The 57671-nt window shown below is 43.8% G+C and carries 44 protein-coding genes and 4 pseudogenes (1 of these 48 running past the window's edge); 29 read left to right on the forward strand and 19 right to left on the reverse strand.

Annotated elements, in window-relative coordinates:
- Nucleotides 1–236: pseudogene (locus NE536_RS01110) on the reverse strand (transposase); the annotation flags it as partial.
- A gap of 193 nt (nt 237–429) precedes the next feature.
- Here NE536_RS01110 and NE536_RS01115 point away from each other — a divergent pair.
- The 3 genes from NE536_RS01115 to NE536_RS01125 are packed head-to-tail and all read left to right on the forward strand — an operon-like array spanning nt 430 to nt 2656.
- Nucleotides 430–795, forward strand: coding sequence for a response regulator (locus NE536_RS01115; protein WP_261271522.1), 366 nt, complete (start codon nt 430–432; stop codon nt 793–795).
- On the forward strand, nt 792–1364 hold the full coding sequence (locus NE536_RS01120; RefSeq protein ID WP_261271523.1) for a chemotaxis protein CheC: 573 nt from the start codon (nt 792–794) through the stop codon (nt 1362–1364). The genes NE536_RS01115 and NE536_RS01120 overlap by 4 nt, the downstream gene beginning before the upstream one ends.
- Before the next feature lie 2 nt (nt 1365–1366).
- Nucleotides 1367–2656, forward strand: coding sequence for a sensor histidine kinase (locus NE536_RS01125; RefSeq protein WP_261271524.1), 1290 nt, complete (start codon nt 1367–1369; stop codon nt 2654–2656).
- 41 nt (nt 2657–2697) lie between these two features.
- On the opposite strand, the gene NE536_RS01130 is transcribed toward NE536_RS01125, so the two are convergent.
- From NE536_RS01130 to nosR, 4 genes are all read right to left on the reverse strand, one after another.
- Nucleotides 2698–5751, reverse strand: coding sequence for an ATP-binding protein (locus NE536_RS01130; protein ID WP_261271525.1), 3054 nt, complete (start codon nt 5749–5751; stop codon nt 2698–2700).
- Nucleotides 5735–7117, reverse strand: coding sequence for a sensor histidine kinase (locus tag NE536_RS01135; RefSeq protein WP_261271526.1), 1383 nt, complete (start codon nt 7115–7117; stop codon nt 5735–5737). The genes NE536_RS01130 and NE536_RS01135 overlap by 17 nt, the downstream gene beginning before the upstream one ends.
- Entirely contained in the window at nt 7110–8255 is a 1146-nt protein-coding gene (locus tag NE536_RS01140) for an FIST signal transduction protein (protein WP_261271527.1), read from the reverse strand. The genes NE536_RS01135 and NE536_RS01140 overlap by 8 nt, the downstream gene beginning before the upstream one ends.
- Before the next feature lie 68 nt (nt 8256–8323).
- A complete protein-coding gene (nosR, locus tag NE536_RS01145; protein ID WP_261271528.1) occupies nt 8324–9634 on the reverse strand; it encodes a response regulator c-di-GMP phosphodiesterase, NosR family in 1311 nt (436 codons plus the stop codon).
- A gap of 92 nt (nt 9635–9726) precedes the next feature.
- Here nosR and NE536_RS01150 point away from each other — a divergent pair, with 92 nt between their 5' ends.
- The 7 genes from NE536_RS01150 to NE536_RS01180 all read left to right on the forward strand — a co-directional run bounded on the left by NE536_RS01150 (nt 9727) and on the right by NE536_RS01180 (nt 17094).
- Nucleotides 9727–10305: a response regulator gene (locus NE536_RS01150; RefSeq protein ID WP_261271529.1), complete on the forward strand. Its 579-nt coding sequence runs from the start codon at nt 9727–9729 to the stop codon at nt 10303–10305.
- An 8-nt stretch (nt 10306–10313) separates the two neighbouring features.
- The gene (locus tag NE536_RS01155; protein WP_261271530.1) at nt 10314–12290 is read left to right on the forward strand and encodes an EAL domain-containing protein; all 1977 of its coding nucleotides are present in this window, start codon (nt 10314–10316) and stop codon (nt 12288–12290) included.
- Between the two features lie 9 nt (nt 12291–12299).
- Nucleotides 12300–13409, forward strand: a complete 1110-nt coding sequence (locus tag NE536_RS01160; RefSeq protein ID WP_261271531.1) for an HDOD domain-containing protein — start codon at nt 12300–12302, stop codon at nt 13407–13409.
- Nucleotides 13410–13466: 57 nt separating this feature from the next.
- Complete coding sequence (locus tag NE536_RS01165; RefSeq protein WP_261271532.1) at nt 13467–13673, forward strand: hypothetical protein; 207 nt, start codon at nt 13467–13469, stop codon at nt 13671–13673.
- A gap of 513 nt (nt 13674–14186) precedes the next feature.
- Nucleotides 14187–14861, forward strand: coding sequence for a TorF family putative porin (locus NE536_RS01170; RefSeq protein ID WP_261271533.1), 675 nt, complete (start codon nt 14187–14189; stop codon nt 14859–14861).
- Nucleotides 14862–14871: 10 nt separating this feature from the next.
- A complete protein-coding gene (locus NE536_RS01175) occupies nt 14872–15597 on the forward strand; it encodes a substrate-binding periplasmic protein (RefSeq protein WP_261271534.1) in 726 nt (241 codons plus the stop codon).
- 9 nt (nt 15598–15606) lie between these two features.
- Nucleotides 15607–17094 (forward strand): methyl-accepting chemotaxis protein, encoded by a 1488-nt coding sequence (locus NE536_RS01180; protein WP_261271535.1) that lies wholly within the window; start codon nt 15607–15609, stop codon nt 17092–17094.
- A gap of 279 nt (nt 17095–17373) precedes the next feature.
- Here the strand turns inward: NE536_RS01180 and NE536_RS01185 are convergent.
- Nucleotides 17374–17604: pseudogene (locus tag NE536_RS01185) on the reverse strand (transposase family protein); the annotation flags it as partial.
- Nucleotides 17605–18604: 1000 nt separating this feature from the next.
- Between NE536_RS01185 and NE536_RS01190 the strand changes: the two are divergent.
- Both NE536_RS01190 and NE536_RS01195 read left to right on the forward strand, forming a co-directional pair.
- On the forward strand, nt 18605–20596 hold the full coding sequence (locus NE536_RS01190) for a cation:proton antiporter (RefSeq protein WP_261271536.1): 1992 nt from the start codon (nt 18605–18607) through the stop codon (nt 20594–20596).
- Between the two features lie 412 nt (nt 20597–21008).
- Nucleotides 21009–21101: pseudogene (locus tag NE536_RS01195) on the forward strand (IS200/IS605 family transposase); the annotation flags it as partial.
- 142 nt (nt 21102–21243) lie between these two features.
- Here the strand turns inward: NE536_RS01195 and hypF are convergent.
- From hypF to hyaA, 6 genes are all read right to left on the reverse strand, one after another.
- Nucleotides 21244–23658, reverse strand: coding sequence for a carbamoyltransferase HypF (gene hypF / locus NE536_RS01200; protein ID WP_261271651.1), 2415 nt, complete (start codon nt 23656–23658; stop codon nt 21244–21246).
- Between the two features lie 94 nt (nt 23659–23752).
- Nucleotides 23753–25663 carry a NiFe hydrogenase gene (locus tag NE536_RS01205; RefSeq protein ID WP_261271537.1) on the reverse strand — a complete coding sequence of 637 codons (1911 nt, stop codon included), beginning with the start codon at nt 25661–25663 and terminating at the stop codon, nt 23753–23755.
- A gap of 3 nt (nt 25664–25666) precedes the next feature.
- Complete coding sequence (locus NE536_RS01210) at nt 25667–26224, reverse strand: HyaD/HybD family hydrogenase maturation endopeptidase (protein ID WP_106650338.1); 558 nt, start codon at nt 26222–26224, stop codon at nt 25667–25669.
- A gap of 7 nt (nt 26225–26231) precedes the next feature.
- Complete coding sequence (cybH, locus tag NE536_RS01215) at nt 26232–26906, reverse strand: Ni/Fe-hydrogenase, b-type cytochrome subunit (RefSeq protein ID WP_107404695.1); 675 nt, start codon at nt 26904–26906, stop codon at nt 26232–26234.
- Between the two features lie 19 nt (nt 26907–26925).
- Nucleotides 26926–28629 (reverse strand): nickel-dependent hydrogenase large subunit, encoded by a 1704-nt coding sequence (hyaB, locus tag NE536_RS01220; protein WP_261271538.1) that lies wholly within the window; start codon nt 28627–28629, stop codon nt 26926–26928.
- Between the two features lie 3 nt (nt 28630–28632).
- A complete protein-coding gene (gene hyaA / locus NE536_RS01225; RefSeq protein ID WP_006081384.1) occupies nt 28633–29769 on the reverse strand; it encodes a nickel-dependent hydrogenase small subunit in 1137 nt (378 codons plus the stop codon).
- A 386-nt stretch (nt 29770–30155) separates the two neighbouring features.
- Here hyaA and NE536_RS01230 point away from each other — a divergent pair, with 386 nt between their 5' ends.
- The 10 genes from NE536_RS01230 (at nt 30156) to mepK (ending at nt 42314) form a co-directional block, all read left to right on the forward strand.
- Nucleotides 30156–30623: a TlpA disulfide reductase family protein gene (locus tag NE536_RS01230; RefSeq protein WP_261271539.1), complete on the forward strand. Its 468-nt coding sequence runs from the start codon at nt 30156–30158 to the stop codon at nt 30621–30623.
- Nucleotides 30624–30626: 3 nt separating this feature from the next.
- A complete protein-coding gene (locus NE536_RS01235) occupies nt 30627–30845 on the forward strand; it encodes a DUF4266 domain-containing protein (protein ID WP_006081386.1) in 219 nt (72 codons plus the stop codon).
- 124 nt (nt 30846–30969) lie between these two features.
- Nucleotides 30970–32289: a DUF3570 domain-containing protein gene (locus NE536_RS01240; protein WP_261271540.1), complete on the forward strand. Its 1320-nt coding sequence runs from the start codon at nt 30970–30972 to the stop codon at nt 32287–32289.
- A 130-nt stretch (nt 32290–32419) separates the two neighbouring features.
- Nucleotides 32420–33328 (forward strand): FAD:protein FMN transferase, encoded by a 909-nt coding sequence (locus tag NE536_RS01245; RefSeq protein WP_261271541.1) that lies wholly within the window; start codon nt 32420–32422, stop codon nt 33326–33328.
- Between the two features lie 34 nt (nt 33329–33362).
- A complete protein-coding gene (locus NE536_RS01250; protein WP_006081389.1) occupies nt 33363–34022 on the forward strand; it encodes a response regulator transcription factor in 660 nt (219 codons plus the stop codon).
- An 84-nt stretch (nt 34023–34106) separates the two neighbouring features.
- A complete protein-coding gene (locus NE536_RS01255) occupies nt 34107–35504 on the forward strand; it encodes an ATP-binding protein (RefSeq protein ID WP_012089018.1) in 1398 nt (465 codons plus the stop codon).
- 491 nt (nt 35505–35995) lie between these two features.
- On the forward strand, nt 35996–37624 hold the full coding sequence (locus tag NE536_RS01260; protein ID WP_011846652.1) for a glucan biosynthesis protein G: 1629 nt from the start codon (nt 35996–35998) through the stop codon (nt 37622–37624).
- 23 nt (nt 37625–37647) lie between these two features.
- Nucleotides 37648–39831, forward strand: a complete 2184-nt coding sequence (gene mdoH / locus NE536_RS01265; RefSeq protein ID WP_261271542.1) for a glucans biosynthesis glucosyltransferase MdoH — start codon at nt 37648–37650, stop codon at nt 39829–39831.
- Between the two features lie 217 nt (nt 39832–40048).
- Nucleotides 40049–41611, forward strand: coding sequence for a L,D-transpeptidase family protein (locus tag NE536_RS01270; RefSeq protein WP_261271543.1), 1563 nt, complete (start codon nt 40049–40051; stop codon nt 41609–41611).
- Between the two features lie 154 nt (nt 41612–41765).
- The gene (gene mepK / locus NE536_RS01275) at nt 41766–42314 is read left to right on the forward strand and encodes a peptidoglycan L,D-endopeptidase MepK (protein WP_220592802.1); all 549 of its coding nucleotides are present in this window, start codon (nt 41766–41768) and stop codon (nt 42312–42314) included.
- Here mepK and NE536_RS01280 read toward each other — a convergent pair.
- Entirely contained in the window at nt 42265–42699 is a 435-nt protein-coding gene (locus NE536_RS01280) for a hypothetical protein (RefSeq protein ID WP_220775979.1), read from the reverse strand. The two genes, mepK and NE536_RS01280, sit on opposite strands and share 50 nt — an antisense overlap.
- Nucleotides 42700–43002: 303 nt before the next feature.
- Between NE536_RS01280 and rplY the strand changes: the two genes are divergently transcribed.
- Together rplY and NE536_RS01290 are read left to right on the forward strand one after the other, a co-directional pair.
- Complete coding sequence (rplY, locus tag NE536_RS01285) at nt 43003–43290, forward strand: 50S ribosomal protein L25 (RefSeq protein ID WP_028760163.1); 288 nt, start codon at nt 43003–43005, stop codon at nt 43288–43290.
- A gap of 103 nt (nt 43291–43393) precedes the next feature.
- A pseudogene (locus tag NE536_RS01290) lies at nt 43394–43540 on the forward strand (IS3 family transposase); the annotation flags it as partial.
- A gap of 448 nt (nt 43541–43988) precedes the next feature.
- On the opposite strand, the gene fadE reads toward NE536_RS01290, so the two are convergent.
- Entirely contained in the window at nt 43989–46436 is a 2448-nt protein-coding gene (gene fadE, locus NE536_RS01295) for an acyl-CoA dehydrogenase FadE (RefSeq protein ID WP_261271544.1), read from the reverse strand.
- Between the two features lie 243 nt (nt 46437–46679).
- Here fadE and NE536_RS01300 point away from each other — a divergent pair, with 243 nt between their 5' ends.
- Nucleotides 46680–47459 carry a class II glutamine amidotransferase gene (locus NE536_RS01300; RefSeq protein WP_113939616.1) on the forward strand — a complete coding sequence of 260 codons (780 nt, stop codon included), beginning with the start codon at nt 46680–46682 and terminating at the stop codon, nt 47457–47459.
- Between the two features lie 381 nt (nt 47460–47840).
- Here the strand turns inward: NE536_RS01300 and NE536_RS01305 are convergent, their stop codons facing one another.
- Both NE536_RS01305 and NE536_RS01310 read right to left on the reverse strand, forming a co-directional pair.
- A complete protein-coding gene (locus NE536_RS01305; RefSeq protein WP_106650385.1) occupies nt 47841–48632 on the reverse strand; it encodes a DUF3108 domain-containing protein in 792 nt (263 codons plus the stop codon).
- A gap of 214 nt (nt 48633–48846) precedes the next feature.
- Nucleotides 48847–49284, reverse strand: a complete 438-nt coding sequence (locus NE536_RS01310) for an MGMT family protein (RefSeq protein ID WP_261271545.1) — start codon at nt 49282–49284, stop codon at nt 48847–48849.
- Nucleotides 49285–49579: 295 nt separating this feature from the next.
- Between NE536_RS01310 and def the strand changes: the two genes are divergently transcribed.
- The 4 genes from def (at nt 49580) to NE536_RS01330 (ending at nt 53131) form a co-directional block, all read left to right on the forward strand.
- On the forward strand, nt 49580–50071 hold the full coding sequence (gene def, locus NE536_RS01315) for a peptide deformylase (protein WP_006081499.1): 492 nt from the start codon (nt 49580–49582) through the stop codon (nt 50069–50071).
- Between the two features lie 264 nt (nt 50072–50335).
- The gene (gene rhlP / locus NE536_RS01320; RefSeq protein WP_261271546.1) at nt 50336–51181 is read left to right on the forward strand and encodes a rhombotarget lipoprotein; all 846 of its coding nucleotides are present in this window, start codon (nt 50336–50338) and stop codon (nt 51179–51181) included.
- A 228-nt stretch (nt 51182–51409) separates the two neighbouring features.
- Nucleotides 51410–52036, forward strand: a complete 627-nt coding sequence (locus tag NE536_RS01325; RefSeq protein ID WP_261271547.1) for a LysE family translocator — start codon at nt 51410–51412, stop codon at nt 52034–52036.
- Nucleotides 52037–52153: 117 nt separating this feature from the next.
- Nucleotides 52154–53131, forward strand: coding sequence for a transposase (locus NE536_RS01330; RefSeq protein ID WP_261271652.1), 978 nt, complete (start codon nt 52154–52156; stop codon nt 53129–53131).
- A gap of 733 nt (nt 53132–53864) precedes the next feature.
- On the opposite strand, the gene gloA2 is transcribed toward NE536_RS01330, so the two are convergent.
- The 3 genes from gloA2 to NE536_RS01345 all read right to left on the reverse strand — a co-directional run.
- Entirely contained in the window at nt 53865–54248 is a 384-nt protein-coding gene (gene gloA2, locus NE536_RS01335) for an SMU1112c/YaeR family gloxylase I-like metalloprotein (RefSeq protein ID WP_261271548.1), read from the reverse strand.
- A gap of 142 nt (nt 54249–54390) precedes the next feature.
- Nucleotides 54391–56607, reverse strand: a complete 2217-nt coding sequence (locus tag NE536_RS01340) for an alpha-amylase family protein (protein WP_261271549.1) — start codon at nt 56605–56607, stop codon at nt 54391–54393.
- Nucleotides 56604–57671: the final stretch of a glycoside hydrolase family 13 protein gene (locus tag NE536_RS01345; RefSeq protein WP_261271550.1), read on the reverse strand. 1245 nt of this gene lie beyond the right edge of the window; only the last 1068 of its 2313 coding nucleotides appear in the window; the start codon falls outside the window, past its right edge — the gene reads right to left on this strand; the stop codon is at nt 56604–56606. The genes NE536_RS01340 and NE536_RS01345 overlap by 4 nt, the downstream gene beginning before the upstream one ends.

Raw genomic sequence — 57671 nt, forward strand, 5'->3', positions numbered from 1 at the left:
CGAATTGATAAAGCCCTGTAAGGCTCGCAGTGGCATAGAGAAAATACGCTTAACCATCAACGCAGTGGTAATTGCTAAGTCGCTAAACACACGAAGACGACCTTCTTAGGCTGCTCGACCTTGGCTTTCCACTTAGCAATTGCATCCTCATCAATTCAGAAGGTAAGCGAACCGTGGTTGATTAAAGCTTGGTTGTATTGCTTCCAGTTGGTTATTTTATAGCGAGGTTTTGACACGGTTGATGGGTAAGTTGATAGGCGATGCCGATCAGATCAGCAGCTTCAGATTTAGTTCAACCTATGTAAGAAACAAAGCTCATAATATCCACTAATTCAGATATAACGAAGATTTTTAATCTTCCTATCTTACATTGACGTCTTATGAATAACGACTAATATAAGACAGATGAGACACTCATGAGGTGATGCGATGCCAATACCAGTCACAATTGCTGATGATTCTTTAATGTCCCGAAAAGCGGTAAGACGAGCTCTACCTGAGGGCTGGGATGTTGAAATCACTGAAGCATGCAATGGAAAAGAGGCCCTAGAAGCAGCTAATTCAGGTAAGGCTGAGGTACTATTTCTTGACCTGACTATGCCTGAACTTGATGGATTCGGAGTGCTTAAATGTCTTCATGAACAACAATCAAAGACTGTTGTGATTGTGATAAGTGCAGATATACAGCCAGAAGCTAAATTGTTAGTTGATTCCCTAGGTGCTTTTCGTTTCTTACAAAAACCGTTACAACCCGCACAGTTAAGAGAAGCACTTTTCGATGTGGGGCTAATATGAACATGTTGCTATCCGAAGAACAGCGAGACGCGCTGCAGGAATTGATGAATATTTCCATGGGGCAAGCAGCTAATTCACTTGCTCGTTTAATCGAAGCGAAAATTACACTATCAATTCCTAAAATTAGTGATGTTACTCCTGAACAATTTGTCTCTATGCTATCGGACAATGAAATGTGGTATACACGCCAATCGTTCTTAGGCAGTATTAAAGGTGAAGTTATTTCAATGCTATCTAAGCAGGGCTGCGATGCGATTGGTACATTAATGGAGTATGAACTGCCACTAACTCAAGGCCGGTTAAATGAATTGTTGTTAGAACTAGCCAACATTTTAGCTGGCGCATGTTTAACAGGATTTGCAGAGCAACTTTCATTAAACGCAAAGTTAAGTATGCCGACAATGTACAATGCAGCCAGCCAGCATTACCACTATAGATGGGCAAGTACTTTAATGATGGAGGTTGAGTTTAAAGTGGAAGTAAGTCAGTTTGACTCAAAAGTTGTGATCTGTTTGGAAGAGGCATCTGTTCAAACTTTAATAGCGAAACTGCAGCAACTGCTGGAGTAATTATGAGTCAGTCACAACTATTACAGAAACTTGCATCGCGCTTACCGCTAGGGATCTGTGTGGTTGATGAGTGTTATCAAATTATCTACTGGAATGAATTTTTTACTGATAGGTTACCTTCCGATAAATCTAAGACGCAAGACATTAATCTACTCACATTATTTCCTGATGCTGCAAAATTTCTGCAAAAAAAAATAAATAGTGTTTTTGTTCTTAATAATGCGAGTTTTTCTTACTGGGAACATCGTCCCCATGTATTCGACTTTAATAGTAGTCGGCCTATTACAGGTGAAGAAACGGCAATGTACCAAAATATTGAGTTTTTCCCCCTTGATATAGAAAATAACCAAGTTAAAACGGTTTGTTTAATTGTTCAAGATGTTACAGAGCTTGCTAGTTACTACCAGGCGCAAAAAAGTCTCTCTGAGCAACTTGAGCAAGAGCATACTGCATTAAGTCTACTCAATAAAAAATTAGAAGCGGCGCAGAATCAGTTATTACAATCGGAAAAAATGGCCGCAATAGGTCAGTTAGCCGCAGGTGTTGCACATGAAATTAATAATCCTATTGGTTTTGTTAATTCAAATTTGCAAAGCCTACAGGATTATAGCGTTAAGCTATTGAATTTAATTAATTTCTATCAAAAAATGACGCGAAAAATTGCTTCCCCTCCATATTTTTCTCTTGAGCAAGATATGCTTAAACGTCATCAGTTTGAGTATATATGTACTGACTTACCCGATTTGATTAATGAGTCAATTGAGGGGCTAGATCGTGTTGCCGTGATAGTGAAAAGTCTTAAGTCGTTCTCCCACGTAGATAGTAGCGAGTGGCAATATGCTAATGTAGTAGAAGGTATTGAAAATACTTTAAAAATCGCAGCCAATCAAATTAAATATAAAGCAGTCATTTTGCGCAATTTCCAAGATAATTTACCGGAGTTGTATTGCCAGCCGATGCAGTTAAATCAAGTCTTTCTCAACTTATTAATTAATGCGGCACAGGCAATAGATGAAAGAGGCGAAATATTAATCGACGTTAGTGCTTCCGATACTGAGTTTATCATTGTAATTAATGATAGTGGTTCAGGTATAGCAGCCCAAGATCTTCGCAAGATTTTTGAACCTTTTTATACGACTAAACCCGTTGGTACTGGTACTGGTTTGGGGTTGTCGTTGTCTTACAGTATCGTTCAGAAACACAAAGGTGAAATTAAGGTCGCTTCAGTTGTTGGTGAGGGTACTACTTTTACAGTTATTTTACCTATTTTATCTCCTGAGAATGTCACATAACTGAATATTTTCTAATGCATAAATCACTTACTGATTTTACATTATTTCTTTAAAAGTTTATCTATTTCCATTGATAAATCATGAAGTTCATGTTTTTTTATCATTCTCTCTTTAAGTAGTTTTTGAAGGTTGGCTGCACAAATGGATATTGTGGTAAGCCCCAAACAAGCACTTGTACCTTTTAGTTTATGTAATTCGCGCTCTAAATTGTTTTTGTTGTCATTGTTTATAAGTTGCTCAATTAGTGATAATGCCTTTGGTAGTGTTTGCAAGTATTCAGCTTTCAATTCGTCTTCTGCTTCCTCATTTACAATTTCCTCAAGATCTTGCTTGTTATTAATATATGATTTAATGCTTGATATTAATTGACTTTTAGTAAATGGCTTTGCAATCGACTTATTAAATAGGTTTGGTTGGGGGCCATCTGTATCAAGAATGTCCGCACTCAGTGATAATAATGGTGTGTTTTTATTAAGCTCTCGAATTATTTTTGCTGCTGACAATCCATCCATAATGGGCATTTGTTGATCTAAGATAATCAAGTCATAATTTTTTTGCTGTGCTAATTGAATGGCTTGTTGACCATTTTGACCAAAATCGATAGCAATCTTTGTATCTTTTAGATAAAGAGAAATTAACTCTCTAATATCTTCGACATCATCAACAATCAGAATGAGATGACCACTCCAGTTTGGTATGGTTGATACTATTTCGATGTCATGTTTATTTATGTGCACAGCGTCTTCAATGATTTTATTTTTAGGAAGGGTGACTGCAAAGCATGAACCAATCCCAATTTTACTTTGCATCGTGAGCTTGATAGACATTGCATCGGCTAATTGTTTACTTATGAATAATCCTAAACCTGTTCCACCATAATCGCGACTTGTACTAGAGTCGGCTTGTGTAAAAGCTTCGAATAATTTAGATGCTTGCTGATCTGATATTCCAATTCCTTCATCAATAATGGCTATGTATAATTCATTTTTGTTTGTTATGTTTGCGATTAATTTAATTCTACCTTTGACAGTAAACTTAATAGCATTGCTAATAAAGTTTAATAGTATTTGTTTAAGTCGGTAAGGATCTGTCATGACATATTGAGTTTTAGCAATATCAATATTGACTTCAATTTTTAATTTTTTTGGCCTAGCTAATACTTCCATAGACTCACTAAGGCTAGAGAGAAAAGGATAGATAGCGACTGCTTGCTCAGCAATGGTCATTTTGCCTTCATCAATTTTAGCTGCGTCTAGAATGTCATTAATAACATTTTGAAGATGTAAAGTATTTTGCTCTATTTTACAAAGAGCATGATACACGTCCCCTTGCGTTTTTGGTAAAATCTGTTCAGTGAAGCCTTTTATAATAGTGATTGGTGTTCGTATCTCATGACTCATATTCGCAAGGAAACGTGTTTTAATTGCTGCTAGCTGATTAGCTTTATCACGCTCTCGTTCTAGTTCTTTTGTGCGATGTTCAACTCTTTCTTCTAATTCTTCATTAAGAAGTTTAACGTCATTCATTGTCGATATCATAGCATGATGAGCTGTAGCAACCCTTCGTTGCATATTAGCAAAACTATGAGCTAAGGTATCAATCTCCAGCGCTGATTGCGTAAAAGTTAGACTGTTATTACTGATACTTTTACCATCCCATTGCTGGGTGTAATAGACTAATTCTTCTAGAGCCTGTGTATAATTTTTTAAAAATTCATTCGACAATCTAACTGATGCTTCTAGTATTAATGTGATTAAGGCAAGAGCAAGGGCAAAGTAAATAGAGAACTTTATAACAAGATCATTAGTATCAATGAAAAAATAAAGACTCCAACCGGTCAAGCCAATTTTTTCATTGATAACAAGATGGTAAGCACCTTCACTAAATACAATTGGCATTAGAGGATTAAATACACTTTTACTTAGAAACGTGTCCATCATTGGTTTGCTATCTTTTGGACGGTTCCAAATATTACCAACATTTCCGCTGATGTTGTTTCCCCAGACTTTATTTCCTGTGTTATCAATTAGTATTCTATGAGATATTTTATCATTGCGTTTATCAAATACTTGTAGTAAGTAATCAAGCTTAACTGCAAGCTGTAAAATACCATTGAAATTATTGTCAATGATTATTGGTGTACTCACTGCAAATAATTGGTCATCTCCGAGTGTTCTTCCTCTAAATGTATCACTAATATAAGATGAGTTTGTTTTCTTTGCTTGGTTAAAGTATGGGCGATCTGCGACGGTCACTTTGGTTAAAGGTTCATTATTAGCATCTCGTTTATAAAACGCTTTAATGAAACCTTTATCATCAGTGACAAGTGATGAAATAAATTCTGGCGACTGTTCAACAAGTCGCTTTAAGGTAATTGTAGTTAACTCTGTATTTGCTGTTTTTACGACGGTTTCAACTTTTATTTTGTAGTCATTTAGTTTTAACTCAATTCTCTCTCTTAGGGAACTTGTTTCCTTTTGATAATGAAATATTTGCTTAACAAGTTCTAGGCTTGTTATTCCATTTAATCCAAGCGTAATAAGTAGTGTTGCAGGAATGGCTGTATATAATCCAACTCTAAAAGATAGTTGATGCTGTAATGATTGCTTTCTTAATTCTTCAGCATTAACATATAAAGCGAGTAATAAATGAACCGCTTTAATGCTCCAGAAAAATAATGCCGTAGATAGCGATGTAAATAGAATTAAAAATGTTAGGTTGTCAGTTATAACTTCAGGTAGTAAAACTTTGTTGGTTAAAAAAGCTACTAAAAAGTAAATTGTTGATATTCTAATTATACCGTAATTAGTATTTTTTATATGAATTCGGAATAGAATTATTTGGATAATACTAAGTGCTATTGCAATGTCGGATGGAAGTGGGTATACAACAAAGGCGAAGCATACAATTGCCCATAGAGGACCTAAACGAGCCAATGTTACTAATATTGCAACATTGCCAACACATAATGGTACTGCTATTGGGAATGATACAGCAAATGAATTTGCAATAAAGCCAATAATGATACAATAGAGTAAAAATAACAATCGATGCTTCTTTATTTGTTTATTGTTATTTTTAATTGTCGCTAACATTATTATACTCCGGCAAACTTATGACAAATTTAGTTCCATTTTGACCAGTGTAGTCAAGTGCAATATAGCCATTATACTGTTCTAGTATTGCTTTTGAGATTGAAAGCCCTAAGCCTGTACCTTTTCCAACTTCTTTTGTTGTAAAAAAAGGCTCAAAAATATGAGGGGTATCATTCTCATTTATTCCGCAGCCATTATCTGAGATTTCAATGTTTATCCAGTTTTCACGTTTGCTCGTGTTAATTTCAATTAAGCCTTTTCTTCTTGTAATTGAATGATGCGCATTATTTATCAAATTTAATAACACCTGATTTAGTTGAGTAGTGTTCCCCTGGATGAATGCGTTCTTTAAGTAGTGAGTTACGATTATATTTGCACTTTTTTTTACTTCAGTAGTTGCTATTTTTACGGTGTCATTTATTAGGTCTATGATATTAATTTCTGATATGGAGCTTTCATCTGGGTGTGAGAAACTTCTTAGGTTTTTAATAATTTCTCGTGCGCGCCTGGCACCTTGTAAACTTTCGTCAATAAGTTCTGTGCTGTCCTTTAAAATAAAATCTATATTGTTTTTTTTATGATGATTAGTTAGTTCTGGATAGTCATTGTAAACTTGAGTTATAAAGCTGGCGATGTCTTTTAAATATAACTCAAAAGTATTTAAATTGCTGTATATAAAGCCAAGTGGATTATTTAGTTCGTGAGCAACTCCCGCGGCAAGTTGGCCGATTGCAGCTAGTTTACCTTGCCTTGCCATACTTTGCTCAATACGTTTTTGTTGTGAAAACAAAGTGTCTCGCTCTGCAGCAACATGCTGATACTCTATAAGTGTTAATGTACTGGCGATAAAACTGCTGTAGTTTAACATCACAGATTTAGCTTTCGTACTAAAACCATTGACGTGATTTATTATTAATATTATGGCATAGCAGCGACTGGCGATCTTCACTGGCTGTATTAATGCTGATTCTGCTATAGGTAATAATTTTCGCAGTGAGTTAGGCCACTTCGATGTTAAGTTCAGATCAAAAAAAAGGGCTGGCTCACTAAATATGCTTTGTTCCGGTTTGGTATCTAGAGCATTATCAAGTTGAAAGTCTTGTCCTATCAGCATTTCATCTGTGCTTGATACAATGGAAAATCCATCACTATTATGATTGCAGGTGATTAATAGTTGTAAGTCGGGTTTTAATTCCTGGTAAATTAATTCAAACAGGCAGTAGAAGGGCGTAGATTGCTCACTATGATTGGTAAATGCCTTTAGGGTTTTCAGCATTAAGCTATTGAGCTTTTTAAACTCTAATAGCTGTTGATTTTCTACCTTTAATTGCATTAGCAATTCATGTTGTTGTTCAGTTTTACTCATTCGGATGTCCAAATATCACTGCCGAGATCATCAGGTTGCCATGACGATTCACTCCATCGGCAAATTGACCTTGTTCACCAAAGGTAAATGCACCAATAAAGGGGACATTGTTTAATACGGTTTCAATCCCTTGTCTCACTTGATATGTTTCATCTTTAATCGCGAGCATACAACCTGCACAAAATATCACAATCGCGGCTAACGGTTTACTGTCGTATAAATCGTGTAATTGTTGGGTCGCAAAGTGTGTTACCGTTTGTGCACGTTGGATTAAGAGTGCTGGGTTACCATGCATAAATGTTAGATGCTCTCCTTGGTTTACCTCTGAGAACAATTCCATCGTACCGTCCTTATAGATAAATGCAGGATGGCTAAGTAAGGTCATTTGCTCATCATTATCTAAAATCACCCGTCCTAGGGGATTAAAGGTACTTTGCGTGAGTACTGGGCCTGTCATTAGAGGAGTTAGCATCTTTTGCGCTCGCCATTGATTATAAACACTGGCTGCCGGTTGGTTGTCTAACGTATGCAATTTTCTTCCACTTGCACAGGTAACTGTCGCTTTATGTTCAGTCGTTTCATAACCACTGCTAAAAAAATAATTTATCGGTGTTGATGGAAACAGTACCGCAATAATAAAACCGGTCGTGATAGTTTGATGTCCATCGAACATACACCATTTACCTGAAACATCGTTATCGGCAGCCGTGCCACCAAACACTGGGACATTATCGCCGATCACTTTTCGTATCCCTGCAATTAACCCTTCTTCTAGTCCGGGTGATTGGCTACACCAAATAAACGTCGGTAATTCACCAGATCTATTTGCAGAGCTTAGAGCTTGAGCTAGCGCTAGTTGACTGTCTTCAATGATCGTCTCAATTGAACTTTGCTTACTTGCAACGCCGTAACTCCCTTGCGGGTCAAAAAATTGCAAAATAGCTAAATTATTATGATTATTTTCAAGAGGGATATCGGAAAAGGCACTAATACAGGAACTTGTTGCAACCCAAAAGTTTGCTACACGAGTGGTTTCTGTTGCCTGTGATAGTTGAAGAATGGCGTCAATATTACCGAATGCGATCGCTAATTGAGCAGGTGTATCCTGTTTGATTGAGCTAATTTGTTGTTGCAACATGTTAGCCTCAGTCGCATTTAAAAAGTGCCGCTGGATCTTCATTCCACGACTCCTTACTGTTTGCCAGTCTAAGTGGTTTCTATTTCAACGAGTAATTGCTCCTTATGTTTTAGTTGATATTTTGATAATTTATCAAGGGAAGCTGGGGTGAGTACATGGCCTTCAGGCAACAAAAGTATATGTTTTAGGTTGTATAGATTTTGTTTTAATTTCATTCCAGCTTTCAGCGCACGGACTTCAATCCCTCTACGAGCCTTATTGGCGATATCGACATCTTCAGAAGCAACTAAGATAGACAATATATTAACGATTACAGGATCATAATAACTACCTTGGCGGAGTTTAATGGCCTCAAAACCATCGAGCATACTTTTTTTATCACCATCATATCGCCCCTCTACGTGTAACCAAAAATCTCTCGCCACCGCTAATATTCTGGAACCTAGAGGGATATCTGTTCCAATTTTTTGTATCGGCTCGCCTCCACCATTATAGCGTTCTAGTTGATTAGCGATGATATGTGACATTTCGCTTAAATGCTGTGCAGGTAATAGGATTTCTTCAGCATGTAATGGGTGTTCATTAAACAAACGGCGTTCACGATCATAAAGATCGGTGTAAGCGGTTTCGGCGATTTTGGTGGGAAGTGCTATTTTGCCGATTTCTGAAAATAACCCTGCTTTTGTAATAGTAACGACCTGTTCAGGGGATAATTTTAATGCATTGGCTAGATATTCACAGGTGGCGCTTATTTTACGAGCGAGTTCACCACTGAGAGGGGGGTAACTTACGATGATGTTATAAAGCACTTCTAATGTAGCGGCCTCATCCTTTTGCCTTTCACTCGCTAAATTTTTAAATTTTAAGAGGGTTTGTTTGAGTTGTTCAGTGCGTTTTTGTACCGTTTCCTCAAGGGAATTGTTGAGTTCTTTTAACTGTTTATTTTGTGCCGCGACTTTGGCGGTGAGTTGCTTGTTTTGACGAATTAAGTGGAATAGCGCTAATCCTTCATCAACCACAGCTAATAACTCTTGGTTGTCCCAAGGTTTTTGCACGTATCGGTGGATTTTTCCTAGATTGATCGCCGAGACAGTGGAGGCTAGGTCGGCATAACCAGTCATTAAAATGCGGTAGGCATCGGGTTGCAATATGGCCGCTTTTGCAAGAAATTCCGCCCCCGTCATATGCGGCATACGCATGTCAGAGATAATGACATTGACTCTATGCTGCTGCATTAGTTCTAAGGCTTGGCTGCCACTATCTGCCAGTAAAAGCTGCAAACTTTTACCAATGAAAAGTCGCTGCAGCGATTTTAGAATACTGACTTCATCGTCTACACACAGAATCACTGGCAGAGTGCTTTCAGATGGGGTTGTCATTAAGTCACCTATCGCATTTGTCCTATTTGTCTTATAGATTAAAATTATGCTATAAGTGCTAACTAAGCAAGAATAATCATGGGTACAAGAGCATGAAAACGCTCAGACCAAGCGACATTGCCCAATATTGTGATGTTCATCAACGCACTGTGAGTCGATGGATTGCTAAAGGTCAATTAATTGGACACAAGTTACCGGGAAGAGGTAACTATCGAGTATTGGTTGAAGACTTTATTAGTTTTCTGCATCAACAAAACATGCCAATGCCAGAAGATTTATTAACCTCAAATAATAATGAGTTAACTTCGGATAAAAAGTCTATCCTTATCATTGATGATGAATTATCGATGTTAAATGCATTAAGAAGAGCATTGCATTCAACACCTTTTTCGATTTCATCGGCGCAGGATGGTTTTCAGGCTGGGGTTAAAATTATCGCAGAAAAGCCTGACTTAATCCTCCTTGACTTGTCTTTGCCTGGCATAGATGGCTATGAAGTGATCCAATTCATTCGGCAACGACCTGATTTGGCTAAGCTTAAAATTTTAGTTTTATCAGGGCTTTCTCCTACAGAGTTAGCAGAGTCGATTAGACTAGGGGCAGATGATGCAATAAGTAAACCCTTTGATAATCAAGACATATTAGACAGAGTTAATATGCTACTAAGTTAGAGGTCATAATGGATAAATCTGTATTGTTAGTTGATGACGAAGTTGGCATTTTAAAAGCGCTAACACGCTTGTTAACTCGTTCAGGCTATTCAGTAAAGGTTGCCCAAAGTGGGGAGGAAGCACTTAACGTCTTACTCAATTATGACTGTAAAGTCGTGTTGACCGATTTTAGAATGCCCTATATGGATGGGGGTGAGTTACTCTCTAAAATCAAACGTTTGTATCCTGATATTGTAGGACTGGTACTTAGTGGATACTCAGATTTCGAGTCGGTAAAGTCATTACTTAATGCGGGTAGTGCATACCGTTACTTACAAAAACCTTGGGAGGATGAAGAGCTAACTAAAGAGCTTGCACATGCATTTATGCATTATGACCAGCAATTATTTCAACGCCAGTCCCAGAAAATGTTATTGGTAAGTCCAGATGCCTTACTCGAAATATCCCATCCTTGTAAAATTACGCAAGCTAATATCGCTGCGAGAAAGCTGCTAGGGTCAGCAGTGATAGAAGGCCGTTCATTTGATGAGTTCTTGGTTGAACCTGATAGGGTCAGATGGCAAGAGCAGACACTTACTGTTGGCCAAAGCATGTCGATAAGATTATTAAACCATACTGAATTAGAGGTAAGTTGTCGTTTAGCTTGTCCTTCAGGTGTTATTTTATGTTTAAATCCCGTGACGGATGTCGAGTTACTCAACACGGCATTTGAGCTTCCATCCTTACTCAACTATCAACAACTTATTTCGGTTATTAGTCAATATATTAACTCGGGTCATTCAGCGGTACTTGTTGTCATCAAAATAAGAAGTTTTGAACTTTGGAGTCGGATGATTGGGTATTCGGAAGCACAGCGAACCATTGAAGATATTGCATTACTGCTGTGCAACTCTATGGGGGCACAAGGACAACTAGCGCTGCTGGCAAATGAACAATTTGTGCTGTTTCTGCCAGATGTCGTATCTGAACTGGATGCCTTACAGAAGACTGCATCAATTATTGATCCCGTCACTGGTAAAGTGAATCTTATATCATCTAAGTTGGATTATGCTGTCAGTTACTGCCTTATCCCTGAGGATGGTGATGAACCTCGAACCGTACTGAATAATTTATTACTGGGTAATTTAATGATGGCTGAAGACCCTGTGCGAATGTTCATGCGTTATGATCAGCAAGCAATTGAACGGAAAAAACATCAAATTTCATTAAATCAGGCGCTATATCATGCGGTGAAACAACGTCAACTGTTCCTGCATTTTCAGGCGAAATTTGATTTTGCTAAATATAGTTTATCGGGATGCGAAGCCTTGATCCGCTGGCAGCATCCTGAATTTGGTATGGTTTCACCAGCGTTATTTATTCCTTTAGCCGAGCAACACGGGCAAATGGTTGATATTGGTTATTGGGTGCTAAAAACGGCTTTTATTACCGCTGCAAAATGGCGTGTCGAGGGAATTCATTTTGGCAAAATGGCAATTAATATCTCAGGCCGACAACTGATGGAGCCTGATTTTATCCACTGGATAAAGCATCATATTCAGCTCACCGGGGTTGAACCAACAGATTTAGAGTTTGAGTTAACGGAAACATTTTTGCTGAATAATCTTGAGGATTGTGCCATCACCCTCAAAGCAATTGCCGCGCTGGGTATTAGCATTGCGATTGACGATTTTGGTACAGGTTATTCCTCTTTAAGTTATTTGAGTAAACTCCCGATAAATGTGCTAAAAATTGACCGTTCACTTGTGTTAGATATTGAAAGTAATTTAAATACAGAAAGTTTAGTCGCCAATGTGGTTAGATTGGCACACGATTTGAACATGAAAGTGGTTGTCGAAGGTATTGAGACATTGGATCAACTCAATATTGTCAAATCCTTAGGTTGTGATGTAGTACAAGGATACTGCATTTCTAAACCGCAATCTGAAGAGGAGTATTTAGCGCTATTGACTTCTTTTGAAAGTCTTTCAGCCACAATGACTTAGGAGAGAGTTATGTTTAATGTACTCTTTGTTGATGATGACAGCTTTATGCTTAGAGCTCTCTTGCGGCTAGCGAAAAGACTGAGACCTGACTGGCAGTTTTGGACTGAGCAGGATGGTTTAAACTGGGCAAAATCTATTGCTAATGATGTTAATGTGGATCTTATTATCTGCGATTACTTAATGCCTGATGTTAATGGCGATACGGTACTTGTTGAGGCTTCAAAGCATTATCCTCAGGCAATTAGAGCGTTACTTACAGGTGACACGACAGAGGAAGTTGTATGCAAAGCGGGCAAAACGGCTCATTTTGTATTGAGTAAACCCTTCAATGAACAGGATATTGTACAACTTCTGACCTCAGTGGAACGGGTTCATAAATTGCCATTCTCTCATGACATTAGAGCAATGTTAGGGGCAAGTGCTTTGTTGTTACCGCAACCAGATATCGTACAACGTGTACGAAAGATGCTGCAGAATGATCAATCAGAAGCCGCTGATATTGTGGATCTTATTGCACATGACCCCTTAATTACGGCTAAACTCTTACAACTCGCAAACTCTGCTTTTCTAGGTTTTAGTCGTACAACACTTTCGATTGAAGAAGCGATTAAACGTCTAGGTATGGATTTAACCAGCGCGATAATCAGTTCTATCGCGATTGAGCAATCTTTAACGTCGATTATTGATAAGTCTGCACAAATAAGAATTAACGAACATGCTTATCAGCGGGCACTAAACGCTCAAAAAATAGCTAATGTGTTGTGTTTACAAAAGAGTAAGCAAGAGGAGTTATTTATAGCAGCATTGATGTCATCGATAGGAGAGTTAATTGTTTCTTCACGTATTTGGCAAAACATGTTTGCGGCTCAATTTGCTGATTGGCCACCCCAAAAACTGATTGTCGCTATATCTGCTTACCTTTTAACGCTATGGGGATACAGCGAATCCTTATGTCATACCATTTTGTCTAGTGCAGAGCCTGAGTTTAGTGATACAGAGCATAATCTTGCCTTACTATTATTCTTGGCTTGGTATGTGACAGAGCATCATGGCATAATGCCAGAGGAAATATTGGATAAGTTGTCTGATGATCAAATAAAGGCCTTGTTGCTTAAATAACTCTTTGTGCAGCTCATCCCTGCAATGTTTTTCGGTACTGTAGAAGAGGAATTTTCTATGGCTATATTTCGGTTTATCCCACCCTTGGCTTTGCTATATGTTTCCCCCACGCATTATACTGCCTGCGAGGCCAATTCCTATCTGACACTTTCAGGCGGCGTTGTTGAACAAATCCGTGAACTCATTGGCGTGCAGTATTCTGATCTCCTGACTCACCTTCAGGACGGCAATATGGGCAAATCATTACGTAAAATCGTTAATTAGAAGCAGTACAACCAAGCATTAGTGAGCTGTGGCTCACTCACCTCCATGGGCCGATATAAACAGTTGAATAGTCCAATGCTAAGTTTACGTAATTACAATGGGCAAGTTGCTTAATCGGTCAGAAGTCTTGGAACGATTAAGTTTTATGAAATGATTTAATCAACCTGAACTCGATGTATGGACTCCACCAACCTACAGTCGTAAGTTGGTGTCGACCAAAACAAAAGGAGTCCATACATGAGTAAGCCTACAATAATATCTCTCGACCTTGCAAAAAAGTCATTCAAGGTTAATCAACACCGCCCTTTCAGGCGATAATGCAGGGATCACATCGAACGCTTGCCTTGCGGTAGAATGCAAGGCGAATTTAGATTGTGATGGTATTTCCTGTTTGAATGGCTGAAAATTGTTCGCGTTCTCACCCCGCTAAGACTCTGGTCTATACAATAATTTGCGAATCTAAAAATCCAATCTAAGCTTACTTTACACCTTATTAAGTACTAGTAGGATGATATGAAGCATTCACTCTCTGCTTTACTATTATTGGCAGCAACACCATGTTATGCAGCAACCTCTGTCACGGTCAAAGTAGCCTCTGATTACTTATTTAATGGCGTAAGCCAAACTCAAGAAGACCCTGCCTTTCAAGCTAGTTTTGATTGGGCTGGAGATTCTGGTTTATATGCAGGAATTTGGGGCTCAAATGTCGACTTTGGTGAAGGCACCGATGTAGAAGCGGATGCTTATGTTGGTTATTACTTTGGCCTAACCGATGCTATCAATCTTGATATTGGTATAGCCCAATATACCTATCATGGAAAAAGTTTCAGTTCGGATTACAACTATGCCGAAAGTTATGCCAAGTTCAATTATGCCAATACCAATCTGAATTTTTGGTACGCCTGGGACTACTTCGGCACTGGTGCAGGGCATGCAATTGTGATGGTCGTACAATCATTCCCTATTAATGACAATTTGTCCTTTGATATTAGTGCTGACTACTCCAAGAGCTTAGACAGTGATAAGTGGGAATGGGAGACCGACGATGACGCCTATATCCACTGGCGTGTGACAGCAAACTATTCTTGGTCTGGCTGGGACTTTACTGCCGGTTATGAAGATACAGACCTTGAGACCTTCGGTGAAAGCACTTTTCTGGTAACAGTTGCACGCACATTTAACTTCTAAAGAGGCCAATATGAAAGCTTTGGTATCAGTGATTTTAGCGCTATTTATCAACACTGCAGTTGCAGAAACGGTCCATCTCACGTCTTTATCTTGGCCACCATATTCGGACAAATCCTTAAGTGAACAGGGTGCCTCTGTCGCCGTGGCAAAAGCCGCCTTTAAAGCTGAAGGACATGAGTTAGTTGTCGATTTTTTCCCTTGGACTCGAGCTGTAAAAATGGCATCGGAGCCAAACTCCAAATACTTAGGCTATTTTCCAGAATACAAATATGACACCTCAGAATTTGTGTTTTCAGATGCCATGGGGACAGGCCCTTTAGGTTTGGTACAAAATAAAAATAAGCCGATTAGTTTTACTACTGTCGTGGATTTGGCAGGTAAACGAATTGGAGTCGTTCAAGATTATGTTAATACCAAAGAATTAGATGACATGATCGCATCGGGAGCAATCAAAGGGGATGCAGTCCCCTCTGACGATTTGAATGTTAAAAAAGTCGGCTCAGGGCGCATCGACGCCGCAGTAATTGACGCGAACGTATTAAAATACCTACTCAATACAGACCCATCGCTTAGCGAATTTAAAAATGCTGTGGAAATGAACAGTGTGATGCTAGAGGATAAAAAACTTTACATTGCGTTTCGTAATGATGCCGAAGGCCAAAAATGGCAAAAAATTTATAATCAAGGACTAACAAAAATTGACGTTAACAACATAATGTCAAACTACTTGAAGTAGGAGTTCCCCTTGATCCACTCCATCTTGTTTAGGTTAGTGTGCACCACATTGGGCGCGATGGTATTAGTACTATTGTGCTTCGGGGTTTATGACTATTCAACTCAAAGCCGTCAGCTAAGAGACAAGTTAAACGCTGAAATATCACTAGCGAAAGAGCGAATAGGACTATCCCTGCCCAATGCGATGTGGAATTTCCAAGATAAACTTGCACAAAAACTCGTCAATGCCGAAGTGACCTCGGAAAACATTGCTAAATTAGTCATTCAAGATACTAATGGTAAAACATTTGTCGAAACTCAGGGCCCCGCAACGGCAAATACTATTGAAGGTGAATTATTTTTTGATGATAACGGCAGCACAACCAAAGTCGGCAGTTTAAAACTCTATATAGATGAAAGCCACATTGACCAAGCTTTATTGGACTTAGCACTAGCCTCTGTGCTTAAGGTATTACTTCTAGCAGTGTTCTTAGGAACAGTTTTAACATTAATATTCAATAAATTAGTAGTAAAACCTCTGTTTGAGGTTGCTGATAAAATGACTACGATCGCTCAAGGCGAAGGGGATCTTACTCAACAATTAGTTGTTCGACGCAACGATGAGATTGGCCAACTTGCTGCCTCGTTTAATCAATTCGAACATAAAATTGCCGAATTGATTAGAGCGGTAAAACTCTCAATAGATGATTCCTATAATGTAGCGCAAAATATTTCTAACCTCAGTAGCGAAGGCTTTAACTACTTAACCAATCAGCAAGCTGAAACCGATCAAATAGCCATTGCAATTACCGAAATGGCATCATCGGCGGTTGAAATAGAAAACAATGCTAAACGTTCCTTAGAATCAGCAGAAAATGCAAAACTTGATTCCCATATAGTTCAGCAAGCTTTCGATAACTCCATTTCTGCTATCGAAAATTTAGTTGAACAACTCGATGAAGCCTCAGGTGTTATCGGATCTCTAGAAGAAAGTGTTCAAGGAATTGCATCGCTTCTGGATGTCATTCAATCTATTGCAGAGCAAACCAACTTACTTGCCCTAAATGCGGCGATTGAAGCTGCTCGCGCAGGCGAGCAAGGTCGGGGGTTTGCGGTAGTCGCAGATGAAGTACGCTCGCTTGCAAGCAGAACACAGGCAAGTACAGCTCAAATTCATGCAACGATTACCCTGCTTCAGCAAGGTTCAATGTCTGCAGTTAAGGTCATGGCGATCAGTAAAGATAAAAGCCATGAGAGTATGCAAGCTGCTAATTCGGCTAGTGCATCCATTCAACGGATTGCAGAAGCCATTACAGCGATAACTCAGATGTCGAGTCATATTTCTGCGGCAATTACAGAGCAAAGTATGGTTGCCGAAGATATCAGTAAAAATATTAATGAAGTTGTATCATCCGGGCAAAATAGTATGAGCAAAATTGAAAATGTCCAAATGAACTCTCATGATATGAAAGAACTCTCCATACAGTTAAAGAATAATGTCAGTATATTTAAAACCTAGTGATGACCAGGGCAACCGCATGAGTGTGCATTTTTTGCTCACAATGAATGTTGTCAGTATTGAATCACTTCCAATCATTCTTGAGGTGATAACATTCCGAACAAATGTAGTTTGATAAATACACTCAATTTGTTCGTAAAACGTTCGCGATCTCGCCCTGGTGATGACTAAGCTTGTTTAATATCGCTTCTTTAAATTGACCTGAATGCCTTTGATAATTCACTTGCTTTAACCTAACGCTTGCAAATTAATTGAGGCGACAACTATCCTGACACAGGGGGATATGCCTCTGAAAATTCGCCTAATACTTTGCTGACTGGGAATACCATTTATGAAAGGACGATGTTGGCGTAGCCACGTCAGTTTCAATGTACCGAACTCATGGCAATCAGCCCAACTTTGCGCGCCTGAGATAACCGCACTTAGAACAAGAAAGCAGATATCAATGACATCATGTTCTTGATTTATATGTAAACGACAATCAGTAATGTTTTCAAAATGTTTAAGCATTTAGGTGTTGAGACAAAGAAAAAGAGGGCTATTTGATCACACTAACGAGATCAATCAAGTTTTTTTATCTCTCTGTTTATAAAGGGAACGTATGAAAATCGATCGAACATGATCAGCCCCTGGCTGTCAAGCCGTTAGTCTTGCCTTGAAAAACAATTCAATAGCTGTATATAAATCAATTATTACGAACTTTGGGGAGGTTTCTAGCCGTTCTACAGACGAATGAAGAAAACTCAATCCGTTAGATACTACTGAGTTAAACCACTCCTCAGAACTCTGCTTTTTTTGCTTTATTTTAGCCACTTAAGCCTCCAAAAAATAACGCCTTCTATACGACTCTGCGCCGTATCTTACACCCATATAGTGCCTATTGGTTCAATTTACAATCAATAACTTAGTGACCATATTGAGAGGTTAGGCCACTAAGAGAACCGTAATTTCTAGAAATACTGAGATCGGATAACTTTTGGTAGTGCAAACACACATTAACATAATATGTATTTGTAAAAAATGATCAAATGTTGATCAGCTGGAAGACGGGTTTTCGTGACCGTGACCACCAGGTTGCCGTTAATTGTCACTAATTGACTGTTCGATGGTCATTCGAATAATGCTAGTTAAATCAATTGACAACAATTTAGGTAAAATAGAGAACGCGCAATAATCCATATCTGCACGGCCTGTCACGCCGGGGGTCGCGGGTTCGAGTCCCGTCCGCTCCGCCAAATTAATAAAAAGGCCTTACAGCAATGTAAGGCCTTTTTATTTCTATCTTTTTCATCAAATAATTGCAGCATAAAATCGCTGCAGCTTGCAGTCCATCGCTGTTGCGCCTTGGTTTCACTTAGGTCATGCAGTCTTCGATAAACTTTATAGCGTTTATGCATTTGCTGCTATTGTTAAGCGAAATAGATAATTCCCGAGCCATTATCATGCTCATGTCATCTATTTCATTAAAGATAATGCGAGCTCATTGTTTTCCTCACCTAAAGGATTTTTTATGGTTGAACAAATCACGGGTATGTTAGCGCTGATTGGAGTGTTATCGCTTTTTTGTCAATGGCTTGGTTGGAAACTACGCTTACCGGCAATTTTGCCCTTACTGCTCTGTGGACTCACCCTCGGCCCCGGACTTGGTTTCCTCAATCCCGATGTGATTTTTGGCAATTTACTCTTTCCGATCATTTCTCTCGGGGTTGCCGTGATCTTGTTTGAGGGCGCTTTGACCCTCAACTTTAAAGAAATCAAAGATCATGGTCGTATGGTGACGCATCTTGTGACTATAGGGACAGTGATAACTTGGGCTTGTATCAGCACGGCCACCTTTTATTTACTCGATTTTAGTTGGGAAATAGCACTCCTCTTTGGCGCATTAGTGGTGGTGACGGGACCGACGGTTATCGTGCCTATGCTTAGAAGTGTGCGCCCTAAATCCCAACTTGCCAGTATTTTGCGCTGGGAAGGCATAGTTATCGACCCCATAGGCGCATTGCTGGCGGTATTAGTTTTTGAATACATAACTGTTTCAGGCGATCCCACGACACATGTGCTCTATGCATTAGGCTCTATGCTTTCGCTAGGATTAGGGCTCGGCGCTGCGGCAGGTTACCTCACAGGGCAAATATTAAGACGCAACCTGTTACCACATTATTTGCGCAATACCGCAGTCTTGACCTTAATGCTGGGTATCTTTGTCGGCTCTAACCTATTACAGGAAGAGTCGGGTTTACTGACTGTGACCGTTATGGGCATTTGGCTTGCCAATATGCGCGGTGTGGATATTGCTGAAATCCTCGAATTTAAAGAAACCTTAACCGTACTGTTGATTTCGGCACTGTTTATTTTATTGGCGGCAAGATTAGATTCTAATGCCATGCTCGACTTAGGTTGGGGTGGACTGGGCGTTTTAGCGGTCACTATGTTGCTAGCACGGCCACTGAGTATTTGGGTTTCTGGTATAGGCACCTCTTTGTCGAGGGCAGATAAGTGGTTTTTATGCTGGATTGCACCGCGAGGTATAGTCGCTGCCGCGGTATCGTCATTGTTTGCGATTAAGTTAGAAGCCAACAATGTGCAGGGCGCTGATGCGATTGTGCCCTTAGTGTTTTTAATTATTATCGGCACGGTCGTTATCCAAAGTTTAACCGCGGGACGTTGGGCACGATTCCTCGGTGTCAAAGCCGATTCTGCCCAAGGTTTATTGATTTTTGGTGCTTCTAAATTTTCCCGTGAGTTAGCTAAAATCTTAAAAGCCAAGGATGTCAAAGTGCTATTGGCTGATAATAACTGGGATAACATACGCCTCGCACGTATGGATAATATCCCAGTGTATTTTGGCAATCCCGCATCGGAACATGCTGAAACCTATATGGATTTAACTGGGATTGGCCGCGTGTTGATCATTTCGCCTTATCGACAATTGAACCCTTTAGTGAGTTTCCATTTTCAAGATTTCTTTGGCACTAAGAAGGTCTTTGGCTTAAATAATACCGAGGTCGGCAGTGCGCGCCACCAGCTCTCAGAAAGTTATAAGCAGCGTTTATGTTTGTTTGGTGATGCCGTGTCCTATGCCAAGATAGCAAGCCTAATGGCGAGGGGCGCTCAGCTTAAAGTGACCAATTTAACCGAAAACTTCAGCTTTGAGCATTTCCGTAAGCGTTACGGTGAAACGGCTATGCCACTGGTTTATTTAACCAAGGAAGGTAAGGTCGTTGTAGTGTCTGGCAACGATACTGTGTTCCCGAATGGTATTGAGCTCATTAGCCTGCTACCGATTGAAGCCTTAGAAGAAGCCAAAGTACAGCAAGCGATTGCAGAGCGAGAAGCACAGGAAGCTCAAGAGAAAGCCGCAGCAGAAGCCGCTTTAGCGAAGATAAAAGCGGATGAAGAGGCTGAACAATTAAGGCTTGTACAGGCTGAAGCTAAAGTGGCTATTGAGGATAATACCGCTGATCCACTTCAAGCTGCAGATGAGACTTTAGCGAAGAGTTAACCCTGGATTAAAAAGGAGGCTAATGAGCCCAATGCCGCTCAGTTAAGGACATTGTTTGTCTATATTCCTAAAAAACCTGAGCCTGGAATAAGCAGAGCCGCTGAATAGGCATCTTTTCGGGCCTCTCTGCGTTGCTCTGTCTAACCATGGCTCGCTATGGCGTACGACAGAGCGCCTTGATATGCGCAAAAATCTGTGCATTCAGTCAGAAAATAGATTTTTCGCTTCAAGCTAATAAATTATATTATTGATTTGATTGTTAAATTTATATTTTTCGACATTCATTATCCCGAGTTCAGGTTAAAAAGATCAAAATCTGATAAGTTTTTGTCATCGGATTTTTATGTAACTTTTAAGTAGGAAAGTAAGTCATCGCTTCACACCACTGAATCCGCAGCTATTTTACTTTCTAGGCAATAGCTTTCGGGCGAGAGGTTATTTTGTAGATACGGTAGGTGTTAATGAAGAAATCATTAGACGATATGTGCGCCATCAAGATAAATAAGATCAGGAACATGAGGCTCAAGTCGTTGCAGATGATGTAGGTTCTTGGAACAGATCCTTCCAGGGGCGAGTTAAAGCCGTCTTCTAAGAAGGCGGATTCTTTACTTGATTCATCACTGTTACACGCTTAGGTTTTATCGTGATTAGTTTCTATGCATTCCATACCAAAGTTGACCTAGGGCGATGCCGCCATCATTGATGGGGATCTGTTTACTGGATAACACTTGATTGCCTTGAGCGCTGAGCTCGCTCAGGCAGTATTCCAAGAGGTATTTATTTTGAAATACGCCGCCGCAGAGCACGGTTGGAAGGTGTTTGTACTGGGCGGCATAGTCGCAGATAGCATCGCCTAATGTGTGTAAAAAGGCGCGGGCGATGGCATCTCGTCTGTTTTCCGTTAGCGTTTTTTCAGTCATTAATTCAACAGTCTGCTTGAACATTTCACTGCTGCGCCACTGGTCGACGTCAAGAGGTAAGTTAAGCGAAATGGCTTTAAGGGCTAATGCATCGGCGCGATTGGCTGCGGCTTCTATTGCCATGCCAGCTTGACCTTCAAATTGTGTAGTTTCGATTAAGCCTAAGGCGCAGGCGAGGGCATCGAACAAGCGTCCGACCGATGAGCTTTTAAGTGCGCTACCGTTCAGCCAAATTTTATATAAATTAGTTAAGGTATTTGGGCTCATGCTGCAGATTATGGGCAAGTTCAGCGCGATCACAGCATCAAGGCTCATTTGCTCGAACAATAATGCCAGTAACAACCGCACAGGTTGTTTAATGGCTTGCTCGCCGCCCAGCAGGGTTATAGGCTCAAAATGAGCCAGTCGCTGCGCTTTATCGAGCGTGGTTAATAACACTTCACCGCCCCATAGACTGCCATCGTCGCCAAGCCCAGTGCCATCAAAACTAAAACCCAATACAGGTTCTCGATATTGGTTAACCGCCATTACGCTGAGCACATGGGCATGGTGATGTTGCACAGTTAAACATTGGCTTTGGCTGGTATTGATGAGTTCTACACTCGAGTTTGAGTGCATTTCAGCCCAGCGCGATGGGGCATAATCTGGGTGTTTATCGCGAACAATGAGATTGGGCGCAAAATGATACAACCGCGCGAAGGTCGCTAAGGTGCGCTCAAAATACTGCTCGGCGCTGACACTGAACAAGTCGCCAATATGGGGACTTAAAAACACATTATTGCCAAAGCCTAAGGCGATAGCATTTTTTTGTTGTGCACCCACGGCCAAAATTGATTGGGACAGCGGTATCTCTAAGGGAAAACTTAACGGCGCATAACCACGGGCGAGACGCAGTACTTGCACCTCTGCAGGCGAATCCACGTTGGGCTGAATGGCTTGTACCACACTATCATCACAGCCGTTAATAATCGGCCGATTATGATCGACTATTGCATCTACAACATGGCTTAAGTGGTGAATAAGCTCATCACAATCTGTGATGATAGGCTCACCTGACAGATTCGCGCTGGTCGCGACTAATGGCCCTTTGAAGAGCCCTAACAGTAAATGATGTAGCGGTGTGTAGGGCAAAAATACCCCGAGTTTATTCAGATTGGGGGCGACAGCTAAGCTGAGATCATGTTCGGCGCGGCTGCTCATCAGCACTATGGGCCGCTCCTGCGAACTCAGTACTTGCCACTCAGCATCCGTACCTGTGACATAGTGCTGCGCCATCTGGATATCCGCCATCATCACAGCTAGCGGCTTGGCTTGGCGCTGTTTTCGCAGCCTAAGAGTGTTGACTGCTTTGTCGTTACGGGCATCACAGATTAAGTGAAATCCGCCCAGTCCCTTAATTGCCAGAATCTGCCCTTGGTGTAATCTGTTAGCCGCCGCTTTCAGTACCGCCAAATCCGTACTCAATTCAGGTGTGCTGAAATTAGAGGTATTGGGAATGATGTATTCCCCTTGGGGTGTTTTTAAACTGAGTCTGGGGCCACAAACTGGGCAACTGACAGGCTGGGCATGATAGCGGCGATCGAGTGGGTTTTGATATGCTTTGGCGCACTCGGGGCACATGTCAAAATCGGCCATGGCGGTACTGTGGCGATCATAAGGTAAGGCATTGATTATGGTGTATCTTGGGCCGCAATTTGTGCAGTTGGTAAAAGCATAGCCAAAGTGGCGATCATCAGGATTATGCATGTCGTTCAAGCAATCTTGGCAGGTACTTTTATCCGCCGATACTGCCACCTGCGCGCCTATCGGTGAACTTGGGTCATCGTCCTCATGGCTGTCGCTTTTTATAATTTCAAATGTGGTTTCGCTTAGCAAAATCGGCAGCGATGTTTGGGTGATATTGTCAATACGGGCCAGTGGCGGCGGGGTGGTATTGAGCGTTGTGATAAATTGCGTGAGGTTTTCTTCCGTGCCTTGCAGCTCAATGGTCACGCCCTTGGCACTGTTGAGCACTGTACCCGTCAGTTGAAATTCAAGGGCATAACGATAGACAAAGGGGCGAAATCCCACCCCTTGCACTATGCCAGTGATGTGCAGCTGACAACGCTTTAGCGCGGCCCCCTTGTGGACAAGGTATTCCAATGCCAGCCTGCGCTTTATCTGCAGATCACTGTGCTTTTTGTGGCGACTATTATGTCTATGTGGCTGCATGCGTTGTGACTTAACTTTTGGCCTCCTAATCATGGGTATTCAGTTGGCGCTGCTTAACATAAAGTGCGCCAACGGCTAAGTTATCGCCGTCTAAATCTAGACTACGATTGATCAATAAGGGGAAGTTTTTGCCTAAGCGTAAACTGATGCGTTTACACAGGGTTTCATTCGTTAATTCATTGCCCGCTAAGGCAACATTGTGCACGCCGATATTTAAATCGATATGTTCTAACCAGTTAGAAAGATAGTCCGCCAGCGAGTCTTGCATCGCAAAGGCGAGTTGACTCGGGTCGTCATTACCTGCGATACGAAAACTCAAGACTGTGCCTAAGGTTTTACACCAATTCAGGCTGCGGTGGGCTTCACCTTTGGTCAGGGGATAATCGATACGCGGGGCATTGGCACCGTGGTAACGCATGGCGGCGGCCATGAGTGTATCGCTGAGTTTTTCTTGGCTTTGCGTTTCTTCTTGGGGATTGAGGCCAATTAAAATGGCGGCAATTGCCCACAAACTTTGCAAGTTGTCCCGTCTGCCGTGAAGCTTTAGGCTCAGGAGTTTTAGGTAATCGTCTGGGAACAGGCTTTTAAACTTTTGTGCCACCGCTTTTTGTGGACTGCTGTCCAGTTGATGGAAGATTTCGTAACCGTTATCGGGCAGCTCGGGTAGTGCAAAGAAGAGTTCGGTGTCGCCTTTATTATCGCAGGTGACAATTTGACTGGCGTGGGTATGGCTTAAGTAAATGACCGCGGCATTTTTTGCTTGTCTGTGGCTGGTAAATTTACCGTTAAGTAAGGCACTGAATAACGCTGCGTCCGCGATGGTATGATTTTCGGTATCGCTAGTGTGTGGCGTGCCAGCATGTTCAACTTCAGTGTGAGCTGCTTCTGCGTTAGCGGCAAAGGTGTTAGCAGCATGAGTCGCTTCACTCGATTGAGCTAATACCGCTACACTCAGTTCGCCTTGATGGGAACGTGACCGTTTCGCCGATTGCCATTGGGCTTGATAACCGTGAAGACTGACTTTTTCCCTTAAGGGTTCTGGAGCGATAAAGTGCTTGGTTTGAGTCTGCGTTGAGCCTAAATCTTTGCTGGCAATTTGCGCCCAAGCACCATCGACCCACGCTAGCTTCGGCCTATTATGCGGCCCTTTAATGTAAACCCAATCGACCCCTTTTTGTCGTAATACTTCCCCGAGCACTAAGATCACTCTGCTGTAGGCAAAGCAAATGTCGTACAGTGGCGCACTGAGTTTGTCGTGCTCTTGCGTGGGTCTGGCGCAGATAAGCGGCTTTTCAATACTGGAAAGCGCGAGCACCTGTGCATCGTTCAGGCAGAAATGGGCGTTTAGCGTATTGGGATTACAAATTAACAGTTGTGGTCGCTCGCCTAAGGGCTGAGCAAACGGTGTCAGGCTGAGCTGCAGTTCATCGGCGGCCGCTAATGTCAGTGGGCCTTGTGTCAGCAGCCCCTGTGCCATGGCTTTTATATCTGACAAGGTTAAGGCTTTTTGCGCTGGCGTTAATTGTGTTTCGCCCTTGCAGCAAGGGCAGGCTAAATCTAGCGCGCCAAACTTCGCCGACTGATTATCGCCAATCAGCGGATAACATTGCTGGCAAAAAGGCGCGATGGCAGGACTTGATCCAGACTGTGAGTAGGGCAGTAAGGTTTTGCCGCCTTGGGGCTCGTCGATGACCTTAATGCCGGAGTCAATCAACCAAGCGGAAATCAAAAAGTCCGCGGCAATGGCATCGGCCAGTTGCTCGAGTTGAGTCTGCTCGCCCTGGGCTTCAATAAAGTAACTGTGCTGACTAAAGTCATGTTGTCCATCACAGCCTATGCTGATGTTCAGCGCATCGTAATTTAGGTATTGATTACATAAATGCGCGTACAAAGGCACCTGACGTGAACAGGTAAAATCGAATCTGATGTTTTTCATCTTCTATATGCTTTCACTAGTAGTAACGCCGCGTTTATAAGAGTCAGGGATCAGCGAGTCGATACTGTGCTCGGCAACACGCGTTGCAGTGAACCCAAGGGAGGCTAAGTGGGATAACAAAGTTGATTCCATTAACGGCACTGCTGCTGCGACTTTAGGAGTCAAGCCCAGCACCATAGGTTCGAGCACGGTTGGGGTGACGCCCAGCACAAAGGTCTTAGGTCTGTCGCCAACCATTTCCATCATATTGAGGGTTTGCAGCATTTCGACTTCATGGGCGCTGCCTTGCCAGTCGATTTCCTTCGGAGCCTTATCAAAATCGAAGAAGTAGACCTCGCCCGCTTCTACGCCATTGGCATTGACAGTATCGACCACGATTAAATAATCATATTGGCAAATAATGGGGATAAGTCCCTGAGCCAAGGTGCCGCCATCGAGCAGCTTCAGCTGGTGAGACTCATGGGTAAACTGATAATTATCAGCGATGTAGTTGACAAAATGTACGCCGATGCCTTCATCGGCGTACAGGACATTGCCAATACCGAGTAGCAATATCTTCATTGGACTCCTAGTGGTGTGAGTCTGGCTTTGGGTAGTCATAGCCAGAGACAATCGAGTCAACTGAGTTATGTTTGAAGCGTATCCCTGACCAAACCGCCATATAGACGTGGATAACCACAAAGATAACAAATGCCCAAGTTAAGTAGTGATGGAAAATCCTAACTTGTGCCAGCCCACCCATTTGTGCCGTAATCCAAGCGGCGCTGCCCCAAAGCATCCCACCTAAACCTTGGTGATACACATTGGCGTACAACACCAGACCCGTTATACATATCACGAGAGCGACCAGTGAGATTGCTACATAAGTCACAAATTGCAGCGGTCCATACACACCCGCTTTATGTAAGTGACCCATCCATAAGTAAGATTTCAGCTGAGTGATCCAGCTTTTTACACTCATTACATCGCGAAATGAGCGCCGCTCAATGTCGCTTCGACTGAAAAAATACAGGTAGAAGCGGACTAAGGTGATCGCGGTCAATACAAAACCGCAGATCAAATGAGCGAAGCGGATCCAGCCTTGTACGAGCACATCCGTACTTTCAGGCGCCACAAGAAACGGCCAAGCAATATAGAATCCGGTGATCACTAGCACTAAAATTGACAGTGCCCTGAGCCAGTGGAAAATCCGTATTGCCGGACTAAAAATCAGTGTCCGAATGCGGGTTGCAGAATGGTTCATTTTGCGTTCCCTCCCTCGATTATTGACCATTGGGACTGACACGGAACTCGCTCAATGCTTGGCCTTTGAAATCCATTACGTGTACAGAACACGCCATGCAAGGGTCAAATGAGTGAATAATACGTATCACCTCAAGGGGCTTAGTAGGATCTTCCAGTTTCAAGCCAATTAAAGAGGCTTCATAGGGACCCATTTTACCGTTGGCATCCACTGGACCTGCGTTCCAGGTAGTTGGTACCACGGCTTGATAGTTCTCAATCACTCCATTTTTAATGCGGATCCAGTGGCTTAACATGCCACGTGGCGCCTCAATCATGGCGTGACCTACATACTCTTTATTTGGATCAATATTGGGTTTTACATAGGTAGATTCATCGGACTGGATATTCGTCAGCAGCGCATCAAAGGTTTTTAACCCTTCTTGGGCGACGATAACTGTTTGTAACATACGGGCTGCAGTGCGACCTAAGGTGGTAAACAGGGCGGCAACGGGTAAGCCAGTACGAGCGAGCAGGGCATTAACTGAATCCACAACCACCTTGTTACCGCGGGCATAACTCACCAATAGGCAGGCGAGTGGACCCACTTCAACAGGTTCACCTTGATAACGGGGAGATTTCACCCATGAGTATTTGCCATCACCATCCAGTGTTGGCAGCTTGCCATAGACGGTATCGCGTTCAACAAACCCCGTGTAATTAGGGATCGTTGTACCGTCATAGGGATGTTGCGGTGCATCGGCGCTATACCAAGCATGGCTGACATCTTCGGCAATCAGATCTGGATTCACATCACTGACGCCAGCAAGGTCGCCATTCATGATCACGCCTTGATTAAACATGTATTCGCCATTGGCTAACACAAAGTCATCGGTCGCCATGAAGTTTTTCACGTTTACGCCGCCAAGCACGCTAGGTTCAGTACCAAAGGCTTCGGCCGCCATCACGATATCTGCTTGATAGGCACGCAGAATAAAGTCAGTCACGGTCGCATGTTTTTGCTTCCATTCCTGCAGGCGAGCAGGGCTCAACATGTCACGCACCGACGTCACACCACCAACAACAACGGATTGTGGATGTGGAGATTTACCGCCAAAGATGGCCAGCATTTCCGCCGCAACACGTTGTACTTCAAGTGCTTTAAGGTAGTGAGACAGCGCGATAAGGTTTTGCTCTGGAGTAAACTTATAGGTGCCATTGCCCCAATAAGCGTTCGCAAAGGGGCCTAATTTACCCGTTTCGACAAAGCCTTTGACTCTTTCTTGCACGGCTCTTAAATCACCTTCACCCGCGGCTATGGGCTTGTCTGTGTATTGCAGCGCAACTTGTGCAGCTTTGGCCGGATCGGCGCTCAGTGCAGACACCACATCCACCCAATCAAGACCGTGTAGATGGTAGAAATGCACAATATGGTCATGCATGTATAAAGAGGTTTGCATCAATGAACGTAAGTATCTCGCGTTCAACGGAATTTGAATTCCTAACGCATTTTCAACCGCTTCAGTACCGCAGCGGTAGTGGGAATAGGTACATACGCCACAGATACGTTGCACAATAAGGCCAACATCCATAGGTGTACGGCCCTTGAGAATGACTTCAATACCGCGCCAGAGTGTGGAGGATGACCAAGCCTTGCTGATGACGTTATTTTCATCAACTTCAACTTCGATACGTAAGTGACCCTCGATACGTGTGATAGGGTCGATAACAACGCGCTTGCTCATGGGTTATTCCTCCAGCGGTTTGGCAAAAATACTGGCAACGGCATGGGCTCCAATGCCCACCACAGTCGCGCCTAAAATCACCGCACCAATAGTATCTGCGGTCGCATCCAATCCATGGAGGAGTTGACGGCCAAGGGGTTTTTCAAAGTCGGCCATGTCATCCCAGAAGTTAGGTTCTGAGCAGCCCATACAACCGTGTCCAGCAAGTACTGGCCAGCTGGTGTGATGGTTAAAGCGCTCGGTAGGGCAGTTGTTGTAGGTGTAAGGACCTTTACAACCGACTTTATACAGGCAGTAGCCTTCTTTCGCGCCGTGATCGCCAAATTCTTCAACGAATTCACCGGCATCAAAGCGGCCGCGACGTTCACAGTTATCGTGTACCCGTGCGCCGTAAGCCCATTTAGGTCTGTTAAACATATCCAGTGCAGGTAATTTGCCGAACATGATGAAGTACATCAAAGTGCCGACTATGTTCTTTTCGCTCGGTGGGCAACCGCCTAAGTTAATGACGGGTTTACTGACCACTTCGTGCACGCCTTTCGCCCCCGTTGGGTTTGGATAGGCTGCTTGCACGCCACCAAATGCCGCACAAGTGCCGACAGAGATAATCGCGGCGGCGCCTTCTGCAGCATGTTTGATGATTTCTAATCCTGTGTGACCTTTACAGCCCACAGTGAGGAAGCTGCCGTTATTGGCGGTCGGAATTGCCCCTTCAACGGCCAGTAAATAGCGGCCCTTGTAGGTTTCGAGTGCATTTTCGAGATTTTCTTCGGCTTGCCAACCCGCAGCAGCCATTAAGGTTTCGTGATATTCCAAGGAGATATGATCAAAAATCAGCGAATCTAGATTGGGGGTATCGGTACGAATTAAGGATTCTGAGCAGCCAGTACATTCGGCCATGTGTAACCAGATTAAGGGTACACGGTCGGCTAATTCGGCAGCTTCGGCTACTAAGTTACTAAAAGGGAGCGGTAATGCGAGCATGCTCGTCACCATGGCACTCCACTTCATAAAATCACGGCGACTAATGCCGTGCTGTTGCATTTTCTCAATCAGCGATTGTTGTTGACGGGGAGCGAATTGGCGTAACGCATCTAAGCGCGCCTTTCCCTGTTCATATAGGGCTGCATGTGTGTCCATGGGTCAACCTTTTTTGTTATTTAAATGTAAATTGGTAAGGGTTTACATAATTGACAGGGTCAGTTTAGGCCGTTGGAGTGTAAAGATTCTTGATGTATATCAAGAATTTTCAAGAGATGTGATAGAACTGAATTTGACATTTAATTAACATGACGCAGATCTAATTTCACTTTTTCTAATGGGACAAAATGTCTCACATTTGCCATTTTGGATGAAATCGGTCACTTAATCGGCGCTCATGTTATTAAGGTTGCGCTGTTGAAAATGCCGACCTTAAGTGGGGGGAGTCTGTGCATACGGCTTAATTGGACTTATATCAGCTTGTTTAAGAAAACCTTAAGATTCAGTTAATAGATTCAAAGGTAATCGTTAACGCGGAATATTCTATGAAGAAAATATTGTTGTTACTCAGTTTAATGGCCGCTGGCGTACAAGCCGCGCCGTCGTTGGATCATCAAGTGTTTAACGCGCAAAACCAAGCTGTTTCCCTGAGTGAGTTTAAAGGTAAAGTCGTTTATGTCGATTTTTGGGCCTCTTGGTGTGGGCCTTGCCGTAAATCCTTTCCGTGGATGAATGAGATCCAAAAAAAGTATCAAGATCAAGGTTTAGCCGTTGTGGCAATCAACCTAGATACAGATAACGAGTTAGCCCAAGAATTCATAAAACAAGTCCCCGCCAATTTTTCAGTGCGTTTCAATCCAGAAGGTGATGTCGCGCGCAGCTTCGATTTGCTGGGTATGCCGAGCAGTTTCATGTTCAATCGCCAAGGTCAGTTAGTGCAGCATCATGTTGGTTTTTATGCCGATAAAGCCGCTGAATACGAGCAAGAGCTCGTCAGTTTACTGAAGGAGTAATTTATGCTTAAACCCGCATTAGTCGCAGTCACACTCATTATAGGTTTGAGTGGTTGTTCAAATTTAGGGGTGCAGCCGTGGGAGAAAGGCCAGTTGGCACGCGCTGATATGGCGCTCGACAGTGAAAAGCTCGATCTGGCGCTCGATGATCATATTTATTTTAGTAAAGAAGGCAGTAGCGGCGGTCGCGCCTTTGCCGGTGGTGGATGTGGCTGTAACTAAACTCTCCGTTGGTGTTATTTGCCCTTAGATGTAACGAATAGATGTGATGAGCAGATGTAATAAAATCTGGGGCGAAATCCCGCGGTATTGAATAGATGAAAGTGACCTACAGGTGTTGTCAGCTATGACCCAAAAAAAGAATCAAATAAATGCAAGACAATCGAAACAGATTGCGGGTGCGTTAGCCTTAGCCAGTTGTGGATTGTTTGCCACAAGTGGCCACGCGACTGAATTATCTAAAAAAGCTGACGACTGGAAGGTCGATGCCGCTTTAATGTATTACGGTGAGCAGGATAGAGTGCAGGCCGTTGAAGCCATAGGTACAGCGCAAAAAGCCTTTGGCGATGATAGCGTGCTGGATCTTAAACTGGTGGTCGATAGCTTAACCGGTGCCTCGGCTTCGGGCGCTGTGGCCCAAAGTACCAGCCAAACCTTTACTCGTCCTTCGGGCAATGGCCAATACAGTGTGGCAGCGGGCGATACACCGCTTGATGACACGTTCCACGATACCCGCGTTCAAGGCAGTGTTAACTGGGCCCAAGCGCTTAATTCAGACTGGAAAGTCAACGCTGGGGTCTATGGTTCAAAAGAATTCGATTATATGTCAATGGGGCTCAATGCCAGTATTGAGCGCGGTTTTAACAAAGACAACACCACACTGTTTTTAGGCACAGCTTACAGCTTCGATGTGGTCGATCCTGTCGGTGGACGTCCGGTGGATTTATCCTCCATGGCGGTTCGCGATAACTTCGCCAGTGAAGCCGCCTACCGCACCGCATTTGATGCGACTCGTCAAAGTGGCAGTGATAATAAGCAAACCGCCGATGTGATGTTAGGCATCACCCAAGTGCTCAGTCAGCGCTGGTTGTTGCAGGCCAATTACGGCTTATCGAGTGTCAATGGCTATTTAACCGATCCCTACAAAGTGCTCAGTGTGGTGGATAACAATGGCATTACTCAGGATCTCTTGTATGAAAGCCGCCCCGATTCTCGCTTGAAGCATAGCTTCTATGTGATGACTAAAGGCGCGTTGGATGCGGGCGTGGTGGATTTTTCCTATCGTTATAATACTGATGATTGGGATCTCACATCGCATACCTTAGAAACCCATTACCGTTATTACTTTACGGGCAATTTTTACGGTCAATTGCATCTACGTTATTACCAACAAACGGCGGCTAACTTCTATCAACCTTTCTTGATGGCAGATACACCATTGCCAGAGTTTGCCAGTGCCGATTATCGTATCGGTGATATGTCGGCTTATACGATAGGGATTAAATTTGGTCATCGATTATCGGGCGGTCATGAGATGTCGTATCGCTTAGAGTATTACCAACAGGATCCGAAAAATAACGGTACGACTATTCCTGGAGAGCTGCAAAACTTTGATCTGTTCCCGACGCAGAAGGCAATAACAGCACAGTTTAGTTATTCTTTTTAATACGAAATAATGCTACTGACTCAGATAGCAAGGCATTAAACTGTATGGGTAGCTTAGCTACCCATACTCAATTTACCCCTGAGCTTATTTAAGCTGAATGCCAGTGGGGTGCCATGTAAAGAGGTGATTTATGATGTCGACATCATCCCTAAAAACCGCACTTTATTCGCTGCAACGCCGTGATTGGGGTTATGTTGGCGAATTTAGGGCCATGGCGAGTCCCTGTGAAATACTCATTGCATGTGATCAACTTGATATTGCCGACGATATGCTGGATATGGCGGTCACTGAGGCGCTGCGTATCGAACATAAGTACAGTCGCTTTATTGCGCAGAACTATCTGTGGCAATTAAACCATGCCTATGGTCATAAGCAGCTTATTGATGAAGAAACCTGGCAGTTATTGGCTTTTGCCAAACAATGTTTTCAGCTTAGTGACGGATTATTTGATATCTCTGCAGGGCCGTTAATGGAACTGTGGCGTTTTGATCCCAAAGCCCAGTTGCCCGAACATGCCCGCATTCTTGCCGCGAAAGCCTTAGTGGGGTTTGAGCGTATCGAGTTTGATTCGCGCCATATTGAGATGCCATCGGGCATGAAATTGGATTTTGGCGGCATTGCTAAGGAATATGCAGTCGATAGAGTCGCCTATGAGTTGGCTGAATGTTATCCAGATATTCCTGTGTTAGTGAATTTTGGTGGCGATATCGCCTGTCCTGTGCCCAAAGTGAACCCATGGCAGGTGGGCATTGAAGATCCTCGCCATCTCGATCGCGCCGCCAGTGTACTGGCGATCAGTCAGGGTGCATTAGCGACCAGCGGTGATACACGGCGCTTTTTTGAAGTCGATGGAAAGCGTTACGGCCATATTGTCGATCCGCGTACTGGCTATCCCGTCGTCCAGGCGCCGCGCTCCGTGACTGTGTTAGGGCCAAACTGCGTGACCGCGGGAATGCTGGCGACTATGGCCATGCTACAGGGCCAAGATGCGGAAGCATTTTTACAGCAACAAGATGTTAAGTTTAGTATTTTCCGTTAAGGGTTCTTTTAAAAGGCTCTGTTAAGGACATTGAATGCGTATTATGTTGGTTGAAGACAATGAGTTATTAGCCCAAGGGATTTGCTTGAGTTTGGCAAAGCTGGGCATGCAGGTTGATCACCTTAATAGTTATCAGCAAGCATTACAGGGTGTTAAAAATGAAAGCTTCAGTGCCATAGTGCTCGATCTGGGTTTACCCGACGGTAACGGTAAAGAGTTACTTAAAGCTTGGCGTCAGCAGGGAGTGTCAATTCCTACAATCGTCCTGACCGCCAATACTGATTTTGACACTAAGCTCGAATGCTTAGACATGGGCGCCGATGATTATCTCGGTAAACCTTTTGATGTGCGTGAATTGGCCGCGCGCATTCGCGCCATCGTCAGACGCCAGTACGGGCTCGATCACAACAGTTTGATTATTGGTGCGCTGTGCATTGATTTAAATACCCGCGAAGTGACCTTTCGCGATCAAAATGTGCTGCTTTCGCGGCGTGAATTCCAATTATTGCTTGAACTCGCACAATCAGCAGGGCGCGTATTGACGCGCAGCCAACTGGAACAGTTAACCTATGGCTGGGATGAAGTCGGCAGCAATTCGATTGAAGTGCACATCCATCATCTGCGTAAAAAACTTGCCAATGAGTTGATCAAAACCGTGCGCGGAATCGGCTATACCTTGATTGAAATAAATTAATTCACTGAATTAAGTGACAATACTCACGTTTGTGGGTATTGATACCTCAGTCATTCGCTGAGGGTAAAACGTTAGGAAACTAAAGTGATTCGATTAAAGGGGCTGGATGTGTATTCACTGCGTTTGGTACTGACATTATTAATTTTGTCAGGTATTTCAGTGTCCGTTGCTGTCTCTAGCTGGTTGAGTACTCGGGATTCTAAGCATCAAATTGAAGAACTCTTCGATGCGCAAATGCTGCAAACCGCGAAAATGCTGGAGCTGTTTTATCACACTGAGCCCGGTGCGACGCCCCAGAGTACCGCGAGACCGCAAGTGCTCCACGTTCCCGATAGCCAGATCAGTTCCTTTGCCGAAAAAGCCGATGCCCTGAAACTCGCCTATGAGCATAAATTGGCGTTTCAAATTTGGAGTGAAGCGGGCGAAGCCTTAGTGCTGTCGGACAATATTGGCCATCAACCTATCACTCGATTCGTACAGGGTTATCACAAGAAAGTGTTTGAAGGTGAACTCTGGCATGTGTTCAGTTTTTTCTCGGTTAAAAATCATGTTTGGATTGTCACCGCTCAGCAGGATGAAGTGCGCCAAGAGCTCGTATCGCAAATCATGCACAACGCGGTTATCGTGCCCTTGATTGTGGTGCCTTTGACACTACTTATCGTTAGCCTATTGTTTTATCTATTGTTCCGGCCATTAAAAACCTTCGAAAGGGAGTTGATTGGGCGGGCGCCGAACGATCTCACGCCGCTGACTATGTCACTACCGAAAGAGCTCGTACCCGTTCGCCGTGCATTAAACTTATATATCAATAGCATAGCTAGATTCATTGCCCGTGAACGCCGTTTTAGCGCCGATGCCGCCCATGAACTTAAAACACCATTATCTGTGATTAAATTACATCAACACGGTTTAGAGAGCCTGATTGACGATGATCCACAGCAGAAATTTCATCTAGCCGCGATTGATGCTGGCGTGGTGCACATGAGTCATACCGTTGAACAGTTACTCGTGTTAGCGAGGGTGGATTCGATAAATGAGCTCAATGTGTCATCCCACGCTATCTTGCCTATGGTTGAAGATGCGCTTAATCAATTGATGCCACAAATCACCGATTATGAATGGAATATCGATATCGCGCCCCAGCTGACCGTGACTTGCGATCGGTTCTATCTGCTGCTCGTGCTAAAAAATATTATCGAAAATGCCTGCAAATACAGCCCGCAGGAATCAGAAATCTCAGTGTCGGCCCATTCACTGGGTGATGAGATTAGTATCTGTATCGCGGATCGCGGCCAAGGCATGACAGAAGAGCAGATTGCTAATGCCACAGAGCGTTTTTATCGTGTGAATGAAAATGAAGGCATAGGTGCGGGTTTAGGTTTGTCTATCTGCCATCACATCATTGAATTGCACCAAGGCCGTTTAGTGATAGCGCCTAGGGAGAAGGGCGGATTATCTGTGACTCTTTTTTTGCCGCAATAGTTCAGAAGTTAACATCTTAAAATAGATCCGCAGTTTAAGTGACATCACCTCAGTGGTTTTGATACATTTGCGTGAGCGTAATGGTGCGTTTGTCTGCTATTTTAGAAAAAATCCCTAAGTTTACCAACAGATTGGTTCGCTAATTGTGTTTTTTCATCTAAGATCATCCACACTAAGTTGAGACTTTAAAAAGTCTCATTTTACTTTCAAAAATGTAGCATTTGGATCACTTAACCTGCTTTTGTAACTGTGAAAGCAGAAATATGCATGATAATGTTATTTTTATATTCCTTTTAGGTATAAACTTATTCTCAAATAGTATTGTGTAGAAGGGGTTAACTGCATCTTTATTTATGAGTTTTTTTCTCCTTCTGATATCTTTCGCGATATGTAAGCAACTGTTTTTTTTCGCCCCTAAGTGAGGGTGAAAAAAATTCACTGTATACATAAAAAACATTGATTTCTTAGTTTATTTTTTAGGTTACCTATCTATGGTTAGCTTGTTGCGTTGCCCATCGTCCAAACCTTATTCGTCACTCATTTGTTCACTGACGCTAGGCGCTGTTGTCGCCCTGTCTGGTGTCGCGTACGCTGAAGAGACAAAACCCGCCGAGACAGTTCCTGTGGTAACTCCGCCGAAAGTGATTTCTCAGCCCGCTACAAAAAATCAAGTGAGATTCACTAAAACAGGCGCTTTCGATAGCGATACTGTGGTGAAGATTGCAAAACGTTTGGCAGCGAAACCGTATGTGGCCCTTAAAGACCCGTTACCCGCTGGCCTAGCAAAACTGTCATACGATGAATATCGTGATATTCGTTTTAACCCGACTGCGTCCATTTGGCGTGATCAGGGCGTGCCTTTTCAAATGCAAATGTTCCACCGTGGCTTCTATTTTCAAGATCTGATCGAGATTGCGATTGTGGAAGGTCAAAACGCAACGCACTTAGCCTACGAGCCTAAGTATTTCACCGCGGGTGAAGTGATTACTCAAGCGTTACCCAATGACGACATTGGCTACTCAGGTTTTCGCATTCATAACCAACTGAATACTAACGGCGTGTTTGACGAACTTATGGTGTTCCAAGGTGCGAGTTATTTCCGCGCTTTAGGCAAAGGTAACGCCTATGGTTTATCTTCACGTGGTTTAGCGTTAAAAACCGCCGATGCCGAAGGGGAAGAATTCCCAATATTTCGCGCCTTCTGGGTTGAACGTCCATACAATGACAGCAACCTGATTGTCGTGCATGCCTTGCTAGATAGCCCAAGTGTGGCGGGTGCTTATACTTTCTCTGTTCGTCCTGGTGATAACACTTTGATTGACGTTGAAGCGACGTTGTTTCCACGAGTTGAGCTGAGCAAAGTGGGTTTAGCACCCAGCACGAGCATGTTCCTGCACTCACTCAATGGTCGTCACGATACCGATGACTTTAGACCTGAAGTACATGATTCAGACGGTTTATTGATGTTAAACGGCCGTGGTGAGCATTTATGGCGTCCATTGGCTAACCCACGTCAATTACAGGTCAGTGCGTTTTCTGACAACTCGCCACAGGGTTTTGGTTTGATCCAACGTGAGCGTGATTATGCGTCTTACCAAGATTTAGAAGCACATTATGAACGTCGCCCAAGTCTGTGGATTGAGCCTGTGGGCAACTGGGGCCAAGGTTCTGTGGTGTTGACTGAAATTCCGACTGAGTCTGAAATTCATGACAACATCGTCAGCTACTGGAAACCTCGTCAGCCTATTCCTGCGGGCAGTGAATTCCATTTTGCCTATCGCATGAGCTGGGGTGATGAACCCGCGGCTAAAGTCGGTGCTGTACATGTGTCTCGCTCTGCCAGTGGCCGTGCCGATATCGCTAAAGCAACACCAAGACGTTTATTTGTGGTCGACTATCAAATTGAAGGTCCGATGACAGATGAAATGCCAGTTGCTAAAGTAGAAGCGTCTGGTGGTGTGGTCACCAATGTGGTGATTGCCCGTAATGCAGCCAAAAATGGCTATCGCTTAGCTTTTGAATTAGAGCCAGAAGATAAAGAACTTATCGAACTGCGCGCTGAACTCAAGTTCCCAACTCCTCGTCAGGTTGAAACCTGGCTCTATCGCTGGACGCTGTAAGGTTCATGACGGAGCAACATGATATGACTGTATCCGAAAACTCGGTACTCGAGACGGAAGTCCTCGTGGGTGGTAGTGCTATGCCAAATGAACGGCCTGGCGCTATGGAACCCCAAAATTTAAGTAAGATGCCAGAGGGATTCCCTCGCCGTAGCACAGTGGCGAATGGAGTACGTTCGCGTGCTTCGCGCCGCTTCTTAGTGGTTGGCGGTGCTTTATTACTGTCTTTATTCGCTATTTATGAAATGGGCGCGGTATTTAGCATTGGCGGAATTACGCCACTGGAATATCTCGTGTTGGCGTTATTTGCGGTCAACTTTTGTTGGATCGCCTTAGCGTTCTGTAGTGGTATTGCGGGGTTTTTAATCTTGCTGCGCAAACCGCGGGCAAAAGATCTGCAAGTGACTGAGCTGCATACTCGCACCGCGATCTTAATGCCGACCTATAACGAATCCCCAGACAGGGTATTCTCGGCGGTCTCTGTGATGGCAGAAACCTTGTCGCAAACGGGTCATGGTCATGCTTTTGATTGGTTTATCTTAAGTGATACCACAGATCCCGATATCGCCTTGCTCGAAGAGCAGGCGTTTTTGGTGTTACGTCAAGAAACCCATAAGCATTCGCGGGTGTATTACCGTCGTCGTCGTAAAAACGTCGCCCGTAAAGCGGGTAACGTGGCGGATTTCTGCCGCCGTTGGGGTTCGCGCTATGATCACTTGTTAGTGCTTGATGCCGACAGCTTAATGGAATCATCAACCATCACAGGTTTGGCTCAGCGTATGCAGGCCGATCCTGATGCGGGTTTAATTCAAACCATTCCGTCGCTGATCAACGGCACCACTTTAATGGCGCGTTTGCAGCAATTTGCGGCGCGCATTTATGGCCCCGTAATTGGTACCGGTTTAGGCTGGTGGGTACAAAAAGAAGGTAACTTCTGGGGCCACAATGCCATTATCCGTACCGAAGCCTTTATGACCGCGGCCGGATTACCCAACCTTAAGGGTAAGCCGCCTTTTGGCGGTCATATCATGAGCCATGACTTTGTTGAAGCGGCCTTGATTCGCCGTGCAGGCTGGAGTGTGGTCATTGCCTATGACTTACCCGGTTCATACGAAGAATGTCCACCGTCAATTATTGACTTAGCCGTGCGTGATCGCCGCTGGTGCCAAGGTAACTTGCAGCATTCACGTATTTTGCCGACCAAAGGTCTGCACTGGGTGAGCCGTTTGCATTTACTGACGGGTATCATGGCCTATTTATCATCACCTTTCTGGTTGATGTTGATTTTGACCGGTTTGATGCTAGCCCTGCAGGCGCACTTTATTCGACCTGAATATTTCACCGATCAATTTTCACTGTTCCCCACTTGGCCCATCATGGACTCGGATAGGGCATTGAGATTGTTCTACATTACTATGGGTGTCTTGTTCGGTCCTAAAATATTCGGCGTCTTGTTATTGCTTAAAGACGGCGAGTTTGCTCGTAGTGTGGGTGGCCGGATTAAGGCAATATTCAGTGTTATTTTTGAGGTCATACTCTCAGCGCTGATCGCACCTATCATGATGTTTATCCATTGTGGTGCCGTGATGTCGATTCTAATGGGCCGTGACAGTGGCTGGTCGCCGCAACGTCGTGATGACGGCAGTATGCCTTGGATGACGCTAATCTATCGTCACCGCTGGCATATGCTGGCGGGTGTGATGTTAGGTTATGCAGCTATTTTGGATTCTTTGACTTTGTTAGCTTGGATGAGTCCGGCGTTGATTGGACTCTGGATTGCCGTGCCTATTTCAGCTTGGACGGGTTCTGTTAAAATCGGCGAAGTGTTCAAGCGTGCGGGTATTCTTGCGACACCTGAAGAGCGTAATCCTGCGCAGATTTGTCTGCAAGCACAGGAAGCGCGTGCCGCTTACCAAGAACACATTGCTGAGCCTTGGACATTAGCACAGGTGCTTAAAGACCCTGAGTTGATGGAATTGCATTTGGCTATGGTAGATAAACAGCCTTTGCGCGCAGCGGGGACTCCGATTGAAGCGATGGAAGCGATAGTGCATGTGAAAGTGCATGAGGCTCGTTGCCAACAGAGCGCATTAGCTGTATTGAATCGCCAAGAAATGGCGATGGTATTAGCGAATCCTTTGATGTTACGTAGCTTGCAGAAATTACCCGAGCAGTTTGTTGAAGAAGATCTGGTGTCTTTTTGCTAACAAATATCAACACATAGCCAACCATCATTAGCGCAGCGTTTGCTCGTAAATGGGTTTGGTAGTAATGAAAATGCCACTGACGACCTCAGTGGCATTTTTTCTTTTCATAATCTGCAGTTTTCCCCTAGTAATTCACTGATCCCCATGGAATAGTCGTATTACATGACTGACATGATCGCTGGTTTTCAGCTGACCTTAAATAGCGAAGGAAGTATTTATGGTATTGCACAAGATAATCCAGTATTTCCCCCGCTTTGTACGCGCATCGCAAATTAAACGTATGCCCATGAGTCGCTGTTTGGGACTGTTAGTGCTGAGTGTTATTGCCTGGTTTCCTATTATGTTAACGACGTTGGCGATAGCCGCCGACGAGACTCAAGCCATTTCATCTGATCCCAGTATTAGCGTACAGCCAAGCATGCGGCATGTGCAGCCAAGTACAGAGGGTAAAGCGGCTGAGCCCGATGCAGTCTTGCCACTTACGGCACTCGTACAACAGGTGTTGTTGCTGGATCTTGCAGGCGTTAATCCTGTTTTTGGTCTGCATTATCGTGAATTAACGCTATCACCAAATACCTTATCAGCGGCTGATGTGGCGCGGGTTAAAGCTGATGTGACGGGCTACTGGCGTTATATCAGGACCTTTGCGCAATGTAATAACGGCGCACTTGTAGACACAGTATTAACCGTTATTCCAACGGATCTCCAATATCAAAGGGTGCTAAAACAAGTCGCCCATTTAGTGCAATTGGATGCGACTGAGCCTTGGGAAACCTTAGTGTTGGATGAAAAGTTAACGGCCGGAATGAGCCATCCACTCCTTGATACCATAGCTAAACGTTTGTGGCGCTTGGGTGACTTAGCCATTGAGCCAACGACGAACCTTGTCTATAGCGAAGAATTGGTGGTTGGTGTTAAGCGTTTCCAACAAAGGCATGGGTTAAAACAAGACGGGGTGATTGGTAAGCAGACCATGTATTGGCTGAATCAATCGCCAAAGGCTAGGGCTGTCTTACTGGCTAAAAATACCATTCGGCAACGAGTGTTTGAACGTAAGTTGGAGCCAAGCTACTTGCTGATTAACGTGCCTGCCTTTGAAATGACCTTAGTCGATAATGGCACCACAGTGCTTAATTCCAAAGTAATAGTGGGCAAGTCTTCACGGCAAACCCCGCTGCTGGATAGCCAGATTTCCAGCGTGGTCCTCAATCCCAGTTGGCGAGTGCCAAGCAGCATTTTACGCCGAGATATCCTGCCGCAAATTCGGCGCAATGGTCATTATCTTAATGAACGCCAATTTGATGTGTATGACTATAACGGTCAATTGGTGCAACACATGCCAGAAGAATGGCAGGCTTTAGCTAGCACTTCGTTTCCCTATCAGCTAGTGCAACGCCCAGGGGTGAAGAATGCATTAGGCAAATATAAGTTCCACTTTGATAACAGTTTTAGTGTTTATTTGCATGGCACTTCTGAGCCAAGTCTCTTTAATAAGGATGATAGGGCACTATCATCAGGCTGTATTCGGATTGAAAAAGTCACTGAATTAGCTCAATGGTTTAAGGAACATTTAGTCAAAGATAAGCGTTTATGGGACAAATTAGCCCCAGATGTAACGCAGCCCCAGTGGTTTTCACTTTCTCAAAAGCTGCCAGTGCATCTGGTGTATTGGACTGCGTGGCTAGATGACAGTGGGCAAGAGCAATACCGTAGCGACATTTATCATTTAGAAGCTGAGTTGACGAATGCCGTGCCTGCCACGGTTTTAGATCTCAATTAAGATTTTGCACGATAAAGCAGAATTAAGATAACAAATTGAACTCGCAGAGCATTTTAAAATCGTGGGCAGAATAGGGTTGGCAAAACTTGATCTTAGGGCCTATTCAGTATAATTTGCTTGATTAGTGACCAAAAAGCATACAAAAGGTGATCATGTGACTTTGATATGTCCTGCCCGTAGGCAGTTATTGTTAGGCCTAAGTGGTGTGGCATTATGTTCTCTTATTCCCTCAAAAGCAGTAGCCAGTCGTTCAACCAAAGGGATCCGTGAGTTAAGTTTGTTTAATCGCCATACCGGTGAACGCGACGATGGCAGTTACTGGGTTGATGGTCATTATCAAAGTAAGGTATTAGACGATTTCAGCCATTTATTGCGCGATCACCGTCAGAATGTGGCAGCGCCCATGGATAAACGTTTATTCGATTTACTCTATTCACTTAAAACGACGTTGAATGTCGACGATGAAATCCATGTGATTTCTGGTTACCGTTCACCCAAAACCAATGCCATGCTAGCGAGCAACAGTGGCGGCGTGGCAAAAAAGAGTTATCACATGCGCGGTATGGCTATGGATATCGCGATCCCAAGCGTTAAGCTTAAAACCCTCAGAGACGCGGCTTTATCCCTAAAACTGGGAGGCGTGGGTTACTATCCTAGCTCTGGCTTTGTGCATGTCGATTGTGGGCCAGTACGACATTGGTAGCTTGAATGATTTGTTGTTGGACTCGTTGATAGAATCCTTGCTCTAGGGTTTGAGACTCTGTCAGGTAATGCCTCAGCAGCGGGATAAATTGCTGGTTAAGTTTGTTCATTTCTCTGTGTTGTTGCCAATCACAAATCAATAAACTTAAATGTTGTGAGAATTGATACTGTCTTTGTCTTTGTAATTCAATATCGACCGACTCAACAACCTGCATGAGTAATATTAAGCTGCGGTTTTTCTGTTGCGCACAAGCGAGCAATTCTAAGAATTTTAATTCGAGGGTATTTTGCTGGTAAGGAACGGTTTCGATAAGTGAGATAAGTTCACGGGCCAGTTGGCATGAAAGTCTGTTTTCTTGTTGTAACTGGTATAGTGCATGACGCATTTTTTGACACAGCAGTTATCGAAATTTGCCCGAGCTTATCAGGCTTCTTAATTTCCCAGTGTGATCTAGATCGCGTGTTTTTTGTTTGAGATCAAAGCCTTTTCTCAGCTGTAACAGTCAAGATACAAGTTCTTCAATTTGATAAATAGCTACCTTTTTTACTAACGCCGCGGCTTAAAAATTGGTGGGGTGTAGGATTCTTGTGTGCCTTGGGTATCTATGTTAGTATTCGCGCGCTTTATATGAGCCGTCATTGGTCGAAAATGTCGGCAACTTTTTACTCTAAATTTAAGTGAGAAACACATGTCTTACACTATCCAAGCACAAACCCGCACTGAAATAGGGAAAGGTTCGAGCCGCCGCCTACGCCATGCTGGTAAAGTTCCTGCTGTTATTTATGGCCAAGGCAAAGAGCCAGTTTCTATTGTTTTTGATCACAAAGATATCATCAACATTCAAGCTAACGCTGATTTCTACACTTCAACTCTGACTATCGTTGTTGATGGTAAAGAAGTGGGTGTACGCGCACAAGCTATGCAACGCCACGTGTTCAAGCCAATTATTGAACATGTTGACTTCGTTTACGCTTAATTGTCGTAACTGAAGCAAAAAAGCGCCTAAGGGCGCTTTTTTTGTGGCTGATGACCCATCCTAAATAGCATTGACACTTTTCAAACTCATTTTGGAGAGTGTAATGACTTCAACAATTAAACGAACTCAACGTGATTATTCCCTCGCTTTTAAATTGGCCGTTGTCGACCAAGTGGAAAAGGCGATGACCTATAAGAAGGCTCAAGACAAGTACAGTATTCAAGGGTTACGTAAGCATGGAAAACTGGATTGACTGTCTACATCAATGCAGGGCATGCAATGACTATGCTCACCCACTCACTCCCGAGCAAAAAGATAATACCGATTACATTAATTAGCTGGTTAGAATTGCCCTATCACTATTACTTTCTTCTGAATAAAGCTATTCCACGTTATGGAACACTGTTCGATAATGTCGCCACAGTCCTTAACGTAATGATTGTCAAGCAACATTTTGACGCAGTCGTTGTTATAGCTGCTTTATGGTATTCAATTCCTATGAATAAACAGAAACATGAGGATAGTGAGCTTCGCTGAACCTTGTTGGATGCGTCGTCTATATGACCAGCGCGTGGTGTGCCTATATGATGGGAAATTGGCCTAAAAGTATAAAACGCCCGATAAGGTTTATCGGGCGTTTAGGTAGAAATAAGTGTCAACTTATTTCAGGACGAAACATTTGAATCTTAATGAATGGATTACGCTGCGCGTTCCTGTGAAGTGGTAGAAACCACTTCTGGACGCAGTTCAGCTGGGTCAAAGTCATCAACGTTAATTGACTTCATACGACCAATTTCCGCTCTTTCTAGCAAGTTAATTTCATCGTCGCTCAGCACGCCCAGTGCTTTACCTTCAGCGGCTACTTTATCTAACCACATGAAGGGTAGACGTTTACCGCTAGCTTTACAGACTTTGTCATGTAGAGGCTCAGACGCGATGATGTCCAGTAGCGTTTGTTCTTGGATCCCCACAGCATTGTGCTCAGAGTTGGTCCAGAACTGGCCTTTACCTAGACGGTCACGGCTTTCACACGGAGTTTGCATAATCTTAGCGACTTTATGATCTAACACATCGCTTGGGCGTTTCAGTGGACGACCGAATGGGAACATCACCACGCGTAATGCGCCGCCAAGACCCATAGGGAAGTTATCCAATAAATCGTCAAGAGAGGCTTGTAACTTGTATAGCGCATCTTCAACCGCCCATTGCACTAATGGTAAGTCGTCGGTTTGACGGCCTTCATCTTCATAACGTTTCAGCGTGGCAGATGCCAGATACAGTTGGCTCAGTAGGTCACCTAAACGGGCAGAGATACGCTCTTTACGTTTAAGGTTACCACCCAAGGTTGCCATGGCTAAGTCAGAAAGCAGGGCAAGGTTGGCACTGAAACGGTTCATCTGTTGATAGTAACGTTTGGTTTTATCAGAATAAGGCGCGTTAGAGAAACGGCTTGATGTCAGACCTAACCAGAAGCTACGGATGAAGTTACTGGTCGCAAAACCAATGTGACCAAAGATGGCAGCATCGAAGTTAGCTAAACCTTGACCCGATTCGGTATCAAATGCTGATTCCATTTCTGCAAGCACGTACGGATGGCAGCGAATTGCGCCTTGGCCGTAGATGATCATAGAACGGGTCAGGATGTTTGCACCTTCAACGGTAATCGCGATAGGCGCAGCTTGGTAGCCACGGCCTAAGTAGTTATTGGGGCCAAGACATACGCCTTTACCACCGTGAATATCCATGGCATCGATAACGCATTTCTGCATACGATCCGTCAGGTGATATTTCACAATTGCAGAGATAACCGATGGTTTTTCACCTAAGTCGATACCTGTGGTGGTCAAAGTTGTCACAGCATCCATCAGATAGGCGTTACCGCCGATGCGTGCCATTGGCTCTTCAATACCTTCAAGCTTACCGATAGGCAATTTGAACTGACGACGAATGCGAGCATAAGCACCCGTTGCCAGCGCTGCGGTTTTTACACCACCTGCTGAGTTTGATGGCAGCGTGATACCACGACCCACAGATAAACATTCCACCAGCATGCGCCAGCCTTGACCTGCCATTTTCGGGCCGCCAATGATAAAGCTTAATGGCACGAATACTTCGTTGCCGCGAGTCGGACCGTTTTGGAACATACAGTTGAGCGGGAAGTGACGACGACCGGTTTCAACTCCTTCCATATCGGTAGGGATCAAAGCACAAGTAATGCCGAGTTCTTCTTTATCGCCAAGTAGATGCTCTGGATCGCGTAGTTTGAAGGCTAAGCCTAATACTGTCGCGACAGGCGCTAAGGTGATGTAACGCTTGTTCCAGGTCAGTTTCATACCCAGAACTTCTTCACCTTCCCATTGGCCTTTACACACGATACCAAAGTCAGGAATAGAGCCAGCGTCGCTACCGGCTTCTGGGCTGGTCAGTGCGAAACAAGGTACTTCTAACCCTTTGGCTAAACGTGGTAAATAATGGTTTTGTTGCTCTGGCGTGCCGTAATGTTGTAGCAGCTCTCCAGGGCCTAAAGAGTTAGGCACACCAACAGTTGATGCCAACTCACTGCTCAAACCTGCGAGTTTTTGTAACACGCGCGATTGGGCATAAGCTGAATATTCTAAACCGCCGTATTTTTTCTTAATGATCATGGCGAAGAAGCCATTATCTTTCAGATATTGCCATACGTCGGCAGGCAGATCGGCAAGTTGATGTGACACTTGGTGTTGATTCACCATGCGGCACACTTCTTCAACAGGGCCATCGAGGAAGGCCTGTTCGTCAGCACTTAAACGCGCAACTGGGTAGTTATGTAGTTTTTTCCAGTTAGGGTTACCCGCAAACAGATCGGCTTCCCACCAAGTGGTGCCGGCTTCAATCGCTTCTTTCTCTGTTGAAGACATTTCCGGCATGATGCCGCGATATACCTTCATCAGTGGACGACTGATCACATTTTGTCTAAATGCACTGATATTTAACGGCAAGGCTACCACAAGGAAAACGATCCAAGAGATAGGGCCGACAACATCGAGTGTCCATCCTGCTGTCATCACAACAGCGGCTGCAATAGTGGCAGTGAGCAAAGATACCCGAAGGTAAGCTAGGGCTCCTAGCACTAAGATCATGGCGATGATCCAAAGTAGGGTAGTCACTGTAATTCTCCTTAAATATGACCGAGTGCCAACCACAGGTCATAGAGTGTTTTGTTGATTGCGATCACAATTATAGTTTGTGGTCAGACCTGTGTCGCATAAAAGTTAAACCTAAGACAATTTTAATACAAGTATTTTTCAAACAATTGTTTAAATTATTTGTCAGCTTTGATCATTCCACAAATATCATCAACTAGTTACAATGCTAACAAGTGGATTTTTGATTGATGATAGGCGAGAAATATGTGCGAGTTACTTGCGATGAGCGCCAATGTGCCAACCGATATTGTGTTTAGTTTTACGGGATTAGCACAACGTGGAGGCGTAACAGGTCCCCACGTGGACGGCTGGGGTATTACGTTTTACGAGGGCAAAGGCAGCCGTACTTTTAAAGATGCTTGCCCGAGTAGCGAATCGCATATTGCAAAATTGATCAAATCCTACCCGATAAAAAGTGAAGTGGTGATAAGCCATATTCGCCAAGCGAATCGCGGCTGTGTGTCTTTAGAGAATACTCATCCTTTTACCCGCGAATTATGGGGACGATATTGGACCTATGCCCATAATGGTCAATTGACGGACTATCTGCCCAAGTTTCATGTCTCGCGCTATCAACCCGTAGGCGATACCGATAGCGAACTTGCTTTCTGCTGGATTTTGGAACAAGTCGCTCAGAAGTTTGGCGGTACTAAACCTGAAGATATGTTGGCAGTTTTCCATTACGTCGCAACGTTGGCCGAGCAAATCCGTGCCTTAGGTGTGTTCAATATGATATTGAGCGATGGCGAGCATTTAATGAGCTATTGCAGTAATAACTTATGTTACATCACTCGCCGCGCGCCGTTTGGTAAAGCGAAACTTATCGATACCGATGTGGTGATTGATTTTGATAAGGAAACTACCGCCCATGATGTGGTGACTGTGATTGCGACTCGCCCATTGACCGAGAATGAACAGTGGCGCGTTATGCAGCCGGGTAACTGGAAGTTGTTCAGATTGGGTGAGCTGTTAATCGATCTCTGATGTTATCCAACAGTGCTAACACCAGCGCTAAAAAATGGGTGCGAGCAGATTTGCTGCTGATTTTGCTTTGTTCAGGTCACTTTTCAAAAAGATTGAGTCAGTATCCAACGCATCTTTTAGCAATCAAGGATTAGTGATAGGGCCTTAGCAACGAACTTGTTGTAATGAACTGTTCGCTATGAACTAGTAGCTATGAGCATTAACCGAACTTAGAGGCTGGCCCTAGGTTCGGTTAAATATTAGTTCAGTTAAATATTAGCTCGGTTAGATATTCATTCGGTTCGGTATAACTTAGGTTTGGTTTTATCGGTGTGAGTTCAGCTAAGGCTTTGTATCATTGAGTTAAGTTGATTTTCTCAACTCAACTCAATGCTTTGCCAGTTAACCTTCCGTCGTGCCGAGCAGTTTTGGTACTTGCGGTTGCTCAGCAATATCTGCCGGGGTGCTTTCTTGGCTCACAACTTCATCGAAGTGATACTTCAGCAACTTGATATCGAGCTGCTTACTGCCTTTTTCAAAATGTGTTAACCGTACGGGCAGGTAGGCTAAGTCTGGTGCCATCCAGAAGAAGGTTTGACGTTTTTTATTGTCACGCACCACTTCAATTTTGACTGTGTCGTAACTGCCACTGTCGATGTTCATCCGTTCTCTGCCAATGACATGGAACTTATATTCATCCAGTTCGTTGTCTTTAACCATTTTGTAGTCGAGCGCTTCTTTGCCCGAGACCATATCGAGCCTGAATTGCAATTGCACCATTAGTGGATCGAAAATCTCGCCTTCATAGGGGAATTTGCCTTTCTCGTCTTTATAACGGGTATGAATAAAGCCCTGCGCTTTGGCGAACGCGGTTTGCTCTGTGTAATTCGGGCCGACACCTTGACGCTGCTGTAAGTAACGTAAAGGGCTGAGTTGACTATTTTCTTGAGTAAATTCACTCAAGATGTGGCGCACATCGGTTAACAATAACAGGCTAAGATCGCTGTCAAAACGATACTTATACACCCCATCTTCCGGATTGGGCAGGGTGTACTTGGCTTTACCGAGTTCGATATCCCCATAGTTGACTTGGTATTCGGCTGTCTGCGGCGTGAGCGGCGTCGGCGCGGCTATGGCAAACATACTTTGGGTGAGGGCCGTTAAGCTCACTAATAATGTGGGAATGGTACGCAAAGAATGCTCCTTGGGTCGCAGGTTTTCACCTTGTATCACTACAAACGCTCAGTAGTGGTTGATAAAAAAGTGTCGAGTAGCATGCTTACTTACACAGTTCAGGGTAAATCAGTTCAGCGTCAATCAAAATCGGAATCGATAGTTAGCAGGTTATAGCCGAGGCCGACACTGCTGTAAATAGCGATGTAAACAGTTTATGGATCAGTATATTAAACTAAAATGGCATTGCCATGACTAAAGTGACCAGATCGGGACGCCACTGGTACTCAGACAAACTAACTTTGCCGCAGTTCACTGTTATCCCTTCGATTCTTAATAATTCCATCTGTTCCTGAAAGGAGACTGAATTTTTCTCGAAGGAGATTTTACCCTGACTATTGAGTACTCTGTGCCAAGGCAGAGACAAATGCTCGGGTGCCGATTTGAGTGCCTTGGACACATAACGTGCTCGCCCCGGTAATCCCGCATAATCGGCAATCTTGCCATAACTGCTGATTTTTCCCTGCGGGATCATAGCGACGATATACCAGATTTTCGCCATGGGGGATAGCTCAACCGCTTGGTGCTGGTGACTCGCTAAATCCTGCTCATCTTGGCTATCTTTTTCAAGATAGCGATACAGCGGCGATTTGTCTTTTGGAAACGATGTCATTGAATAGTTGGTCCTCAGCTAGATGCGTGTTCATGCTCAGATGATCATGCTTAAAAGGTCATACAGTAAAAATCGTGGGCGACGAGGTTGCGCTAGTGTAACGGCAAAGTCTGGTTTAGCGGAAGATGAGAGGGCATTAAGCACTCAATGGATGATGCATTACTCGGTATTTTTTATCGACTATCTCGATTGCTAACAAAATATTTAAACTGTTTTTAGCTTTAATATTGTGTAAATGGTCAAATAGTCCATAATAGCGCCAATTTTTTTGACTCGATGAGAGAAGATAACTGGCATGGCTGTACTCGATATTTTAACCATTCCCGACGAGCGCCTTAAACGTAAAGCGCAACCTGTAAAAGATATTGAAGCTGTTCAGGGATTTATCGATGATTTAATCGAAACCATGTATCACACGGACGATGGTATCGGTTTAGCGGCAACGCAAGTCGGCAGTACGGATGCGATTATCGTGATCGATTTATCTGACGGTCGCGACCAACCTCAAGTGCTGATCAATCCTGAAATCGTCGAAAAGTCTGGCGAGTTTGTGGGTGAAGAAGGGTGTCTGTCGATCCCCGGTTATCGCGCTAAAGTGTCACGTTTTGAGAAGGTCAAAGTGACCGCCTTAGACAGAACGGGCAAGGCTATCGAAATCGAAACCGATGAGTTTTTAGCCATAGTATTACAGCATGAAATCGACCATTTACATGGCAAAGTGTTTATCGAACATTTATCCATGTTAAAACAACAGATTGCGCTTAAAAAAGTGCGTAAATACGCTTAAGCCTATTGCATAAAAGCGTGCACAAAAAAGTGTATGAGCGCTTTTGAGCGCGTGTTGCACCTCCTGACTAGCCGCATTTTACGATGCGGCTTTTTTGTATCTAAAATTGGTATGTAAAACCTGAGTTTGAATGTCTTCGACTTGATATGTGAACATAACAACTTGTTTTAACTGTAATGAGTGGATAAGGTAGCCAGCAATATCCGCTAGCAATAAATTCAGTAGCATCATTAGCGGCAGTGTAGGGATACGGTAGGGAAACAGATGAAACTTAAGATCATAACCAGCGGCATAATCTCACTCGCAATGCTTTCACTCAGTGGCTGCAGCGCGTTTTTTAACGGTAATACCACAGATAAAAAGGCGGTATCGAGTAGCTTAGTCGAATACTTATATCCAGATGAGAAGAGTCGCCAAGCCCAGCAGCCATCCTTACCTGTACTGCGTTTGCCTATTACTGTCGGCATTGCTTTTTTACCTTCATCCCATTGGCAAGCCGATGCCATAGACAGTCGCACCCAAGTCGCTTTGCTCAACAAGGTGAAACAATCCTTTATTAAATACGATTATATCGATCGTATTGAAATCATTCCGAGCACCTATCTTAAAAATGGTAAAGGTTTTAATACCTTGCAGCAAGTTGCCCGCCTGCATGACGTCGATGTGATGGCGTTGGTATCTTACGATCAATTGATGCAAAGCCACGAGAACAAATCCGCCATCCTTTATTGGACTATCGTGGGCATGTATTTAATTCCTGGCAATGAGAATGCAATCCAAACCTTTGTTGATACCGCAGTGTTTGATATGCGCAGCCAAAAGATGTTATTTAGGGCGCCGGGCATAAATCAATTAACTGAAAGTTCAACCGCTGTTGGCGTGACAACAACTTTAAGGGAGAAATCCTATGAGGGTTTTGATCTTGCGGTGAACGATATGATAGTCAATTTAGATGATGAACTCGCCCGCTTTAAAACTCGGGTTAAAGAAGAGCAGGTTGCCACTATTGAACATAAACAAGGTTACAGCGGCGGTGGCAGTTTATCCCTATTGATACTTTCACTCCTGTGGTTTTTTGCGCTGCGCCGTTTAACGATTTGCCGTGAATAAATAATTAAGTGCCAATTAAGATCGTTAAGGATGAGCAAATTGAGGTTTGCTTTGAATCAAGACGTGGGCAAAAAGTATATAAAGTTGAGCACAGGCTCTGGTTATCAACTTACTTGTAGTTAACGTTCTGATTTTATTTTTAAAGTGGTTTGCAGAGGCTGCGGTGTTGCGTTGAACACCACTTAAGCGGGCGCGATAGGTTACGCGTTTAACAAGGAGAAAAATTAAATGGATTTAAATTCACTATTACTGTTTGCAGTTGCTTGCCTTGCTATCAATCTTATCCCTGGACCCGATGTTATCTACATTGTATCTAACACAATGAAAGGGAAAATGATCAGTGGTCTTAAAGCTGCGACGGGTCTAGGTGTAGGTTATTTTGTTCACACGCTTGCCGCTAGCTTGGGATTATCTGCCATCATTCTCAGCTCAGCGTTGGCTTTTAGTATTGTGAAGTGGTTGGGCGCCGCGTATTTAGTGTATTTAGGCATTCAAGCGTTAATATCAATGTGGCGTGGCAACAATAAAATTGTGGTTGATGGCAATAGCAAACCAAACGGCAACGTATTTTTCCAAGGCATTGTCGTTAGTGTACTTAATCCTAAAGTCGCTTTATTTTTTCTCTCTTTTTTGCCGCAGTTTATTGATCCGTTAGCAGGTTCAACGTCAATTCAGCTGTTAACCCTTGGTCTTATTTTCTGTTTGTTAGCAACCCTGTGTAACGTCCTCTATGCGTCGGCAGGAAGCTGGGTATTTAGTCGGCCCAATTCCCAGCGTTATTCCAGAGCCTTAGAGGGAATATCAGGGGTGTTGCTTATTGGCTTGGCCAGTAAAGTCATGACCAGTGATAGATAGTTTTTTCTTAAGCAGTTTTTCATAAGCCACCCATTCTAATTTAGCGATGACTCCTTGGTGAGTCACCCTTTTCTCAACTAGGCTTAGTGTCTGTTTCCCCACACAAGGAGTGTGATGATGCCACAGCCAAGGAGAACTCAAATCAGTTTGGAAGATACGCCTTTTTATCACTGTTGTAGTCGAGTCGTTAGGCGTGCCTATTTGTGTGGTGAAGACCATTTCTCTGATAAAAACTACGACCATAGACGCGAGTGGGTAGAGCAGCAATTACTTAAGCTGGCTCAGGTTTTTGCTATTGATGTCGCTGCTTATGCGGTGATGAGCAATCATCTGCACTTGGTACTCTGCGTGGACATTTACCAAGCCAATCAATGGAGTGATAGGGAAGTGCTTGAGCATTGGCATCAGGTATTTAAAGGCACTGAATTAACACAACAATTTGTCAAAGGGCAAGTTGTTGAAGCCCATGACGTGATTAACCTTAAACACCATATCGCTCTATACCGCAGTCGCTTAAGTGATATTTCTTGGTTTATGCGAGCGTTAAATGAACCTATCGCCCGTAAGGCAAATCAAGAGGATAACTGCACAGGACGCTTCTGGGAGGGCCGTTTTAAATCCCAAGCCCTACTCGATGAGGCGGCAGTACTTGCATGTATGACTTATGTTGACCTCAACCCTATTCGCGCTCAACTCGCCACAACACCAGCAACCTCGGATTTCACAAGTATTCAACGGCGTATTCGTGCGGCACTAGCAGGCAAACAACCTCAAACATTATTACCTTTTATCGGTAATGAGCGGGACAATATGCCTAAAGGGCTGCATTTTGATTTACAAGAGTATCTCCAACTTGTTGACGATACCGGCAGAATTATTCGCGATGATAAACGCGGGAGTATCAGTTCGAGCAGTGCAAGCTTACTGATTCGCCTTAATATTCCGCCTGAGCATTGGCTTAAGCTCACTCAGCATTTCGGGCAGCTTTTTAAAGGCCCTGTAGGTACTGTGCAAGAGCTCACTTGTTATTGCGAACACCTTGAAAAGCGACGAAGGCACTATCGCCACTGCTGTCTGAATTTAATGGCAAGCTGAGCCATTTAGAGATAGTCCACATTCAGAGATAGTTCAGCGCCAAACTTCACTCATCCATAGCAGTGGAGAGCCTGACTCGAACTAAATCGACCCAATTCCTGCTAACTATCCGCAAATCAAAAAATAACCAGGGATAATCCCCCGAAAACCTGGCTTTTCAATCTAAGCCACAAACCGTTTGGTAAACGTAGCTTCGATGTTGTTGGTTATTTTTATATTATGGGTGGCTTGTAAAAAAGAGCTTGGGTGCCTGAGATTTTGTATCAACCTATTGTGGTATGAGTGTAGCGATATACGATGTTGTATTAGCCTTACCATTTATTTTGTAGCTTCTGTCCGTAACATTTCTATAAACCCCAAATCATATCCTCATAAAATAGGGGAGTGCGATGAGGGCGATGCCTATGGCGATAAGTAATGCGAGATTGGTGACAAAATAAGGGTAAATCATCAGGGTGAGACCTACGACTAAAGGGATGGGGGCGGCTTGGCGTTTGCCGTAGGTGAAATGCCAAGGCCAATGAGGCTAAAGACCAAACTCCATAGTAATAATACGGGATTATCAAACACCTTGAGTTCCTCAGTGGCTAACCTAGCTAGGCTTTGACTTTATCGTAGCGTCAAATTGGTTAAAACGGCAGTGTCGCTTGGTTCAGTCTAATCCTAAATCATTCCCGTGGTAATTAAGCTTTGTTCATCTCATTCTCTGCTCTGAGGCTCAGCTTGATTCGCGCTATAGCTCATATAACTCTAAGGGTAGGCCGTCGGGATCGCTAAAGAAGGTGAATTTTCTGCCTGTGTATTCGTCAATGCGGACGGGTTCAACGGTAATGTGATGGCTATGAAGATGTTCAATAGCGGTTTCAATCGATGCGACGCGAAAGGCAAGATGCCTCAATCCACAGGCTTCGGGATAGCTGGGGCGCTTGGGGGGAGTGTCAAATGAAAACAACTCGATTTGACTCTTATCCTCGAGCTGTAAATCGAGTTTATAGGAGCTACGTGCCTCACGGTAATGCTCTGCGAGTACGCTAAGACCAAGAATAGTCACATAAAAATGTTTGGACTTTTGATAGTCGCTGCAAATAATCGCTGCATGGTGAATGCCGAGTAACATCGCTTTCCTTTGTGATTTTTAAAGGGTAATCAAATAAGATAGAAAGGTTTGAGAGTATAACGGTTAAAAAATGTAGCGTCACAGTTTAGCGTGACGCTATCGGTCGATTTCAATTTTTAGCTCACTTTGGCTTGTTGCTCGTTTAATCTTCCAGCTCGAATATGGCTGAAGACAACGGTGCAAGTTGCATCTGAACTAGACCTTCAGCTTCCTTAATGACTAACTTCGCCGCATGATCTTCGAGTAAATCCATAAGCGGAAATACGCCGTCCTTTAATTGCCACTGACGGATAAGCTCTTTGGGGAGCTTGAGCTGTATGGCTTTTGATTTGGTCTGACTGAAGTTACTGACAATAATCAGCTTTTGAGTCTGCTTTGAGGTCCCAGATATCGCCTCGAAGCGGGTAAAAGCGAAGGTGCTGTCGTCATAGCCAGTTTCGTGCCCGGCACTCTTTTGAGTATTCATATTTTGAGTGCTGTTACTTTCAGTCGCATCACCCTTGCTGCGATTTGCAGCATCGAGTGAATAGTATTGTCCTAAGAGTGCGGGCGTGGTTCTGCCAGTGCTTAACGTTAATAGCTTTTGATAGTAAGCTCGCAGTGATGTTTCTTGCTGTGTCGATTGTCCACCATCAAACTTGCCATTGTTCATCCAGCGATGATGGGCGGGGACACCAACATAGTCAAAAATACTGGTGCGTGATGCGTGACCAAAACCTGGGTTATCGATGGCGGCTTCACCCACTTCTTGGCCAAAATACACCAACGTTGGTGAAGTGCCTATTGTTGCCGATACCACCATGGCTGGTAGGGCATAGTTCGGATCTACGGCCTGAGCAGTTGCAGAGTCATTTGCTGAGATATTTGTTTGTAGCGATGCTAAAAATGCTTCATTACCAATACGTTGCTCATCGTGGTTTTCTAAAAAGTGCAGCATGTGGGATTCAATATCTTGCACTTTTGCCTGATCTGCCGCGATATTAGCTGTGCTAGTTTTACCCGCCATCACGGCTTTTAGGGTGTCGTAAAGATCAACCTTATCGTACAGATAATCCATTTTGCCAAGCTGGATATAATCTCGGTACAACTTAGGGTTATAGACCTCGGCCAAGATAAAGGCATCGGGATTAGAGTGTTTTATCTGGCTGTTGAGATAGCTCCAAAACTCCACTGGTACCATTTCGGCCATATCGTAGCGAAAGCCATCGACACCTTTTGCTAGCCAGTATTGCGCAATCTGATTGAATTTAATCCAAGAGCTCGGGAGCTCGGCTAAGTGTTGTTGCCAAAAAGCGTAATGCTGCGCCTGCGTTAAAGTGGCGAATTTGGCTGGTAGGCGAGGGAAGTCATAGGTGCCATCGGGGCGCACGCCGTAATTAATCTTAACTGTCTCGTACCAATCATTGGCATCGGGCTTGGCTAAGCGTGAGCCATTGCCGGTCCATTTTGCGGGAAATTCGTTGAATTTGCCGTCACTTAAGGGGTGAGCTTCTCCGCCAAGCGGTTTAAGCCCTGTGGGTAAGCTTGGCACTTCAAAAGCATGCGCTTGTCCTTTCGTTCCCTTCACACTGTTATCAATGACGTAATAGAAGTTGTTGTTTTTGGCGTACTCCAGACTGGTATCATCATCTTCACCAAAATCGCGCACGCCTTGGGGTTTACTGACCGATTGATAATGGCGTGCCACATGGTTTGGCACTATATCGATAATCACCTTTAAGCCGTGTTGATGGGTACGAGCAATCAGCGCTTCGAACTCGGCTAAACGGTTGGCGGGGTTGACCGCCAGATCCGGGTTGACGTTGTAGTAATCTTTAACTGCGTAGGGTGAACCAGCGCGGCCTTTGACCACATCAGGATCATCTGCACTTACGCCAATCGCACTGTAATCGCCAATCAATGCATGGTGGGGAACGCCTGTGTACCACACATGGGTAACACCTAGGTCTTTGATGCTATTGAGTGCAACATCGTCGATATCATTAAATTTGCCGACACCATTGTCGGCAATCGTGCCCCAAGGTTTATTCGTTGGGTTTTTATTGCCATAAAGGCGAGTAAAAATCTGATATACCACAGGTTTTAGCGTCATAACCTCACTCTCAGACTTTGGTTCATTATCAAGCGCCTGCGCCGATGCATTTGCATTGGCCGATAAGCAAAAAAGCGAGGCAGTTAATAAAGCTGCACTAGATAAAGAGGCATTAAACAAAGACTGTAGACATAAATTGAGTGATGAATGCCGCGACTGTCGGCGCTGCGGGGCTTTCGCTGCTTTGGACAGTAAAGCCATTATGGGAAATTTAGCCGCTTGGGGGCTCTGAGTCACTCTGGAATCGATAGGCGATAAAAAGCTCAAGACTGAGTTCCTTTTTGAGTTAAGTTTTTAGCTAGGCTATTAGCACTGTTGTTAGCACTGCTGTGAGTTTGAACGCGCGGTAAAACGTTAGCTTGATTTCCCGAGTGCAATGAATCTTGGCTGCTCGGCAAGCCAGCATTCAGCGGCGACTTAGTATTAGAATCAGTCTTGGAATTAGGCTTAAGCTCGAGGATTGTGACCCCTGCGTGGGACAAGGTTATCACTTGATTGAGTGAAACAGTGTTGCCACTGATGATGTCTGTCGCGGTGCCGTTATCGCCAAATACACTGGCAAAGCGGTTTACATCTAGTGTGACTGCCTTGTCATTTTTATTGTAAATCACCATGACTTTATCGGCTGAGGGCTGAGTGCAAGCATTGTGTTGGGTTAGAGATTTTTTTTGTATTAGTGACTTAAGCGCCTCGGCATTCTGTTCAGATGATAATGGCGTATTTAATACGCAGCGAAATTGCACATAGACGCCATCCTGCGGCACAAAGTGCAGCAAGTCGCCCGATTGCAGCGCAGGGGATTGTTTACGGTAATTCAGTAGGGTACGGACAAATTGCTGTGCTTGTCGCTGGGGTTCACTCAGTCCTTGGCCGGTAAAGGCGTTAGTGGCACTGTTGGCAAACCCACCGGGGAAATCACTGCGCACAACACCATCGTGACGGCCTTCTGTCGGGCTGGTCATTAACACTTCTGTACCGTAGAACAGCTGCGGAATGCGTTTGGCGGTTAGTATATAGGTGAGTGCCATCTTGTATAAGTCTATATTTTCTTTCACTAAACTGAAGATACGATTGGTGTCGTGATTGCCTTCAAATAGCACTAGTTTACTGGGATCGGCATACACAACATCGTTGGCTAACATCTCGTAAAGCTTGATAAAACCTGTGTCCCAGCTTTCTGGCTCATTGAGGCTGGCAATTAATTTTTCATATAGCGGGAAGTCCATCAAACTGGGTAAATCTGAGGTATAGCCATCGGCATTGATTTTGCCCTTTTGCCAATAGGACACTGTGATGGGGTTTGCGGTCCATTCTTCGCCCACAATATTAAA

Source organism: Shewanella septentrionalis, assembly GCF_025370265.1.
In the GTDB taxonomy this organism is placed as follows: domain Bacteria; phylum Pseudomonadota; class Gammaproteobacteria; order Enterobacterales; family Shewanellaceae; genus Shewanella; species Shewanella hafniensis.

Bases quoted from the DNA above. Each gene is read 5' to 3' on its own strand.
- NE536_RS01115 (WP_261271522.1), top strand. From the start codon at position 430: ATGCCAATACCAGTCACAATTGCTGATGATTCTTTAATGTCCCGAAAA.
- NE536_RS01120 (WP_261271523.1), top strand. From the start codon at position 792: ATGAACATGTTGCTATCCGAAGAACAGCGAGACGCGCTGCAGGAATTG.
- NE536_RS01125 (WP_261271524.1), top strand. From the start codon at position 1,367: ATGAGTCAGTCACAACTATTACAGAAACTTGCATCGCGCTTACCGCTA.
- NE536_RS01130 (WP_261271525.1), bottom strand. From the start codon at position 5,751: ATGTTAGCGACAATTAAAAATAACAATAAACAAATAAAGAAGCATCGA.
- NE536_RS01135 (WP_261271526.1), bottom strand. From the start codon at position 7,117: ATGAGTAAAACTGAACAACAACATGAATTGCTAATGCAATTAAAGGTA.
- NE536_RS01140 (WP_261271527.1), bottom strand. From the start codon at position 8,255: ATGTTGCAACAACAAATTAGCTCAATCAAACAGGATACACCTGCTCAA.
- nosR (WP_261271528.1), bottom strand. From the start codon at position 9,634: ATGACAACCCCATCTGAAAGCACTCTGCCAGTGATTCTGTGTGTAGAC.
- NE536_RS01150 (WP_261271529.1), top strand. From the start codon at position 9,727: ATGAAAACGCTCAGACCAAGCGACATTGCCCAATATTGTGATGTTCAT.
- NE536_RS01155 (WP_261271530.1), top strand. From the start codon at position 10,314: ATGGATAAATCTGTATTGTTAGTTGATGACGAAGTTGGCATTTTAAAA.
- NE536_RS01160 (WP_261271531.1), top strand. From the start codon at position 12,300: ATGTTTAATGTACTCTTTGTTGATGATGACAGCTTTATGCTTAGAGCT.
- NE536_RS01165 (WP_261271532.1), top strand. From the start codon at position 13,467: ATGGCTATATTTCGGTTTATCCCACCCTTGGCTTTGCTATATGTTTCC.
- NE536_RS01170 (WP_261271533.1), top strand. From the start codon at position 14,187: ATGAAGCATTCACTCTCTGCTTTACTATTATTGGCAGCAACACCATGT.
- NE536_RS01175 (WP_261271534.1), top strand. From the start codon at position 14,872: ATGAAAGCTTTGGTATCAGTGATTTTAGCGCTATTTATCAACACTGCA.
- NE536_RS01190 (WP_261271536.1), top strand. From the start codon at position 18,605: ATGGTTGAACAAATCACGGGTATGTTAGCGCTGATTGGAGTGTTATCG.
- NE536_RS01205 (WP_261271537.1), bottom strand. From the start codon at position 25,663: ATGAAAAACATCAGATTCGATTTTACCTGTTCACGTCAGGTGCCTTTG.
- NE536_RS01210 (WP_106650338.1), bottom strand. From the start codon at position 26,224: ATGAAGATATTGCTACTCGGTATTGGCAATGTCCTGTACGCCGATGAA.
- cybH (WP_107404695.1), bottom strand. From the start codon at position 26,906: ATGAACCATTCTGCAACCCGCATTCGGACACTGATTTTTAGTCCGGCA.
- hyaB (WP_261271538.1), bottom strand. From the start codon at position 28,629: ATGAGCAAGCGCGTTGTTATCGACCCTATCACACGTATCGAGGGTCAC.
- hyaA (WP_006081384.1), bottom strand. From the start codon at position 29,769: ATGGACACACATGCAGCCCTATATGAACAGGGAAAGGCGCGCTTAGAT.
- NE536_RS01230 (WP_261271539.1), top strand. From the start codon at position 30,156: ATGAAGAAAATATTGTTGTTACTCAGTTTAATGGCCGCTGGCGTACAA.
- NE536_RS01235 (WP_006081386.1), top strand. From the start codon at position 30,627: ATGCTTAAACCCGCATTAGTCGCAGTCACACTCATTATAGGTTTGAGT.
- NE536_RS01240 (WP_261271540.1), top strand. From the start codon at position 30,970: ATGACCCAAAAAAAGAATCAAATAAATGCAAGACAATCGAAACAGATT.
- NE536_RS01245 (WP_261271541.1), top strand. From the start codon at position 32,420: ATGATGTCGACATCATCCCTAAAAACCGCACTTTATTCGCTGCAACGC.
- NE536_RS01250 (WP_006081389.1), top strand. From the start codon at position 33,363: ATGCGTATTATGTTGGTTGAAGACAATGAGTTATTAGCCCAAGGGATT.
- NE536_RS01260 (WP_011846652.1), top strand. From the start codon at position 35,996: ATGGTTAGCTTGTTGCGTTGCCCATCGTCCAAACCTTATTCGTCACTC.
- mdoH (WP_261271542.1), top strand. From the start codon at position 37,648: ATGACTGTATCCGAAAACTCGGTACTCGAGACGGAAGTCCTCGTGGGT.
- NE536_RS01270 (WP_261271543.1), top strand. From the start codon at position 40,049: ATGGTATTGCACAAGATAATCCAGTATTTCCCCCGCTTTGTACGCGCA.
- NE536_RS01280 (WP_220775979.1), bottom strand. From the start codon at position 42,699: ATGCGTCATGCACTATACCAGTTACAACAAGAAAACAGACTTTCATGC.
- rplY (WP_028760163.1), top strand. From the start codon at position 43,003: ATGTCTTACACTATCCAAGCACAAACCCGCACTGAAATAGGGAAAGGT.
- NE536_RS01300 (WP_113939616.1), top strand. From the start codon at position 46,680: ATGTGCGAGTTACTTGCGATGAGCGCCAATGTGCCAACCGATATTGTG.
- NE536_RS01310 (WP_261271545.1), bottom strand. From the start codon at position 49,284: ATGACATCGTTTCCAAAAGACAAATCGCCGCTGTATCGCTATCTTGAA.
- def (WP_006081499.1), top strand. From the start codon at position 49,580: ATGGCTGTACTCGATATTTTAACCATTCCCGACGAGCGCCTTAAACGT.
- rhlP (WP_261271546.1), top strand. From the start codon at position 50,336: ATGAAACTTAAGATCATAACCAGCGGCATAATCTCACTCGCAATGCTT.
- NE536_RS01325 (WP_261271547.1), top strand. From the start codon at position 51,410: ATGGATTTAAATTCACTATTACTGTTTGCAGTTGCTTGCCTTGCTATC.
- NE536_RS01330 (WP_261271652.1), top strand. From the start codon at position 52,154: ATGCCACAGCCAAGGAGAACTCAAATCAGTTTGGAAGATACGCCTTTT.
- gloA2 (WP_261271548.1), bottom strand. From the start codon at position 54,248: ATGTTACTCGGCATTCACCATGCAGCGATTATTTGCAGCGACTATCAA.